This window comes from Myxococcales bacterium, assembly GCA_016706225.1.
GTDB lineage: Bacteria > Myxococcota_A > Polyangia > Polyangiales > Polyangiaceae > JADJKB01.
On record JADJKB010000003.1, the window covers coordinates 56,317 to 113,987 of the forward strand.

40 protein-coding genes and 1 pseudogene (2 of these 41 only partly in view) are annotated in these 57,671 nt (G+C 66.6%); 16 read left to right on the forward strand and 25 right to left on the reverse strand.

The annotated features are described in order from the left end of the window. Both IPI67_02215 and IPI67_02220 read left to right on the forward strand, forming a co-directional pair. Positions 1-1,192, forward strand: the 3' portion of a protein-coding gene (locus IPI67_02215) for a serine/threonine protein kinase (protein ID MBK7578996.1). It extends 242 nt beyond the left edge of the window; 1,192 of the gene's 1,434 nt are visible here — the last part of the coding sequence; its start codon lies beyond the left edge, outside the window; its stop codon occupies positions 1,190-1,192. A 51-nt stretch (positions 1,193-1,243) separates the two neighbouring features. Then, positions 1,244-2,284 carry a hypothetical protein gene (locus IPI67_02220; GenBank protein ID MBK7578997.1) on the forward strand — a complete coding sequence of 347 codons (1,041 nt, stop codon included), beginning with the start codon at positions 1,244-1,246 and terminating at the stop codon, positions 2,282-2,284. A 46-nt stretch (positions 2,285-2,330) separates the two neighbouring features. On the opposite strand, the gene IPI67_02225 is transcribed toward IPI67_02220, so the two are convergent. From IPI67_02225 to IPI67_02250, 6 genes are all read right to left on the reverse strand, one after another. After that, entirely contained in the window at positions 2,331-3,743 is a 1,413-nt protein-coding gene (locus tag IPI67_02225) for a sigma-54-dependent Fis family transcriptional regulator (GenBank protein ID MBK7578998.1), read from the reverse strand. Between the two features lie 166 nt (positions 3,744-3,909). Further along, positions 3,910-4,953 (reverse strand): hypothetical protein, encoded by a 1,044-nt coding sequence (locus tag IPI67_02230; GenBank protein ID MBK7578999.1) that lies wholly within the window; start codon positions 4,951-4,953, stop codon positions 3,910-3,912. Then, complete coding sequence (locus IPI67_02235) at positions 4,953-6,212, reverse strand: protein nirF (GenBank protein ID MBK7579000.1); 1,260 nt, start codon at positions 6,210-6,212, stop codon at positions 4,953-4,955. The genes IPI67_02230 and IPI67_02235 overlap by 1 nt, the downstream gene beginning before the upstream one ends. After that, positions 6,209-7,396, reverse strand: a complete 1,188-nt coding sequence (locus IPI67_02240) for a radical SAM protein (protein MBK7579001.1) — start codon at positions 7,394-7,396, stop codon at positions 6,209-6,211. The genes IPI67_02235 and IPI67_02240 overlap by 4 nt, the downstream gene beginning before the upstream one ends. Positions 7,397-7,591: 195 nt before the next feature. Further along, positions 7,592-9,547 (reverse strand): c-type cytochrome, encoded by a 1,956-nt coding sequence (locus IPI67_02245; GenBank protein MBK7579002.1) that lies wholly within the window; start codon positions 9,545-9,547, stop codon positions 7,592-7,594. 272 nt (positions 9,548-9,819) lie between these two features. Beyond that, positions 9,820-10,752: a hypothetical protein gene (locus IPI67_02250; protein MBK7579003.1), complete on the reverse strand. Its 933-nt coding sequence runs from the start codon at positions 10,750-10,752 to the stop codon at positions 9,820-9,822. 175 nt (positions 10,753-10,927) lie between these two features. On the opposite strand from IPI67_02250, the gene IPI67_02255 reads away from it, so the two are divergent. The 5 genes from IPI67_02255 to IPI67_02275 all read left to right on the forward strand — a co-directional run bounded on the left by IPI67_02255 (position 10,928) and on the right by IPI67_02275 (position 16,362). Next, positions 10,928-11,704, forward strand: coding sequence for an SDR family oxidoreductase (locus IPI67_02255; GenBank protein MBK7579004.1), 777 nt, complete (start codon positions 10,928-10,930; stop codon positions 11,702-11,704). After that, the gene (locus tag IPI67_02260; protein ID MBK7579005.1) at positions 11,701-12,105 is read left to right on the forward strand and encodes a RidA family protein; all 405 of its coding nucleotides are present in this window, start codon (positions 11,701-11,703) and stop codon (positions 12,103-12,105) included. The genes IPI67_02255 and IPI67_02260 overlap by 4 nt, the downstream gene beginning before the upstream one ends. Before the next feature lie 16 nt (positions 12,106-12,121). Continuing rightward, entirely contained in the window at positions 12,122-12,922 is an 801-nt protein-coding gene (locus IPI67_02265) for an enoyl-CoA hydratase family protein (GenBank protein ID MBK7579006.1), read from the forward strand. Between the two features lie 17 nt (positions 12,923-12,939). Then, entirely contained in the window at positions 12,940-14,100 is a 1,161-nt protein-coding gene (locus IPI67_02270; protein MBK7579007.1) for an acyl-CoA dehydrogenase family protein, read from the forward strand. A gap of 78 nt (positions 14,101-14,178) precedes the next feature. After that, positions 14,179-16,362, forward strand: a complete 2,184-nt coding sequence (locus tag IPI67_02275; GenBank protein MBK7579008.1) for a sulfatase — start codon at positions 14,179-14,181, stop codon at positions 16,360-16,362. Positions 16,363-16,398: 36 nt separating this feature from the next. Here the strand turns inward: IPI67_02275 and IPI67_02280 are convergent, their stop codons facing one another. Further along, positions 16,399-17,262 (reverse strand): phosphate/phosphite/phosphonate ABC transporter substrate-binding protein, encoded by an 864-nt coding sequence (locus IPI67_02280; GenBank protein MBK7579009.1) that lies wholly within the window; start codon positions 17,260-17,262, stop codon positions 16,399-16,401. A 69-nt stretch (positions 17,263-17,331) separates the two neighbouring features. Between IPI67_02280 and IPI67_02285 the strand changes: the two genes are divergently transcribed. Genes IPI67_02285 through IPI67_02295 form a run of 3 tightly spaced genes read left to right on the forward strand, consistent with a single transcriptional unit; the run spans position 17,332 to position 21,528 of the window. Continuing rightward, positions 17,332-18,825, forward strand: coding sequence for an NADH:flavin oxidoreductase (locus IPI67_02285; protein MBK7579010.1), 1,494 nt, complete (start codon positions 17,332-17,334; stop codon positions 18,823-18,825). A 13-nt stretch (positions 18,826-18,838) separates the two neighbouring features. Further along, a complete protein-coding gene (locus tag IPI67_02290) occupies positions 18,839-20,356 on the forward strand; it encodes a DUF362 domain-containing protein (GenBank protein MBK7579011.1) in 1,518 nt (505 codons plus the stop codon). After that, positions 20,353-21,528: a GNAT family N-acetyltransferase gene (locus tag IPI67_02295; GenBank protein ID MBK7579012.1), complete on the forward strand. Its 1,176-nt coding sequence runs from the start codon at positions 20,353-20,355 to the stop codon at positions 21,526-21,528. Before IPI67_02290 ends, IPI67_02295 begins: the two co-directional genes overlap by 4 nt. A gap of 26 nt (positions 21,529-21,554) precedes the next feature. Here the strand turns inward: IPI67_02295 and IPI67_02300 are convergent, their stop codons facing one another. The 9 genes and pseudogenes from IPI67_02300 to IPI67_02340 all read right to left on the reverse strand — a co-directional run bounded on the left by IPI67_02300 (position 21,555) and on the right by IPI67_02340 (position 36,552). Beyond that, positions 21,555-22,289 (reverse strand): hypothetical protein, encoded by a 735-nt coding sequence (locus tag IPI67_02300; GenBank protein MBK7579013.1) that lies wholly within the window; start codon positions 22,287-22,289, stop codon positions 21,555-21,557. Between the two features lie 121 nt (positions 22,290-22,410). Continuing rightward, positions 22,411-24,021, reverse strand: coding sequence for a DUF2254 domain-containing protein (locus tag IPI67_02305; protein MBK7579014.1), 1,611 nt, complete (start codon positions 24,019-24,021; stop codon positions 22,411-22,413). A gap of 128 nt (positions 24,022-24,149) precedes the next feature. Then, positions 24,150-25,694 (reverse strand): hypothetical protein, encoded by a 1,545-nt coding sequence (locus tag IPI67_02310; GenBank protein ID MBK7579015.1) that lies wholly within the window; start codon positions 25,692-25,694, stop codon positions 24,150-24,152. 138 nt (positions 25,695-25,832) lie between these two features. Next, positions 25,833-26,336 (reverse strand): hypothetical protein, encoded by a 504-nt coding sequence (locus tag IPI67_02315; GenBank protein MBK7579016.1) that lies wholly within the window; start codon positions 26,334-26,336, stop codon positions 25,833-25,835. 1,444 nt (positions 26,337-27,780) lie between these two features. Beyond that, positions 27,781-28,017: pseudogene (locus IPI67_02320) on the reverse strand (energy transducer TonB). Positions 28,018-29,726: 1,709 nt separating this feature from the next. Next, complete coding sequence (locus IPI67_02325; protein MBK7579017.1) at positions 29,727-32,468, reverse strand: protein kinase; 2,742 nt, start codon at positions 32,466-32,468, stop codon at positions 29,727-29,729. A gap of 103 nt (positions 32,469-32,571) precedes the next feature. Beyond that, entirely contained in the window at positions 32,572-34,380 is a 1,809-nt protein-coding gene (locus IPI67_02330) for a hypothetical protein (protein ID MBK7579018.1), read from the reverse strand. A gap of 122 nt (positions 34,381-34,502) precedes the next feature. Further along, complete coding sequence (locus tag IPI67_02335) at positions 34,503-35,807, reverse strand: PQQ-binding-like beta-propeller repeat protein (GenBank protein MBK7579019.1); 1,305 nt, start codon at positions 35,805-35,807, stop codon at positions 34,503-34,505. Positions 35,808-35,817: 10 nt separating this feature from the next. Next, positions 35,818-36,552, reverse strand: a complete 735-nt coding sequence (locus IPI67_02340; protein ID MBK7579020.1) for a hypothetical protein — start codon at positions 36,550-36,552, stop codon at positions 35,818-35,820. Between the two features lie 155 nt (positions 36,553-36,707). Here IPI67_02340 and IPI67_02345 point away from each other — a divergent pair, with 155 nt between their 5' ends. Next, a complete protein-coding gene (locus IPI67_02345; GenBank protein ID MBK7579021.1) occupies positions 36,708-37,583 on the forward strand; it encodes a radical SAM protein in 876 nt (291 codons plus the stop codon). A gap of 24 nt (positions 37,584-37,607) precedes the next feature. Here IPI67_02345 and IPI67_02350 read toward each other — a convergent pair whose 3' ends face one another. From IPI67_02350 to IPI67_02370, 5 genes are all read right to left on the reverse strand, one after another. Next, positions 37,608-38,195 (reverse strand): class I SAM-dependent methyltransferase, encoded by a 588-nt coding sequence (locus tag IPI67_02350; GenBank protein MBK7579022.1) that lies wholly within the window; start codon positions 38,193-38,195, stop codon positions 37,608-37,610. A 246-nt stretch (positions 38,196-38,441) separates the two neighbouring features. Then, on the reverse strand, positions 38,442-39,893 hold the full coding sequence (locus IPI67_02355; GenBank protein ID MBK7579023.1) for a cyclic nucleotide-binding domain-containing protein: 1,452 nt from the start codon (positions 39,891-39,893) through the stop codon (positions 38,442-38,444). Next, positions 39,890-40,936 (reverse strand): alpha/beta hydrolase, encoded by a 1,047-nt coding sequence (locus IPI67_02360; protein ID MBK7579024.1) that lies wholly within the window; start codon positions 40,934-40,936, stop codon positions 39,890-39,892. The genes IPI67_02355 and IPI67_02360 overlap by 4 nt, the downstream gene beginning before the upstream one ends. 102 nt (positions 40,937-41,038) lie before the next feature. Further along, on the reverse strand, positions 41,039-41,530 hold the full coding sequence (locus IPI67_02365; protein MBK7579025.1) for a hypothetical protein: 492 nt from the start codon (positions 41,528-41,530) through the stop codon (positions 41,039-41,041). Next, complete coding sequence (locus tag IPI67_02370) at positions 41,530-41,946, reverse strand: YjbQ family protein (GenBank protein ID MBK7579026.1); 417 nt, start codon at positions 41,944-41,946, stop codon at positions 41,530-41,532. Before IPI67_02370 ends, IPI67_02365 begins: the two co-directional genes overlap by 1 nt. 46 nt (positions 41,947-41,992) lie before the next feature. Between IPI67_02370 and IPI67_02375 the strand changes: the two genes are divergently transcribed. Continuing rightward, positions 41,993-42,931: a YihY/virulence factor BrkB family protein gene (locus tag IPI67_02375; protein MBK7579027.1), complete on the forward strand. Its 939-nt coding sequence runs from the start codon at positions 41,993-41,995 to the stop codon at positions 42,929-42,931. A 14-nt stretch (positions 42,932-42,945) separates the two neighbouring features. Here IPI67_02375 and IPI67_02380 read toward each other — a convergent pair whose 3' ends face one another. From IPI67_02380 to IPI67_02390, 3 genes are all read right to left on the reverse strand, one after another. Further along, positions 42,946-43,896 carry a hypothetical protein gene (locus tag IPI67_02380; protein ID MBK7579028.1) on the reverse strand — a complete coding sequence of 317 codons (951 nt, stop codon included), beginning with the start codon at positions 43,894-43,896 and terminating at the stop codon, positions 42,946-42,948. A 124-nt stretch (positions 43,897-44,020) separates the two neighbouring features. Next, complete coding sequence (locus IPI67_02385) at positions 44,021-46,090, reverse strand: fibronectin type III domain-containing protein (GenBank protein MBK7579029.1); 2,070 nt, start codon at positions 46,088-46,090, stop codon at positions 44,021-44,023. Positions 46,091-46,139: 49 nt separating this feature from the next. Continuing rightward, entirely contained in the window at positions 46,140-48,020 is a 1,881-nt protein-coding gene (locus tag IPI67_02390; GenBank protein MBK7579030.1) for a hypothetical protein, read from the reverse strand. A 107-nt stretch (positions 48,021-48,127) separates the two neighbouring features. Between IPI67_02390 and IPI67_02395 the strand changes: the two genes are divergently transcribed. Next, positions 48,128-48,364, forward strand: coding sequence for a hypothetical protein (locus IPI67_02395; protein MBK7579031.1), 237 nt, complete (start codon positions 48,128-48,130; stop codon positions 48,362-48,364). Continuing rightward, the gene (locus IPI67_02400) at positions 48,361-48,951 is read left to right on the forward strand and encodes a PilZ domain-containing protein (GenBank protein ID MBK7579032.1); all 591 of its coding nucleotides are present in this window, start codon (positions 48,361-48,363) and stop codon (positions 48,949-48,951) included. Before IPI67_02395 ends, IPI67_02400 begins: the two co-directional genes overlap by 4 nt. 66 nt (positions 48,952-49,017) lie before the next feature. On the opposite strand, the gene IPI67_02405 is transcribed toward IPI67_02400, so the two are convergent. Further along, complete coding sequence (locus IPI67_02405; GenBank protein ID MBK7579033.1) at positions 49,018-51,117, reverse strand: hypothetical protein; 2,100 nt, start codon at positions 51,115-51,117, stop codon at positions 49,018-49,020. Here IPI67_02405 and IPI67_02410 point away from each other — a divergent pair. Then, positions 51,116-51,487: a hypothetical protein gene (locus IPI67_02410; GenBank protein MBK7579034.1), complete on the forward strand. Its 372-nt coding sequence runs from the start codon at positions 51,116-51,118 to the stop codon at positions 51,485-51,487. The genes IPI67_02405 and IPI67_02410 overlap by 2 nt on opposite strands. 102 nt (positions 51,488-51,589) lie before the next feature. Then, a protein-coding gene (locus IPI67_02415) for an RHS domain-containing protein (protein MBK7579035.1) crosses the window boundary here: on the forward strand, positions 51,590-57,671 show its 5' portion. 1,952 nt of this gene lie beyond the right edge of the window; only the first 6,082 of its 8,034 coding nucleotides appear in the window; the start codon lies at positions 51,590-51,592; the stop codon falls past the right edge of the window.

The window sequence follows — 57,671 nt, forward strand, 5'->3', positions numbered from 1 at the left end:
CGTCACCGTCTTCGACGACGACGTAACCGACGACGGGCTTGCGTTCCTGGTGATGGAGCTGCTCGAGGGAAAGACGCTGGCCGATCTTCGCAGGGAGCGCAAAGGCCGGCTCGATCCCAAGACGGTGCTCGGGAACATGGTGGGAGTTCTGGACGTGCTGGCGACCGCGCACGAAAAGGGCGTGATCCATCGCGACATCAAGCCGGGCAACATCTTCGTTACCAATGACCGCGGCGTGAAGGTCGTGGACTTTGGCATCGCCCGAGTTCGCGAGGGGCGGCTCGATGCGGAGCTGACACGTTCGGGCGACCTGCTTGGCTCGGCTGCGTTCATGGCACCGGAGCAAGCCCGAGGTCGTTGGGACGAGGTCGACGCGAGGACGGATCTCTTCGCCGTCGGCGCGACCATGTACCAGCTGCTCGTGGGCCGTCCGGTCCACCCAGGCGACACGCCACAAGACCGCTTGATTTCCGCGGCCACGGAGCCGGCGCGCTCGATCGGAAGTGTGCTGCCGAGCCTACCGCGATCGGTCGTCGAGGTTGTCGACCGCGCGCTCGAGTTCGACAAGACTCGGCGCTGGCAGCACGCGCGGGAAATGCAAGCGGCCGTCGAGCAGGCACTCAAGCGCATCGATGTCCTGGGCAGCACGCTCGTGATGCAAGACGGGCCCGCCCCGCTGCTCTCGTCCCCCGAGGCCGCCGAACCGCCCGCTGCGCCAGCGGTCGCTTCCGCGCCGGTGCCACGGGCGGTAGCTGCGGCGTCGCCCGCGCCGCCGCCGACCGCCGCGCCAATGGCGCGGTCCGCCGCGTCGAATCTCGGCGCAACGAGAGTCTACGGTTCACCGGAGGACGCGGCGGCAGTCGCCCGAGCCCAGGCGGAACTCGGACGCAGACTGCAGGCCCAACCGCCACCCGAGGCCCAGGGACGACACGCCCCCGTTCCACCAAGCGCGGAAGCGCCTGAGCCTGTGCTGACAGCTTTCCCAGCCCGAGCCCCGCCTCCGGCGAGTCCGGGGCCGGCCCCTGGGGCGGCGCCTCCGGTCTCGGTGGGCAGCCAACCGAGACGACCTCGGCGCGGTCTCCTGGTTGCGGTCGTGGTCGTCGTGTTTGGGGGCGGAGTCCTGCTTTTGTTGGCGGCGGTCGGCCTTTGGTACGCGGAACAGCGGGGATTCAAGCTCCCTGGAGCGTCCTGACCGTTTGCCGCTCAAGTTCTGGACCGACGAGCCGTTTCCAGTCTTTGGACCATGCAACCAACTGGACCGTCCCGCGCCCCGCTGCCCCTCTCGCTTCCCCCGAAGCGCAGCATCTTCACTCTTCGGCCCCTGTCTCACACCGAGGGCCCGCCACCTGACACAGAGACGGCAGGCAGCCCAGCCCGAGCGGGACGGCGCGCGTGGCTGGCCGTCGGCGCGGCGCTGCTCCTGGTCGCGGCGGGGGCATGGGGCGTTCAGGCGAAGAACAAACCGCCACCGCGCGGTGAGCTCGCGCCGCTGGTCGTCATCAACGGTGCTCCCCAGACCAAACACACCAAAGCCGGACACGCCGAGCGCTGGGCCTCACAGAAGCTGACGCTGCACATCGACAGCTCGGTCGGCGCCGTGGGTCCGGGTGCAACCGAGGCGGTGCAGAACGCGTTCGGCACTTGGCTCGGGAGCCGCGCCAGTCTTCCCAGTGTGACCTTCGACACCACGAGCGGCACCAGCGCCAAGCTCGAGCCGGACGGCAAGAGCACGGTGTCGTTCGCTCCGATCGATATCCCGGGGCACAAGAACGATCTCGCCATCACCATCGGGTTCGTCGACGAGGCCACGGGGCGCATCGTCGAAGCCGACATCATCATCAACGCAAAGAAGCCCTTCGGCTTGCTCGATTCACCTCCACTCGGTGTGCCCGACACAGCCGAGGACGACGACGACAGCGGGCACGAGTCCCCGGGCTGCAACGCCCGCTACGACCTGCAGAACGTCGTGACCCACGAGGCAGGCCATTTCTTCGGCCTGGACGAGGATGCAGCGGACCCCTCGACGACCATGTTCTTCAAGACCGGAAAGTGCGAGCTGAAGAAGCGGAAGCTGGGCGAACCGGATCAGAGCGTGATGGCCCAGCTCTACACGGGCGAAGGGCCGGAGGCCTCGGCGGACACCGACACCGGTGGTGGATGCGGTGGGGCCAGCATCGTCGGCCGGCGGACCTCACCTCCCCGCTGGACCACTCTCGCGATGCTGTTCGCGTTGGTGGTCGCGCGCCGCCCGAGGCGGGGCGCGACCGCGCGGCGCTTGCTCTAAGAGGGACAACCGAGCTCGAGAGGTTTCCCGCTCGGGCGTTTCGGGCTCACGGAATGCCGAGCTTGCGCAGCCGGTCGTAGAGTTTGTGGCGCGAGATCCCGAGGGACATCGCGGCCCGGACCTTGTTGCCACCGAAGTGGTGCAAGGTCGTCTTGATCAGCTGGGTCTCCGCTTCTGCCAGGCTCGGCAGGTCACTCGCAGTTGGCTCCCGCGTAGGAACCTCGGTCGCTCCCTGGCTCAGGTGGCCTGGCAGATCCCGCACTTCGATCAGCCCGCCCTCGCCGTGGGTGACCGCGTGCTCGACGACGTTGCGCAGCTCCCGCACGTTTCCCGGCCAGTGCGCCGACACCAGCACGTCGAGCGCGCGCTGGGACACGCCCCAGATGCACCCGCAGCGCCGATGGCAAAACGTCGCCAGGAAATGGTCGACCAGCGCGGAAATGTCCCCCGTCTGCTCGCGCAGCGGGCGCATGACGACGGTTGCCACCCTGAGCTTCTCGAGCAGATCGCTGCGCAGCTCACCGCTGGCCACCGCGGCATCGAGATCACGACTGGTCGACGCCACGACTCGGACGTCCACGGGCACGTCGCGGGTCGCCGCCACGGGACGCACACTGCGCTCCGAGAGCACACGCACCAGCTGGCCCTGCACCTCGGGCGACAGCTTGGTGACTTCCCTCAAGAAGAGCGTGCCACGGGCCGCGGACCGGAAAGCACCGGTGTAGCGCTCGGGGGAGCCGTCGCTGGCTTGACCGAACAACTCGCTGCTGGCGAGGTGGGTGGGCAGCGCCGCACAGTTCACCGAGACGAACAGCGCGCGCTCTTCACCCGCCAGTTGATGAATGAAGCGTGCCAGCGTCTCTTTGCCTGTACCGTCTTCGCCGACGATCAACACGTCGCGCCGACTCTTGGCGGCCAGTGCTGCCGCTTCGCGCGCCCGTTCGAGTGTGGGGCTGCTCCCCACCAAGATGGGTTGGCCCGGCAGTGTGTCGTTGGTGCGGCGGCGCAACGGGATCAACGCGGGTGAGCAGCGACTGCGCTCGTTCGCGTTCCAATCCTGATACGCCCGTGCGTAGACCCTCGCCCGCAGGGCTTCGAGGTCGCCGAGCGCGCGCAGCTGGCTTGGCCCAAGCTCGCTACCAAATGTCTTCTGCGCCGCAGTGGCGCTGCACGCGGAGAGCGCCAGCAAGTACGACAGAGGCACACCCCGACGAGCGAGGCACGCCGCAGTCGCCTGCAGTGCGGCGTCCACCCGGTCCGGAGATTTGGCAACCTCGGGGTCACCCAGGTGTGAAAGCTCGGCGTCGAAGGCGCCATCGAAGTCCTTGGGCTCGATCTCGAGCGTGCCACCGAACTCACTGACACACACGGCACGCCAGGTGTCCAAGAACTCGCGCCTCCGCACGACGAGCGGGGAGAGCGCGGAGAGGTTTCCGGGATCCAGACTCAGAGTGGCCATACAGTGAGCAGCGTGACCCCCGGCCGGGGCCGGTCAGTGACGGATGTCATGATCGGGAACATGTCCGCTATCCGGGCATTTTCCCGGGTGGACCCGCGCCGACGAAGCCGTTCCAGGGGGTTTTGCGCCTCCCTTGGTCTCGGGGCGGGAGGTTTGGGGGCCCCGATCAGCTGGGTTTGACGGACGCCTGGTGCTCCGACCACCAGGCGTCGAGCTCCGGCAGGAAGTATCGCAGCCGGCACTTCTTGAACTCTCGCGAGCTGAACAAGATCAGGTAGTCGTCGACCCCGAGTTCTCGAGAGATGCGCTGTGCGGTTTCGCGACAGGCGTCTTCGTCCGGGCCGTGCAGCATGCTGTAGAGCGTGTAGGAAAAACCAGGGATCGCGTTGCGCGCGTAACAATGGCTGACCTCTGGGGCGGCGGCCAGCATCGGTCCCAGGCGAGGCAACTCCGACTCGGGGACCTGCCAGACCACCATGCCGTTGCCGCGCACGCCGAGCCTGCGGTGTCGGAACGTGGCGACGTAGCGGCGCATCGCATTCCCGAGGTGGGTCTGCGCGAAGCCGAGCAAGCTCTGTTCATCGACGCCAAACTGCCCGGCGAGTCGCGAGAACGGTTCGGCGGCCAGGGGTAGCGGAGTCTGGATGGCGCGAAACATCCGCTGCTCGTGCTCGCCGGCTGAGAATGGAATGGCGGCCTGGAGTGCGACCACGGGCGTCGTGCTCTCTTTGGACAGAAGGTCGAAATTGACGCCCACCTTGAAGGTGTGGGTCCTGCGCAAGGGATGAAACTTCTCGACCCGTGCCTCTTCAGCCAAGAGCGCCAGCGTTCGTTCGAGCCCCATCTCGGTGGGCACGGCGATGGTGAACCACACGTTGTAGCTGTGGTTGCGCAGGTAGTTGTGAGTGACGGTGGGGTGAGCGTTGATGACCGCCGCCACCTCTTCGAGGCGCTCGGCCGGAACCTCACCCGCCACCAGCGCACTGTCGTAGCCCAGGGCACTGCCCTCCAAAATGGCGGATATTTCCCTGAGTTTGGTCTCTGAGCTCCAGAGCGTGAGTTGCTCGAGCACATCGTCCTCCGACACACCCAGCGAGCGGCCGACCTGGGCGAACGGGCGAGAAACGAAAGGCACGTTGGTTTGAATGGCGTGCGCGAGCTCGTTCTGTTTTCCCGAGTTGAGCTTGCTCTCCGAGAGTGTCATTTCCATCACAGACCGATCCTGAAGGCGCGCCAGGCGCCGAAGACGCCGGACGGAGAGTTGACGGTTTCTTCGTCGATGACCGAGTAGGTCGTGGCATCCACGAGTGCGAGCTTGTTGTCCTTGTTGGCGCTGACGATCACCTGACCACCCCGGGGTGTGAAGTCCAGGTGGTAAATACGGGCGCCGACCTTGATGCTCTTTTTCACCTTCAGGGTCTGGGTGTCGATGACCTCGAGATAGGCGTCGTTCTCGACTCCGGAGAAGCTCACCCAGATTTCATTTCCGGTGGGAGAGGCCACGGAATACACCGGGTGTCCTCGTACGGGCACACTCGTCTTGAACGCCCACGTGTTGCGGTCCAGGACCACCATGCGCGGTTCCCCGACCAGCGGAACGAACACGTTGTCGCCGGCGACCGCCCACGAGGCCATGTGCGGGAGCTTCACGGGGGTCCCCTTGTCGAACTTCTGCTTGGGATCCCGCAGGCTCACCTCTTTGACACCGGCGTTCGGGTCTCGCAGGTCGAGCACGGAGACGTGCTCACTCCCCATGTGACCCACGACGTACCAGCGACCGTCGGGCGTGATCATCGCGTCGTAGGGCTCGTCGGTGCTGGTCTTGACCTTGCGCTCAATCTTCGGCTCCGCGCCGGAGGCGTCGATGACCCAGATTTCCGCGCCCTCGATCAACACACACACAAACCGGTTGCCGGGCGCGTCCACCACACCGGTGGCGCGAGACATCAGCTTTTGTCCGCCTTTTTCCATCTCCGCTGGCAGGCGTTTCACCACCTTCAGGGTCTGTGAATCGAGAATGGTGATGCCACCGGGCTGATACTCGGCGGTCGCGACGTAGCGGCCGTCCTGGCTGATGGCGATGTCGATGCTGTTCTTCGACACCTCCACCTCCCCCGCGAGCTCGACCTTCGTGAGATCGATACGGGAGAGTTTGCCGCTGCGGGTCGCGACGTACCCCCAGCGTAGATCCGGCGAGAACGTCATGGTCGCGTGACGCATGTTGCCGAGGCCCTTGATTCGCGACGCGGTGTAGCTGCGTTCGCTCAGATCGTAGACACCCAGGCTCTCGGTCTCGCGCTCGACGACGAACACGCGCGAGCCGATGCCTCCGGACGGCAGCGCCGCTGTCGGGAGTGAGGCCGCCGACGCTGCGGGATCAGCCGACGGTGCAGCCGACGGTGCGGGCGCAGCGCCGGGCGACTGACAAGCCGCCACGAGCAGACAGGTGCAGAGCAACAACCTTTTCATGCGGGATGTGACTCCTGGGAAACGAAGCCGATCTCGGCGTCGGTCATCACACAAGCCGGATCGGACGCCCACATGTCGCGGGAGTGGGCCAGCGCGCGTTCGCGGTGCGAGCCCCGGCAATGCTCGACGTAGTTGCAGCTGCCGCAGCGCCCGGTGAGGTGTCGCGTCCGCTCCCGGAGCTGAGCCCTGAGCGGGTGCGCCAGGATCTGCGCCAACGAGTCCTCACGCACGTTGCCGAACGTAGCGGCTTGCCAGAACTGGTCGGGATGGACCCGCCCGAGGTGATCGACGTTGATGATCTTTTCGCCAGCCGAGTTGCCGCGCCGAAGCAAGAGCAGCCGTTCGACGCGGGTGGCGGCGTCGCCCCCCAGCTCTTGTCGGATGAAGGCAAGCAGCGCAGGCCCATCCGAGTCGTTCCCACCGGTGACGATGTCGGGCCCGACGCCGGACTCGAGCTGAAGCTTCGCGCGGGAAAATAGTCGATCCAGCGCCGACCGAGACTCCGCCGGAGAGAGATCGTCGTCCCCCATCCGAAATGCCCGCCCCGAGTACAGCAGGTGTGACACGTAGAACCGCTCGACTCCGAGCGTGGCCGCGTGATCGATCAGCGGCTCGAGCTCACTCGCGTTGAGCTTCGAGAGTGTGATCCGAAGCCCCGTCTTGATGCCCGCCCGCCGGGACGCCACGAGCCCGTCGCTTGCCCGCCGGAAACCGCCGGTCAAGCCGCGATAGCGATCATTGAAGTCCCGCATCCCGTCGATGCTGATCCCGACGTACTTGACGCCGACGTCCTTCAGTCGCCGGGCGACCTCGTCGTCAATGAACACTCCGTTGCTCGAGAGCTGGGGGATGAGCCCGAGGGAGGTCGCTCGCTCGATCAGCTCGAACAGGTCCTTGCGTAGCATCGGCTCGCCGCCGCTGAAGATCACCACCTTGGTTCCCGCGTCCGCGAGCGCGTCGAGCAACGCGAGGCCCTGCTCGGTGGTCAGATCGTCGGGGGACGGTTGTTTGGAGGCGGAGGCATAACAGTGCGGGCACGACAGGTTGCAGTGGCCAACGACGTTCCAGACCACCACCGGAACGCCACGCTCGGGTTCGGCGTAGCGGTCGGGCGACCGTTGCTCGAGCTGTGCCGGCGCCGAAGGGTCGCTCGCGGCCCGTAAGAGATCGCTCACCATCAACATTGGCGCGTTACCTTCAAGAGCTGTGCCGTGAGGCTACTCCATCGCGAGCGTTGAAGAGTCCGGGGCGCAATCAGCGCTCCGCCGGGGCTCAGCGCTGCGAAAACAGTTCATCTTGATGACCTGCCCCCAACACGAAGCCGCGACCTTCGCCCGAGAGGGCGAGCGGCCGCGGCTCCGGCTCCGCGAGGACGAGCGTCAGTAGACGTCGTGCGCGGTGTTGTACAGGTTGAACTTACCGGTGGGGGTCACCAGCCAGTCCTCTTCGATGCGCTTGATCTCTTTGAGATCTTTGTCGTTGTAGATGATGAGCGCGCCCTTCTTGTCCCAACCCGACAGCCACACCTCGGTGCCGTCCTTGTTGTACTCGAAGTGCACGGACCGGCCCCGTTCCATCGGGGTCCAGCACTTCTCGATCTTGCCCTCTTTCTTGCTGTAGACGCAGATCTGGCGGGTCTCTTCTTCTTTGTTCGCCAGCGGCGAGTCCATCCAGACCCAGGGGCTCTTGGGATGAGTCTTGACGAAGAGGCTGCCGGGGCCGCCAACCTTGACCTCACGCACCACCTTCCAGGCATGCTCCGGGTGTTTCACTGGATCCGCGCCGTAGATGGTCAGCTTGGGCTCGCCAATGTGGGTGGTGGCGTTGACCCAGCCGAACTTTGGATCCTCCCAGTTCGCGCCGCGCCCCGGGTGCGGCTTGTTGCCGGTCTCGAACTTGGTGACGAACTTCTTCTCCTTGGTGTCCACCACCACCATCTCGTTCTTCATGTTGGCGGCCATCATGATGAAGCGCTTGGTGTGGTCGAACCCGCCGTCGTGGAGGAAGCGCTGCGTAGCCAGCTTCTCGACCATCGGAAAGTCGGGCTTGCTGTAGTCGATCAGCGCGATGAAGCCGGACTCCTTGAGGTTGGCGATCCAGAGCGGCTCGTGGTGGCTGGCGACGATCGCGGCCACCCGATTCTCCTTGAGCGGCGTCTTGTCGACGGCGTCCATGAGCACGCTCTGAACCGCCTTCGGCTCGAGCGTGAGCCCGTCGTACACGACGTACTGGGGCGGCCAGTAACAGCCCTCGATGACGAGTTTGTCTTCCCAGCCCTTGGCCTTGCTGCCATCGACGCTGCGGGCTTCCATGCAGCCTTGGACCTGGGCAACCAGCGTTGGAGTCTCGGTCCAGAGGTCGATCAAGCTGACCCTTCCGTCGCGGCCCACGGCGTAGAAGTAACGACCAGAGACCGATGCACGGAGAATGTGCACCGCGTATCCCGTCGGGATGATCACCAGCTTCTCCTTGGTGTCGCCATCGATGATGGCGACCTGGCCAGCGTCACGGAGCACGACCCCGAAGAAGTTCTCCCACTTGCGCTTGGTCTCGGGTTTCTTCGGGCGCTGGTCCACAGGCACGAGCACCTTGTGGGTGCCCTTGATCTTTTCGAGCGGCATCGCCGGGGGCTCGGGCGGCGGCATCTGGACGTAGTTGGCCATCAAGGTCATCTCTTCGTCGTTCAGGACGCCGATCTTGCCCCAGGGCGGCATGCCGCCAGGCAGGCCGTTCATGAGTGTGTTCTTGATGGTCGCGGTGCCGAGCTTCCGGGTGCGCTCGGGCTGGATGTTCGGCCCCGTGGCGCCCGCGCGCAGCGTGCCGTGGCAGCCCGCGCAGCGCTGGAAGAAGATGCCCTTGGCTCGCTCGAAGTCCGCGCCGGTGAGCTCGACCGGAGGCTCCTGTTTCACCTGCAGACCCCCCGCGGCGCTGATCGTGTCGATATAGGCGAGCACGTCGTTCATCTGCTTGTCGGTCAGGTTGAGCGGCGGCATCTGGGTCTTGTACTTTGCGAGCAGCTCCTTCCCGACCGCATCGTCCTTGGCCATGCCGACCGGGTCCTTGATCCACTTGACCAGCCAGTCCTTCTGGCGGCGCTTGCTCACGTCCTTCAGATCGGGGCCGGCGCGATCCCCGGCGCCGATGCTGTGGCAGGCTTGGCACTGTGTGTCGTAGATCGTCTTGCCGGCCTGAGCCTCGGCGCCAAGGGCGGGCCCTTCTGCGCCGGCGCTGGCGCTCGGCGCGGGCGTGCCGCCTTCGGTCTTCTTGTCACAGGCCACGAGGTTGGCGGCGAGAGCCGCTGCTGCCACGAAGCTGATGGTTGCTCGAACTCGCATCTGAAAGCCTCCTCGGCGTTCCCGCCGCTCAGCGCTGCCGAACGATGAGTAAAGCAATTCACAAGCCGAGGCCGATGATGGGCGTCAGCTCAAAAGACATTTCTGTCGATTGATGGCGCGCGGCGCGCTCTGCGGCCAACTGAGCCCCGACGCTCAGCCGTAATTCGCGAACTCTTTGCGCGACAAGATGGAGACGGCGCGCGCTTTGCGCGATTCCAGCCCAGAGTGAGGGTCCGCCCCCCCGGGCCTCGGGAGATCGCGGCGCCGCTGGGTCACGGCTTGGCGAGGCACGCTTGAAGCTCGGCGCTCTGAGTCCAGCCGCACTTGCCATCGGCCTGGGGCTCACAGCTGCCAAGCTTCTGGTAGCACGCGTACTCCGGCTTCCAGTCGCAGGTCGTCACCAGGTCCAGGTCGGAGCAGAGCTGGCCGGAGCAGCCGCTCGGCTTGCACGGGTTCGCTGCGCTGGGACTGATACGCGTGAAGAACTGCGCAGCGCGGAGTCCGTCCATCGAACCCGCGGGACCCGTCACTTTCTCGATGCTGGCGGCCACGATTAGCCCGTGCGCCGACATCTCCTCCCACGCTGCGTCGAGCTGCGCTTGCGTCGCTCCGCTCGGTGAGAGATCCACACCTGCGTACGTCGCCGTCGGCTTCAGCTTGCGGTTCAGGCGCGTCGCCTCGACCACTGGGCAAGGAAACGTGATGCAGACGATCCCAGAGCCTTCGGCTCGGTAGAAGATGCCGGAGGCTGCATTGTCCGTCGCTGCACGCCAGCCCTCGCTGACCTCGAACACGCTGTAGCTCATGGTCTTCTGGTTGACCGTGCCGAGCTTGCCGCGCAAGACGACCTGACCGGAGCGCGCAGCGCTGTCGGCTGCGTTCTCGTCAGCTTCGCTGAGCCCCACCTCGCTCCAGTCCAGCTCGCTGACGTAACATTCGCTCGCCCACTTCCCGTCCGCACACTTCGTCTTCGGTTGATTCACGCGCTTGACGAACACGCCGCCGCACATCGGCCACATGCACTTTCGGTAGTCGGGGCGGGCGGAGTAGTAGGTCCAGTTGTCCGCACTGAGCCCGTCGGCCTTGCCCGAATCTGCCGGCGCTTCCTCGTTGGGCACACCGGGCTCCGGCGCGCTGCTCGCAGCGCAACCGAACATCGAGAACAGGGTCGTGAGAGAAACGGCGCAGACGAGTCGGGTCTTCATGGCAATGCCTCTTGAAATCAGCCGCAAATCACGAGTAAGGGCTGGTAAGCAAAGGTACGCGCGCCTCCTACCAAAACGTACCCGTGTGCGCAAGAGGCCGCAGCCCACCACTGGTGCCGGACCGGGCGCGCGTTCGCGTTGCCGCCGGGGCTCGGCGCGACAATGGTGGGCGCCCATGCTGCTTCGAGGCAAAACCGCGGTCATCACCGGCGGCGGACGCGGGATCGGCTCGGCGGTGGCACATGCGCTCAGCCGAGCGGGCGCACGGCTGCTGGTCGCGGCCCGCTCCCGGGATCAGGTGGAGCGCGTCGCGGCGGAGCTCACCCGGGACGGCTTCGAGGCTCACGCAACGACCTGCGACGTGACCCAGGAGGACAGTGTCGAGGCGTTGCTCGCCCACGCCAGCCAGAAACTCGGCCCGGTCGACATCCTGATCAACAACGCCGGCATCGCGAGCTCGGCGCCGATCAAGGCAACGACCCTGGACGACTGGAATCGCGTGCTTGCCGTGAACGCCACGGGACCGTTCTTGTGCACGCGAGCGTTCATCGCTGGCATGGCGGAGCGGCGCTGGGGCCGCGTCGTCAACGTGGCCTCGATCACTTCACGCATGGGCGCGCCCTACGTCGGCGCCTACACGGCGTCCAAACATGCCGTGCTCGGCTTCACCCGGGTTGCCGCCGCCGAGTACGCGGACAAGGGTGTGACCATCAACGCAGTGTGCCCTGGCTACGTCGATACGGAGATGACGCAGGCTTCCGTTGATCGCGTGGTCGACAAGACTCAGCTCGACCGCGACGGCGCCCTGGCCGCAATCTTGAAGACCGCGAATCAAAAACGACTGATCCGCCCGGATGAAGTGGCGTTCGTCGTGGCGTCGCTGTGTGCCGAACAAGCCGGCGGAATCAACGGACAAGCCATCGTGATCGATGGCGGAGGGCTGCTTTCATGACACATGTATTGGTGAATCCAGCGGCGCTCGGCGCCCCCAAGGGTTATTCGAACGGTGTGCTCACGCCGGCCGGCGGGCGACTGTTGTTCGTGGCCGGGCAGGTCGGTTGGGACGAAAAACAAGCGATTGTGGGGCCGGAGTTCAGCGCGCAGTTCGCCCAGGCGCTGACGAACGTCGTCAGCGTCGTGCGCGCCGCAGGTGGGGAGCCCGCCCACGTGGCTCGCATGACCCTCTACGTGACGGACAAAGACGAGTACGTCGCGGCTCTGTCGGCAGTCGGCGCCGCGTATCGCTCGCTCATGGGACGCCACTATCCCGCGATGACCTTGGTCGAGGTGAAGGCACTCTTGGAAGAGGGCGCCAAGGTCGAGATCGAGGCCACTGCCGTGTTACCCGCGTAGTCAGGAGACCGTGTCCATGCCGATCACCCCGAAGAGCTTCCTCTACGAGCTCGACCCCGAGACCCATGTCGCGACCGTGACACTGAACCGTCCGGATCGACTCAACGCGCTGACCTTCGAGGTCTACACCGAGCTCGGCGCGACCTTCCGCGCCCTGGACACCGAAGCCAACGTCCGCGCGATCGTGATCACCGGCAGCGGCAAGGGTTTCTGCTCCGGCGGCGATGTCGAGGACATCATCGGGCAGCTCTTCGCGCGGGATCACCAAGGGCTGCTCGAGTTCACCCGCCTGACCGGCGAGCTGGTCGTGGCCATGCGCAAGTGCCGACGACCGATCGTCGCGGCGCTCAACGGCACGGTGGCCGGCGCGGGCGCCGTGATTGCCACGGCTGCGGACGTGCGTATCGGAGCTCAAAACGCCCGCATCGCGTACCTGTTCACCAAGGTGGGGCTGAGCGGCGCCGACATGGGCATGTGCTGGCTCTTGCCTCGGGTCGTGGGTTTCGGGCGCGCCAGCGAGCTGCTCATGACGGGGGACTTCATCAGCGCCGAGGAGGCCTTGCGCATCGGCCTCTACAACCGGGTGGTGCCCACCGATGGCGTCCTGATGGAGGCGCAAGCGTTCGCCGCGCGGCTCGCCCGCGGTCCCGGCTATGGGCTCGAAGTCACCAAGGCCTTGCTGAACCGCGAAGCATCGATGGAGTTCATGGCGGCCATCGACCTCGAGGCCGAGGCCCAGGCCGCGTGCATGCTTCACCCGGATTTTCGGGAAGCCTACGAGGCTTTCCGCAACAAACGCGCGCCCAACTTCCGCTGAAGAGAGCCCCGATAACGATGCCCGATTGCCGGACGGTTCGCGCGTTCTTGACGGAACGACACCTGAAGCTCGAAGAGCAGGCGAGTGCGTTCGCGCGGAGCGAGATCGCGCCGTTGCCGGTGCCGGCGGACGACGTCGCGGCGCGAGCGCAGGCGCGGGTGATGTTGGAGCGGCTCGGTCGCTCGGGACTGATGGCCGCAATTCAGCCCCTGGATCTGCGCGCTTGCTGCCTGATCCGCGAGGCGTTGGCGCGCGAGTCACCGCTCGCGGACGAAGTGTTTGCGTTGCAGGCCCTCGGGGCGACGCCCATCCTGCTCGGTGGGTCAGCTGAGCTCCGTGAGGCCTACCTCCCGAAGGTCGTGAGCGGTGAGCTGATGGCGGCGTTTGCGATGACCGAGCCCGAGGCCGGCAGCGACGTCGTGTCCCTCTCCACCTCCGCCCGCCGCGATGGAGATCACTATGTTCTCGACGGCACGAAGACCCTGATCTCGAACGCCGGCATCGCTGATTTCTACACCGTGTTTGCCAAGACGGATCCGGCCGCTGGGCACCGCGGGCTGTCGTGTTTCGTAGTGGACGCGGGCACCGCCGGCCTGCACTTCGACCGCGCCTTGGTGCTCTCGGCGCCCCATCCGCTCGGTGACATCAGCTTCGATGGGTGTCGTGTGCCGCTCTCCCACCGGGTCGGAGACGAAGGCAGCGGCTTCAAGCTGGGCATGGGAACCCTCGACAGCCTGCGAACGACGGTGGCGGCCGCGGCCTGCGGCATGGCCGAGCGTGCGCTCGACGAAGCGCTCGACCACGTCGTCACGCGCCGGCAGTTCGGCGCGCCGCTCGCCGAGCTCGCGCTGGTGCAGCACAAACTTGCCGCAATGGCGATGGACCTCACCGCAGCGCGCCTGATGGTCTATCGCGCGGCCGCAGAGAAGGACGCCGGAGCCGAGCGGGTGTCGTTGGAAGGAGCGATGGCAAAGGCCTTCGCAACCGAAGCCGCCCAACGGGTCATCGACTCCGCCGTGCAACTCTGCGGCGGCCGCGGGGTGCTCGCCGAGAGCCCGGTCGAGCGCCTGTACCGGGCGATTCGACCGCTGCGGATCTACGAGGGCGCGACCGACGTGCAGCATGTGGTGATCGCCCGGGCGATCTTGAAGGCACACCGCGAGAAGGCAGCCGGATGAGCGCACTCGCGCCCCAGTCCGTCCTGCTGAACGCACGTCACGCCGCCGCCAACTTCGCGAGATTAGTTGGGAACCTCCGTGCCCACTTGGTACCCTGATAGCTCAGTGCCCGACGGCTCCGACTCCAAGGCGTTACCGTCGCCGCTCTCCTGGTCGCTCCACGGCCTGAAGGTCGGGGCGCTGGTCGGAGCCGCATCAGGGCTCGCCAGCGCGTCAGCCAGCCTGCTTTCGTCTGCACCCAGGCCACCCGCGACGAAGATCCTGGCAGCGACCGCGGTCAGCGGAGCGCTCCTCAGCTTGTCGTTCTTCGTGTTGTCCCTGCTCGTTTCTCCCGCGCTGCGTCATCGTGCCGGGCGCGGCTTGGCGCTAGCGCTTCAGGCGATCGCCGCCGGACTCTTCGTCGGCGTCCACCTCACCAGCGGTGTGCTCAAGGCGTTCTCGGGGTCTTATTTGACGCTCGGCGCCGTGGAGTTCTTCATGGCCGGGGGACCCCACTTGCTGCTCACCATCGTCGTCGGGTACGGGCGTTGGGTCGCCCTACTCGGTCTCGTGGTGACGGCGGTCATCGTGATGGTGACACGGGCCGGCCGCGCAGCGCTCCGGCGCTCTCCGCGCACCGGAGCGGCGCGGCAGCCAAGACAGCTACTTGGGTTTGCCGCGCTCACCGGCTTCGCCAGCGCCGGTCTGGTACCGGCGGCGGTGAGCAAGGACCTCGCCGCCGCCAGCCCCGAAGCCGCGTTCGCCGAGTCGTTGACGCCGGGCGAGTGGGAGCCGGTGACTGCGGAGCCCGAGGCCAACGGCAGGGCAATCGGCGGGACGCCCAGGCGCGTGCCAGACGAGGGCCCCGTGCAAACCGAGGGCAAACGCTGGCGCGAGCTGGCGAGGGCAGCACCGACACGCAAGACGAACGTGCTCTTGCTCACCCTCGAGTCGATCTCGATCAAACATCTCGGTTACTTCGGCTACGACCGGGGAACGACGCCGAACTTGGATCGCATCGCGGAGCGCAGCTTGCGCATTCGGCGAGCGTGGACCACCGCCACCCACTCCAACTACGCGCAGATGGCCATCCTGTCGTCGCTGTTCCCGAGACGCACGACCGGCCTCGACGTGTACAGGCGCCTCGACTACCCGCGCGTGCTCTTGCACGACGCCTTCAACCTGCTCGGGTATTCCACCGCGACCGTTTCGAGCCAGGACGAGACCTGGCAGGGAATGCTCAAGTTCCAAGAGACGGGTACGCCTACTTTTTATCGGCACTCCAGAAACTACGATGGGCTGCGTCAAGACATCGGCAGCGAGCTGGTGGTGCTCGACCACGTGACGGTCGAGGTGGCCAGCGACTGGATCCGCCGCCAGGGCCCCAAACCCTGGTCGCTGTACGTGAATTTTCAGGCGACTCACTTCCCGTACAAACTCCAGCCGGGGATCCCAGCTCCCTATCAACCCACCAATCTGACGCCGGGGACCTTCGATTACCTGGGGTATCCGGAGAGCGATCGCCAACAGGTCATCAATCGCTACGACAACGCCCTGCACTATGTCGACGAGCAGATCGGGAGGCTGGAGAAGGCCCTGGAACGCGCGGGGCAACTCGACGACACGATCTGGATCATCACCGCGGACCACGGAGAGAACTTCCACGACCACCGCCAGGTGACCCATGGCAAGACGCTGTACGACACCGAGGCGCGGATCCCGCTCTTGATCCATTGGCCGAAGGGGCTCGAGCCAGCCGACGTCAACGACCCGGTATCGCACCTCGACATCCTGCCGACTCTGCTGGACCTGTTGCGGCTGCCACCGCACCCCGCGTTTCAGGGGCGCAGCTTCCTGTCCGGGGCCGAGCCTTCGCAGCAGCCGCCCGGCATCTACATGAACATTCAGGGGCTGAAGAGCGGTGAGGCCGTGGTCTGCTGGCCGTGGAAGCTGGTGGTCAACCGCAGCATGAAGACGACGGAGCTGTTTCAGCTCGAGCGAGACCCGGACGAGCTGGACGACCGAATCGAACGAGAGGCGGAGGTCGCCGACGCGCTCAAGCGCACCCTATCGGCCCAGATCTCCGCGCAGCTCGCGTATCACAAACAAGGCAACCCGGCGCTCACCGAGCGTTACGCGCCGCGTTTGCTCAGCTGCCCGAGCCTGCCCGGTGTGCAGCGCGCAGCAGTACCCGAGCAAGAGAAGCCGGAACGCGCGCGCGGTACGGCGCCCACGGAGCTCGTGCGCGAGGTCGAGGCGAAGGCCCCGGAGCGGAAGAACTGAGTCGAACGCGGCAGAAGCTTTGAGCCAATGCCGGGGTCAGCGGGCGCTCGGCGGGACCTCGAGGTGCGTCACGAGCTCCTCGAGATGTGCGAGGTGCTCTCGATTGACGGAGACGAAGCCGGTCGCGTCGAGCAGCTCGGAAGCCGCTCGCCGCACGACGGAGTGGCCCTCCCCGGTCAGAGTCTCGGAGATCTGCTGGGCAATTTCGGGATCCAGATGGACCGAGGCCGCCAGGATGTCCGAGGGAATCGGGCCCGCGCATTTGATCACGTTGACCTTCGCTCTGCCCCAGCCCGCAGTTCGGATCCGACCTGCGTCATCGAAGTGAGCGAAGGTCGCGCCGACATCGGCGCGGCCATCTTGCACGGCCGCGACGACGGCGTCGTGGGTCCCGAGAAAGTTCTCTTCGCGAAACGCTCGTGCGGGGTCGACGCCGGCCGCCCCAAGTGACGCGCGGATGACCAGGTAGCCTGCCGAGCTCATGTGATCCACCCAAGCAGCGCGCACACCTCTCAATGCCTCGATGTCTCGAATGTTCGAGTCCTCCCTGCTGAACAGCGCCGTCCAATACCAGGCGGACCCCGAGCGGACCGGCGCTGCAAGCGGCACGGCGCTCCCTCGCGCGATGGCGCGGACGGCAATCATCGGCGGCAACCAGGCAAAGTGGATCTCACCCCAGTGCAGCCCCGCCAGCAGATCCGTGTAGGTGCCTACCGCGTGGGACACCACGGGAAATTCGATGGCAACGCTGAGTGCGTCGCACAGCACATCGAGACGACCGTGTGTTGGCCCGGCCGCCCGCACCGTCGGTCGCATCGTGACTCGGCCGGCATCGGACAGAGTGGTGCCAAGCCGGATCTCGTCGAGCTCGGGAGCGCGGGGCTTCGGCGCGTCGGTCATGGGCTTGAGGCTGAGGTTAGCTCGAAATCGGTCGCGTATCGCCTGCGTCGTCCTAAGCTGTGGAGCGCGATGTGGCACCCTCCGGGCGCAACCCGGCACCCACTGCCCGATGTGACCTGGCCAACTCGGGCCGAGGCTGCCCGATCGCGCTGGTTCAGCCCGCTGTCCGCGGGAAACCTCGACCTTCTCCGGCGCACCTGGGTCCCGGCCATGGTGCCGTGGCGGGCCAGCGACGACGGCTTCGTGACGGAAGACGTGCTCGACTGGTACGAGCGCTTTGCGCGCGGTCGACCTGGCGCTCTGGTCGTGGAGGCCACCGGCATCCGCGACGTGCCCAGCGGGCCGCTCTTGCGCATCGGGCACGACCGCTTCGTGCCGGGCCTGCGCGAGCTGGTGCAAAGGGTCACCCGCGCCTCGGAGGGTCAGACGCGCCTCTTCATCCAGCTGATCGACTTCCTCTCGCTTCGTCGCCGACCCGACCCCGAGCGTTATTTTCGGAGCTACTTCGCGCTCACGGCCAGGCACCGCCAGCTCCTCGCGGACCGGGCACAGGGGGACGACAACCAGCGGTCGCTGCTGGCGTCCCTGCCCCGCACGGAGCTGGAACAGGTGCTGAGCGAGCGCGAGCTCGAGGCGCTCGACTACGGAGCTCGTGAACGCATCACTGACGTCGAGCTGCCTCACATCCGGGAGCTCCCGCAGACGCTCCCGGCTTCATTTGCCGCGGCGGCCGTGCGCGCAAGGCTCGCTGGTTTCGACGGCGTCGAGCTGCACTACGCCCACGCCTACACGATGGCGTCGTTCCTCTCGGCGCGGAACACCCGGACCGATGGCTACGGTTCCACGCTGACCGGGCGCCTGCGCCTACCGCTCGAGGTGTACACCGAGGTCCGCGCGGCGGTCGGCGCGGACTATTGTGTGGGGTGCCGCTTTCTCGCCGACGAGTGCATCGCCGGTGGCACGCGGCCAGACGAGGCCAGTCAGGTGGGTGTGGCGTTCGCTCGCGCCGGGTTCGACTTCTTGTCGCTGTCTCGAGGCGGAAAATTCGAGGACGCAAAACGACCCCAGGTCGGTTCCGCGGCCTACCCCTACACCGGGCCGAGCGGGTGGGAGTGCATGCCAACCACGCTGGCCGATGCCCAGGGACCCTTCGGTCGCAACGTCGTCGCGGGGGCGCAGATCCGCTCTGCCGTACACTCCGCCGGTCTCGAGACGCCGCTCGTCGTGTGCGGGGGGATCGCGAGCTTCACACAAGCCGAAGCGCTGCTCGAGCACGGGCACGCCGACGTGGTGGGCTCCGCGCGGCAGACCCTCGCCGATCCCGATTGGTTCGAGAAGGTCCGGCTCGGGCTTGGTGGTCAGGTGCGGCGGTGTGCGTTCACCAACTATTGCGAGGGCCTCGACCAAAAACACAAACAGGTGACGTGCAAACTCTGGGATCGGTTGGCGCTCGACGCACCCAACGTCAAGCTCGCTCGGATTGGACGGCGGCGGCTCGTCGCGCCAGATTTCGAGTCGTATGCCAGCCCGTCGCTGACGGAGGGCGAGGACCGCGGAGCGTGATACGCTCCCGCGCATGCGTCCCGCCCCGCGACCGAAGGTCATCCTCCGCCACTGCGACAGCTACGACCCTGAGCGGATCCGCCGCATCGTCCGTGAAGGCATGGAAGAGCTCGGCCTGCGCCCTCACGGCCGAACGCTGCTGAAACCGAACCTGGTCGCCTCCGGGCCGCTCTTCGAGCACGCGCACACCCGGCACGAGTTCGTCGAGGGGGTGCTCCTGGCGCTGCGCGATCGCGACGCCGGGCAGATGAAAGAGCTGGCCGTCGGCGAGCGCTGCGGCATCACCGTTCCGTCACGGCAGGCCTTTGAAGGCGCCGGCTTCCTCTCGATGCTCAAGCGCGTCGGCGTGAAGCCGTATTTCTTCGAGGAAGAGCAGCAGGTCGAGATCCCCTACAAACACCCGCGGCGGCTGCGGGACTACGTGTTCACGCCGGAGCCGATCGCGCTTGCCGACTTCTTCGTCAATTGTCCCAAATTCAAGGCACATCCTTGGACGACCGTGACGTTCTCGATCAAAGCGTACATCGGCATTCAAGACGATCGGCACCGGCTGATCGATCACGACCACCGGCTCAACGAAAAGATCGCCGATCTTCAGCACATCATTCAGCCCGAGCTGATTTGCATCGACGCCATCATCGCCGGCGAAGGGCGCATGCTCACGCCCATTCCCCGCGATCTCAACCTGATCATCATGGGCAACAACCAGGTAGCGTTCGACTCCGTGTGTTGCCAGATCATCGGAGTCGATCCGACGACGGTCGATCACATTCGACTGACGAGCGAGGCGGGGTTTGGCCCGATGGCCCTGGAAGCCATCGAGCTGTCGGGGGACGTCACGCTGGAGGCAGCCCGTGAGCGCGCCTCGGGCTTCAAGGTTGGCCTGATCCGCGTGGAAAAGTACTTCGAAGGCACGAACATCACGGCCTACGCAGGCGCGCCGCCGGACTCGGAACGCACCGACTACTGCTGGGGCGGCTGCCCGGGGGCCATCGAAGAGGCGATTGAGATCCTGCGCCTCTACGATCGAGAGTGCGATGCCAAGATGCCGCGCATGCACGTGGTCTTTGGCGCCTACGACGGCCCCATCGACGCAAAACCCGGCGAGAAGGTCGTGTTCATCGGCGACTGTGCGACCTTCGACGGGAAGATCGGCGAGCAGGTCGTGCAGATCCGCAGCAAGTATCGCGACCGTTCCACGAAGGACCCGCACACCGCACGCCACGACGACATCTACGTGAAGATGGCGAAGGTGACCCGCAAGCTGAACGCCGCCAGAGACGAGCAGGTGATCCGCTTCGAAGGCTGTCCGGTCAGTGTCGCGGAGCAGGCCCTCGCCCTGGTGCGGCTCGGCGGTCTGGAGAACCCGTACTTGAGCCCCGAGCACGCGCTCCAGTTCACGAAGAACTACCTGATGTGGCGCTCCGCCTCGATGGCCAAGCGGCTGACGGGCACTCCGTACCAGCGCCCGGGAGTGAGCCCGCGCGGTGAGGCCAAACCCGAGCTGGGAGTGGGCGAGCCCGCGGAATGAGTCGCACCGAGGTCGACGTCCGGCTCATCGACGGCGACGCGGAGCTGGCGGCGCTGGCCGAGATCGAGGCTTGGTCATTCGGTGTCTCGAGCACCGAGTGCCAGGCCTGGCTGACCCGGGCGGGTCTCGACAATGTCCGGGTCGGCATCGCCGCGGGCAAGCTCGCCGGCGGGTATCTGTCGGTCCCGATGGGGCAGTGGTTTGGCGGCCGAAGTGTGCCGATGACTGGAATCGCGGGGGTCGGCGTCGCAGCGGCCGCCCGCGGGAGCGGCGTTGCGCGCTCGATGATGGCGTTCGCAATCAGGGAGCTGCGCGCGCAGCAAGTTCCGCTCTCCGCGCTCTACCCGGCGACCATGCCCCTCTACCGCAGCGCCGGCTACGAGCTCGCGGGCTGCCGATTTCAGGTGAAGCTCGCGCCCGGGCGCATCGGCATTCAGGAACGCGAGCTTCCGGTCCGCGAGATCACCGACGCCGATGCCACCGCTATCGAAGCCGCCTACCGAGCGCACGCGGCGCGGCAGAACGGGTACCTCGATCGCGGGGATTACGTCTGGCAGCGCATTCGAGCGCCGCGTAACGAGCCGGCGCGCGGCTGGCTGGTGGAGGTCGACGGCAAGGTCGAAGGCTACGTCTACGTACGCCAGAAGAGCGCGGGCCTGTCCTACGAGCTCACGCTGACCGATCTCTCGGCCGTCACCCGCCGGGCGGCTCGACGCCTGCTCTCCTTCTTGTCCGACCACCGTTCGCTCGCCGAAAACGTCAGCTTCTTCGCAAGCCCCGCCGATCCGTTCGTCACCGATCTGCCCGAGCGCGGCGCGGAAGTCCGGCTCAATCACCACTGGATGCTTCGGATCATCGATCCGGCAGCTGCGCTCCGAGCGCGAGGTTATTCGCCGGGGCAGAGCGCCGAGCTCGATCTTGCGCTTCGAGACGAGCTCCTGGGTGAAGAGCAGCGGCTCCGCCTCAGCGTGGCCGGAGGCCGGGCCGAAGTCCGCGAGGGTGGCAGTGGAGCACTTTCTCTGGACATCCGGGGCCTCGCACAGCTCTATTCCGGCTTCGCCACGCCACACGACGTCGTGCGCGCGGGCCTGGCCGAGGCGGACGACGAGACCCTGGCGGTGGCTCAGGGCATCTTCAGCCTGCCGGCGCCAACCATGCCAGACATGTTCTGATGATGTAGCGGCTGCTCACTCGAGCATCACGCGTTGCGCGGTGGCGGCTCGCTGGGCGTGAGGTGCGGCCGGCCCCAGCAGACACGGAGCACACCGACTGCGGAGAGTCGCAGAGCGCGTGACAGTGCCATGCAGAAGTACGCGCGGTGCTCGCCCTCCGTTGCCAAGGGGACGATGCGTCGTGCATCGCCTGACCCGCGCAGCTCTTCGTTGAACGCGTCGACCACGTCGTCGACGGAGCGGACATTCACCTCGGTCGCGTCGAAGGTCACCGCATTGCCACCAAGCAGCACAGCGAGCGACCGCTCGAAGTCGAGGGTGTCGACGTCACCACGGTGATCGAGATAGAGGTCCGCAGTCCGCCGGCGCTCCCCGACGAAGTCGTCGCGGTAGTACTCCGAGAGTACACTGACGAGCTCGGACGGGAGCTCACCCGGCTGACCGAGCCGCTCGGCAATGGTGCGGCGTTCGTACTCGTCCAGCTCGAGCGCGATGCCCTCCGCCTGGAGGCGCCGAAGCGCCTCCGGCAGGGTCGTCGCCGGACGCGTGGACTCCGGCTGGGAAGCAACCTCCACCAGCACGGCCCGGGGTACCCCGGTTCGCGCAGCCCCGAGCACCACCCGGACGGGCTGCCCCTCCAGGGGCTCTTCGACGCAGGCCGTCACGTCGAACAGGATCTCCCGGCCGTCCTCGAGCTCGAGGGTGCCGAAGCCATTTTCCTGTTTGAACGAGCAAATCAAGCCGCTGAGCTGAGTTTCCATGGTCGCCCCTAGAACCTACCCCGATGTACGAGCATGTACGCCTGCGGGGCACCGGAGCTTCCCCAGCCGAGTCCTTCCGCCTCCCGGGCCCCACCGCCCGCGCGCTCGGCCGGGGTCCCGCTCACGCCTCCGGCGCGCCGGAGGGCGGCGCCGCGCTCACGTTCAGCCAGCCGAAGAACTCTTCCATCTTCGCGCGCTGTCGTGGAGGCATGTACTCGAAGTTGCGACCGCGATCGATGATCTCCCAGAAATCTTTGGTGGTCACCCGCTCGAGCTCCGTGCGAATTGCCAAGAGCCGCTCCGCCGGTTCGTCCGCCATGTCGTCGGCGATCATGCGCGCGCGCCGTTCGTCGCCGTGCAGCAAGTAGTACGCAGCGAGCTTGACCTGCGCCTTGCGCACGCCCATCAGCCCCCGCTCCTGGCTGCGCACCGAGGTGGGCCGATCGAGCTCCAGGAACAGGTCGACCATCTCCTGTTCAATCGAAGCCTCGAGCTCACGCGCGTATTGGCAGAGTGACGAGACGTCGTAGGCAATCGTCTCGGTCACGAAGGTGAGCTTCATGTCGAAGCTGACGTGCCCGTAGTACTGCATGTGCTTGACGCCCTCGAGCGCGGCCTTGGTGTGACCAAGGCGCAGCATCGACTCGACGAGCAGGCGGTACTGGTTGAGCACGTTGTAGGCCGTGCGCACGTCGCGGGCGTTCAACGTCGAGCGCAGATACGAGTTCATGAAACGAAAGACCAGGGTGATCAGCTCGTCGTCCTTGGCCCTGGCCGCCGCCTCGCCAATGTAGCGAGTGTCGATCGCGACCAAGTAACAGATGTCGCGCATTGCCCCGAGAGCCTCGTTGTAGATCCCGAGGTACTGACGCATCACCTTCCACTCGACCCAGGTGCGGCGTTGTTCGAGGTCGTGGAGGCTCTCGGGATCCATCGCGACGAAGTCCGGGTTGGAGCGGATCGAGCCGCCGACGTTGAACCAGATGTCGGACGACCCGGGCTTCACCTGCACGTAGTCGATGGTGAAGTCCTTGAGCGCGTCGACTGCGCCACTGGCGATGATCTTGTCCTTGCCGGAGATGGAGTTGCTGGTGATGTCGGTCAGCTCTTCCATCGACGACAAGGTCTGAGCCTGGGCCTGGGCACTGGAAGCGCCGTCGACGAACTTGGCGCCGCTCTGCACGACCGCGACGGCTTCGCGACGAATGCGCGAGATGATGTTGTTCGGCTCCAAGAACCAGAACACGTAAGAGAAGTACGGAGCCATCAGTACCAGGCCGCCGGTCGTCGCGAGCATCATCGCGACCAGCGTGTAGCGGGGCACGAAACCCTGTTGCAGCGAGACGGAGAGCCACACGCCGCACACACAACAGACGACGTAGTACGCGGCCACTGTCAGGTTCACGCGGTCACGCATGAACATGCGCGCGACACCGGTGTAGCGCTCGGCAGACAGTTGCACGACGATGCTGACGACCGTGATCACGATACCGAACACGGCCGCGGACATGCCCGCCAGCGAACTGACGGCGTCCGAGATGTGATCGGGGTCGAAGCGTACGTAGTGGCTGAACGGAAGGCCCAGCCCGCTCGCACCGTCGGGAGGCGCGCGGAAGACGTCGAAGCTGTAGAAGAGCCAGAAGATCGCCAGCGACGCCGACGAGAGCAGCACGATCGGGATCAGCCACTGTCGGCGAAAGTTGGGCGTGTTCGACGGGTCGGCGTTCGCCATGGCTGCGGGCGCCAGTGTACTCGGCTCGCGGCCAGCTGAAGAGCCGTGTTCGCGCGCATTTCACCGACAAAATGCGCAGCGCCGCCCCGGAAATCCCGGAACGGCGCGGCGCTCGCTGGATTTTCGGCTCAGTCGAGGCCCGGCAGGTGTCTCGGGAATTGACGAACTAGCTGCTGCACCCGTGTGTGCCCCGCGACCTCGAGCAGAGACATCAACTGGCTGTTCGTCACGGGTTTGCCGTCCGACAGCAGCTTGCTGATGCCGAGGTCCGGCGGGTTGATGGTGTTGGGGTTCGTCGCGAGCTTGCCGGTGACCGATAGGTGCATGTGGTGATGGTGGAACTGGAACCAGCCCATGCCCGTGTCCGTCACCTCGTAGGCCAGCTTCGATTGCACGGCCGTACACGATTTGGCGGGTAGCCAGCCGGTCGCGCACAACGCCGGCATCGCGCTCTCGACCAGCGCTCCCGCTTGCCCGTCGACGCCGATCACTCGGACGATCGAGCTGGTCATGAGCGCGCCGAGGTACAGCGTGGTGCGCCATAGGTCCAGGCTATCCGGGGCGGAGACGCAGTGGTACTGGTCCTTGCCGCCGGACACGTGGTTACAGATCGGCCGCAGCTTGTTGTCCGGCGTCCCGGCCTGGAAATACCCCATGTCGATATCGTGACCGTTGACGTGTGTGCCCGCCGGGTGCCCCGGTTGTCCCACCGACGTTCCGGGGATCGCGCCGTTCGACTCACTCATGTCACCCAGGCCGATGAGGCCACCGTTGCCGGTGTTCCAGGTGTTGGCCTTGCACTCGACGTAGGCCGCCGCGTACTTGACCAGCATCTGCGTGTCGCGCCGCAGGTAGCTGCGATACTGGTTGGCCTGCGTCTCGCCGTTGATCGGATAGTCTTCATACCCGGGGCCGAGATCAGGCTCGAAGGGCAGGAGCTCACCGCAATAAGCGAGGGTTCCGGTGCAGTCGCGCTGCGGGAGCTTGCCGGTGCAGTCGGGGCCGGGTCCAGGACCCGGGCCGTTGCCGGCATCGGGAATGCACTTGCCCGACGCGCTGTCGCACTGCAGACCCGATGGACAACTGCCCGTCGTGCAAGGTTTGGCTTCGCAGTTCAGAGTCTTGGGGTTACAGACCTCCGTCGACTCGCACTCGCTGTCGTTGGAGCAGCCCGGCACACAAGCACCCGCGCTCGGGTCACAGGCATAGGCGCTCGCGCACTCCGAGCTGTCGCCACAAGTCTTGAGGCAGAACGTGTTGCCGCTGGTCATCTTGAAACACTCGCTGCCGGACGGGCAGCCAGCGGTCTCGCAGTCCGCTACCGCGCAGTAACCGTTGGGCCAGCCCTGAGCGTCGGTGATGCATTTTGCGCCAGCATCGGTGCAGTCGCCGTCCCCGCTGCAGGGGGCCCCAATTGCGCCAGCGACTGGACCGCCGCCCCCGCCGCCGCTGCCCGTGGCGCCGCCGCCCGCCGCACCGCCGAGGTTGTTGCCGCCGGTCCCGACACCGCCGACGCCCACGTTGCCCGTGCCGCCGGTCCCAACACCGCCCGCGCCCGCGTTGCCCGTGCCGCCGGTTGCAAGACCGCCTCCGCCACCACCGGACGAACAGCCGGCCGCGACGGCCGCGACGATCACCGCGGAAAACCCGAAGAAGATGCTGGTTTGCTTCATAGTGCCACCATGTCGTTGTTGGGGCGTTCATGTCGCACAATGTAGGCAGACGTGCAAGCGCTCTCGTCCCGGCGCTCACAACCGGCCGAAGCCACACTCGAATGCGCTGCGGTGGCGGCGCATGCCGCCAGCCCGCTGTCAGTCAGCCGGCGGGAAGTCTCGATCGAGCACGGTACGGCGTCCGTCGCGTGCGGCGTTGCGGATCGCCTCGTTGCACAGCTTGCGTAGGTGATCCGACAGCACGCCGGTGACCGAGTCCGAAGTGTTCATGCCGGAGCGCGCCTTCACGTAGGCCTTCAACTTCGAGACGACGACGAGCACGTCCTTGGGAAGCTCGTTCTCGATGCTCGCTCCGACGATACGACGGCGTGGCGCGTCGACCTCTCCATCGCTGGCTCGAGCCTCGCGCTCTTCGGCCTCTCTCTGACGTTGGTGCTCGGCGCGCGTGGGCGCCTGCTGTTCCTCAGCCCAAGCGTCCCGATGCCGTGCCTCGGGCAGGTGCGCGTCCCAGCACGACACCGAGCAGAAGAACAACCCGATGCGCTTTCGGTTACACGTCGAGACGCTGCAGACCCAATACTTTTGCTCGAAGGCGATTTCACGCTTGCACGTCGAGCACACCTTCCAAGCGGATTCTCCCATGGCTACCGCCGACGATAGCGCCCGACGCAGCCTGTGCAAAAACAAATCGCGGGCGTCAGCGTCGCCGCGTCGGGCGCCCCGCACCCCGGCTGCTCGGTGCGCTGGATTTCGCAGCAGACGATGGAACCCGGGATGACGGCGGCACGCTGGAGGCAGCAACGGGCGTGATGCAGCGGGTGATCATCAGCAGATAGACAACCCGCCGGATCACGTCCGGATCGTGGCCGGCTTCGACGAGATCGGGAAGGGATGCCTGTGTCCGTGCGATCGAGTCGGCGACGGTTTGCTCGCCCGAGTCGAAGTCGAATGCGTCCACGTCGGACTCCGGGTGCAGATGCAACCCCGAGCCCGCCAGGCGGGTCAGCACGCGATCCATCGAGTTTTCCTCGGGGTGTTCCCGGATGCCCCGGGTCAAGATCGTTAGCGGCGAAGCGACGCCCGGCACGTTGCCCCAGATCCCCTGGAGCAAATCGAGGCCGTTGTAGAACGAATACTTGGTCCCAGCGGGTAGGCTGAACAGGTAGGTCAAACGCTCGCCCAGCTGTTCGTTGCGAACACCTGCGATTTGCTCGGGGCTGACGAGGCCGAAGTCGATCAGCTCCGACTCGAGTGTGGCCTCGTGGGTCGGCGGCTGCGAGATGGGTTCGCTCTCGAGCTGCGACTGGTCGATGATGCCAGCAGCGACGAGCAGCGGTCCGAGTGGGGCGATGCGCGTCCCGATGTTGATCTTCGTTGGAATGCCATCTTGAAAGTAACCGGCGTGCTCGACCGGAGTGTCCTCTTTGCGGTCGACGGGCTCGGTGAAGATCAGAGTGCCCGTCAGCGTCCGGTCCAGAAGGTAGAGCAAGATGTGCGAGAACGGCGTGCGCTCGAACGACCCGCTGGCGCTCGGTGCGTGCATTTGATCGAAGGCGCCTCCCCCCTCCTCGTTCGGGGGGATCGTCCTGGGCGCGCGACGCCACTGCGATGACGGAGCGGAAGGCTCGACCTCGGAGATCTCGTGCGGATCGAGCACGTCGTCCTCGATGCCATCGGGGCCGACAGGCGGCGCCACCGCAGCGTTCGTCCTGCGACGTGGCGCGGGCTGAGGGGCGGGACTGGGCGCAGCGACCGAGCGACTGCCGCTCGGGTTGTCATCGAGACCCGGATAACTGGCGCCGCTGATCGAGCGACGCGGTGGCCCGATCGAAGGCGGCGCCATGCTCCCGCGCTGTGACGGCGCCGAAGGTGCGGATGGGTACGAGGGACTGGTCACCTCGATGCTGCGCATTTCTGCGCTCTTGAGCTCCGCGCTCCGCAGGTCCGACGCGTCTGCGATCACCGTCGCATCTTCGGACTTGGGTAGGTGCACCCGGCGCGGCGGTGCGACGGGCGTCACCCCCGGGCTCGGAGGCCGAGCGTGCTTTGCCGTTGGCGGCGGTTGCAGAGGGCGCGAGGGCTTGACGGGCTCTGGCTCTGGCTCGGGCTCCGGTTCGGGCTCGGGCTCCGGTTCGGGCTCCGGCTCCGGTTCGGGCTCCGGCTCGGGCTCGGGCTCCGGTTCGGGCTCCAAGAGGTCGGGGAGCTCGGGTTCGTAGGGCAGTGCGCTCGCCGCCTGCTCGGGTTCTCGAGTCTCCAACATGTCCGGCAGCACGCCGAACGCTGGAGCGGGTTCCTCCTCCGGCTCGTCCGGCATCAGCTCGGGCATCACCCCGAAGGCGGGAGCAGGCTCCTCTTCCGGCTGCTCCGGCGCCAACTCGTACATCTCGCTGAACTCGGCGGGGGCCGCTTCCTCGTCCGAGAGTTCGATCAGCTCAAGCGGTGCCTCGGGCTCGGACGGCTCGAGTGCCGCGGGCGGCACCGTCGGTACGGCATTGTCGGGATCGAAACTGTCGGGCGGTTCACTCGCGGGCCGCGGCGCAGGCTTCCTCTGAATCGCGGTCTGCTCGAGCACCTTGGCTTGCGCCTCGGCCAAGAGTTCGTCTGCTTCGACTACCCCGACGACCTGGCGCGCGGGATCGTTGGCCAGATCGAGCGCAACGCGCGCCCTGATCGCCCCGCCGTGCGCGTCGTACACGAGCCGCACCGTTGGATTGACGTAGTCGGCCGGCTCCGGCGGGGTCTTGAGCACGACACCGAGCTCACCGGTATTGAGCTGCACCGCCGTTGCTCTCGGGAAAATTCCGAGCGCACCGATCAGCAGCGCGAGCAGCGCCCGTTCGGTGGCATCGCGCGCTTCTTGGGTCATCTGCTCGATGGCCTCGTCCGGCGTCGGCGTCGAGCTCGCCGCCAGATCCGGCTCCAGGAGCTCGTTGAAACGATTAGCCGTCTGGACGATTCGCGGCGCGACCATCGCCCGCCGGATCCCTCCGTACATCTGTCCCAGGTGCTCGGCCTGCCGCAGCCAGTGGGACTCGTAACCGATGACGGTGCGGACCATCGACGCCGGTCTCAGCTGGCCCAAGGCCGTGAGCACCAGCGCGGTTGCCGCCGGGAGACGCCGCTCTGCGTCCTCCGTCATGCGCATCACCACGACCTCGTTGCCTCGACCCACGATGCCCGTCACGAGCGGGTGCGCGACGTCGAAGAACAACGCACTCATCGCGATGCGGGCGAGCGCCCCGAGGTCGGTCGTCAGCTGCCGGGCCATCGATACGGCCAAGATGCTGCGGTTCACCGCTCGACCCGCAGGGTCGTGGTTCAGGTTGCGCATGGCGGTGATGCCCAAGAACGCGGGCGTGTCACCCTCGGACAACATCACCAGGCGCTGCGCCAGGCGTTTGGCGTGATGCGGCAACTGGTAGCGACCCTTGGTCAGGTTCTCGAAGATTTTGCGCATGACGACGACGCTCGTCGCGTAGGTGCGCACGACCTGCTCCTCGACCGTGAGGTCGTCCTCCTCGTCCATTTGCGCCGGGTTCACGTAGCGCAGACGGATCTTCGGTGAGGGTTCGATGATGCCGTTCTCTGCACGGGCGCTGTCGCCCTGCTGGAACAGGCGGGCCAGCGCGGTGAGATCGGCGCGCGTCGCGTCCGTCTCGATCATGATTTCGGAGACGCCGAGCCGGTGCACCATGGCGCCGAGCTCCAGGGCGTTTTCGTATTCACCGCGCGACGCCTTGAGCAGGTGGCCGGCCACGAACACCGTGCTCTTGGCAAACAAGAGGGTCAGCGACTCCCCGGTCTGGATGCCGAAGGTCTTGAGCGACTCGACCGTCTGCTCGATTTGCTGAAGCACCGCCATGTTGTCGATGGCGTGCAGCTGCACGATCTTGAGCAGGCGGAAGATCTGCAGCGCGAGCGAAGCGCCGAGCTCCCGCTGTTGCTGTGCCTGAGCCAGCTCGGCGACGTTTCGCAGGTAGACATTTTGCTGCGCGTCGTCTTGCGTCTCGTCCGCCAGTTGAATTCCGCTGCTCATCGCGCCCCCAAGCGGGACTTGAGCTGCGCAGCCGCTTGCTGCGCGGCGTTCTTGACGGCCTGCGAGTTGCCCCACTTTCCGGCTGCTTGCTCCAGAACCTCGAGCACGTCGCGGGAGCGGCCCATGCGCGCCAGGAAGTTCATGGCCAGGATGCGGGTGTCGTCCACGTCTTCGCGGGTGAACATGCCGGTCTTGGAGACGAGGTCCTTCAGCAGCGCTTCCCCGCGCGCCGGCGAGAGCTCGCACAACGTCTCGAAGAACAGCTGCCGCTCCTCGACCGTCAGGCGGTGGAAGGCCGCGCTCTGAATGTGCAAGGCGAGCGGCGGCCCGGCCTCTTTCACCTTGTAGCGAACGAGCGTGCGCAGCGCGGCCATGCGCACCGCCTGGTCCGGATCGGTCATCAGCTTGCCGAGCTCGTCGCGGAGGCCTTCCATGTTCGCCGCGGCGCGCATGGCCACGGCTTCGACCCGGAGCTCTGCATACGGACTCAGTTCCGCCTTGCGCAGCGCAGCCGCAGCCGCTTCGGTCTTGAGCCGGCCGAGCAAGCCCAAGATCACTTTGCCGCGGGCCAGGTCTGCGTCGTCGAGCAGCTCGCCGATGGCCTCTTCCTTGCCGATCGCGTGTTTCTCCAGGTATCGAAGCAGTGCGCTGCGAATCTCGTCGACGTCGGCTCGGGTCAGCGCGGCGAGCACGATGTCAAACGAGCGCGAGTCGATATCCTCGAGCAACACGGCCAAAAATGGCGCACAGCGCACCAGCGCCGGGTGTTCGGAGTCCGGCACCTTGCGCGTCAGCTCCTTCAGCATCATCGCGAGCGTCTCGCCGTCGAGCACGCTCCGCACCAGCTCCTCGCGCACCTGTGCGCCCGCGCGGACGGACACACTCTCGGCCACACTCACCACCATGCGCATCGCGAACTCGAGCGTATGGTTCGCGGCGTTCTCGTGCAGTGCCCCGCTCAGTGGTACCGCCGCGAGCATCAGGTTGCCGAACGTGACTGCGTCGTTGGCAGCGTCCGCCAACGTGTCGACGAAGCGTGCCTCCCACTCGTGCTCTGGCATGTCCATCGCGGCGGCGATGGCGGTCTTGGAGCGTTCGTCCAGCGACAGCGCTCCGGACGCGCGCACCGCGCGCAGCGCCACCTGCCGCGCCGCGATGGAGGCGGCCTTCTCTTCGAGGTCCATGGGCTCGTCGGGCTCGACGTTGTCGCCGCGACGTCGGTTCATTTCCGCGAGGATGCGGTGGCCATCCTCGAGCAGCGCCTCGTACTGCCGAGCGGCTTCGTCCGAGGCGTTGAGGGCCAAGAATGACATCACGACCTTGTACTGGACGTGAGTGAGCCCCTTTTCCCAGAAGGCCGTGGCCATGTCGTCTTCCGGCGAGAAGTCCCGGTAGGGATCCATACGCACGAGCTCGAGCCAGTTCCGGAGCTCTTCACCGTCGAGGCCGGGCAACAGCGTGAACTGGCGGAAACCACTGGCGAACAGGTTGTACGGGATCTCGTCGAAGGGATGCAGCGGCTCCCACAGCACGACACCACGTTTGGTGAACGAGTGCGGCTTGACGTCGAAGCGAAAGTCCTCCGGGTGACGCGCCAAACACTGGGAAATCACCTCGGTCGTGTTGGCGATGTGCTGTGCGGTGACCGGGTGCTCCCACGTGTACTGGCGCACTGCCGTGAGTGCGCGCTCGATGTGTTTGAAGGCCTCGGTCAAGTCGAGGATGAGCTGGCGCTCTTCGGGTGTGAGTGGCTCTTCCTTCTGTTCTGGGGCGTCTTGTGCTGCGAGCGCCGCCAGCTGGTTCGCGGCCGGGGATTTCTGGGGCTGTTCGGCCGCTTTCGGTGCGGCGTCGACACCTTGAACGACCTCGAGGACGCGCGCGATCTCGTCGCGCATCTCCTGGGCGTTCTGAAAACGATTGCGCGGGTCCCACTGCAGCGAGCGATCGACGAGGGCAACCACGTCGGGCGGCAGCTCCGGGTTCGAGCGAGCAACGCTGGGCGCCGGGCGCGTCGCCGCGAGCACGAACGCTTCCTGGTGAGAGCGGCCTTCGTGCAGGCGTTTTCCGCTGACCAGCGCGTGCAGTACGGCGCCGATGGAAAACAGGTCGGTCCTCGCGTCAATGCGGTCGTTGGAGCCGAGCGCTTGCTCCGGCGCCATATAGGCAGGTGTTCCGAGCGCGGTACCGGCCAACGTGGGGTCGACGCCCGCCTCGCGGAGCCGCGCCACACCGAAGTCGAGCACCTTCACGTACCCCGAATCCGTAACGAAGATGTTCGCTGGCTTCAGATCGCGATGGACGATGTTTCGTTCGTGGCAGACCGACAGGAAGTCGAGGATCCGGTCCGTGATCTCGAGGGCGTATTCGATGGGGAGAACGCGGTTGTGGCGCTTCCAGAGTTTGTCGAGGGTAACCCCCTCGAGCATCTCCATGACGAAGTAGGGCTCGTTGTCCTCGCTGACGCCTTCGTCGTAGATCTCGACGCGCCCGGAGTGGTCGACCGCCTGGGTGAGCTTGGCCTCGCGGATGAAACGCATCCGGACGCCGTCGTTGGTCGCAAACTCGCCGTGCAGGATCTTGATGGCAACGGGGCCGCCGGCTTCATCGTGGCTGAGGTACACCGCGGCCATGCCGCCGAGCCCGATCAGCTTTTCGATCGACCACTTACCGGCGACGACCGTCCCGATTCGTTGCTTGGCGAGGGTCAGCTCGTCTTGAACTGGCTGCTCTGCCGCCATCCGTGGGCCCCAGGACGTTTCATCATAGAGGGGCCACCGGATGAGGCAAGCTCTCCCGAGCCATGATTTTCGTTTGGATTTCCTGGCCTACCCGCACAGCCGTTCAGCTCGGGTGGCGTTTCGGACGCCGCAGCCGGCGAGTGGGCAGCGCGATCGCCGCAAACAGCAGCAATATCGCGCTCACGCGAAGCCGGCGGGGGCGACGCGGCAGGGAGCAGTCGCCGCCCCCGGAGCTGGAGCTGCAGCTGTCACCACCACCGCTGGAGCTGCCCGAGCAGGTGTCCCCCTCGGCCCCCGAGGACGAGCTCCCGCTGCAGGTGTCCCCGTCGCTGGAGGAGTCGCCGCCGCAGGTGTCGCCGGACGTGTCCCCGTTGCCCGTCGAGTCGCCGCTGCACGTGTCGCCTTCGCTGTTGCTCGAGTCGCTGTTGCAGCCGTCACTGCCATCGCCGCTCGAGCCATTCCCGCTGCACGAGTTGCCGAGGTCCGCCCAACACTGAACATCGACGTTCGGCTGCGGCTCGGGCGTCGGCGACGGCGGGTAGCCGGGGCTGTCACCGTAGCCTCCGTAACCCCCGTAACCTCCGTAGCCCGCGCCACCGGTGGTGCCGCCGGTACCAGACGCCCCAGCGTTGCCGTTGACACAACCCGTGGCATCCGCGGACTTCGCCGTCACCAGTAGCGACACCGCCGCGCCGTCCACGACAGAAGCGCCGAGGAATGCCGGTGACGCGCTGCCCGCGACCGTGCCGTGTCGCGTGACCCGCACGCGGTCTGCGCGCATTCCGGACAACGCGAACGCCACGTCCTCGGCTGACCCACAGCGCAGCGACCCCGCGGCGACCTCGCCCACCGCCACGATCTCGTCGCAAGGTTTTGCGGTGGGCAGATCCGGAACGGAGATCAGGGCTCCCGACCCGCACACGCGCGACAGGCTGGCACCGGACTTTCCGGCAGAGATGGCGGACCAGACGGCCTCGGCGCACAGCTCCGACGACGTGATGGAAGCGCCCTCCTTCTTCGCCCGCTCGAAGTAGCTCTTCACACCCGGCGGCAGCGCGCCCGCGCCGCCCGGCAGGACATTCCAACCAAAAAGCGGCGTGCTCCCGCTGCTCTCGATCAGAAAGACCGCACCCTCGGCCGCCCCAAGGTAACCGCGTCGCTCGAGCGCGTAGTTGCTCTTACCCGCGAGCACTTGCCACTCGATTCCGAGATCGGCGGTCGAGATCTCGTCGACCGAGGGACCCGGCAGAACCCGCCCTTCGGAGATGCTGAACAAGGTGACGTCTGGAACGTCATCCGTGGCCAGGAGTGCGAGTCCAGGGTCTGCGGCTGACGTCAGCGACGATAGACGCAGGGTCTCGGTCGAGAGTGACTCCGCGTTTGCGTCGTAGATCAGAGCCACGAAGCGCGCAGCCCCGGTCGCGCCGAGCTTGGCGGCGTCGGCCGCGTCGAACTTCAGCCCTTGTTTCGTCGCGAACGCGTCGACCTGAACCAGGTCGTCGAGCAGCGCCACAGAGCTCGCAGTCAGCCCCGACGTGAGCGGCTGACTGGTGTCCTCCAGGGAGCCATCGTGGGTCGCCCCGCAGGCGAGCACGGGTTTGGGCGGCCGCACTCGCGCAGCCGTCGACCCGTCGAGGGCACTGAAAAACGCATCCAGGGTCGGGTCGACGGTCGTGCCCGGAGAGACGGGGATTACGAGCGCAAAACGCCCGGGCCCACCGCCCACTTCGAGCGAGAGCCACTCGGTCGTCCATTTCGGCGCGCGGGCCTGCGCGACGCGAGCAGAGCGGACGAAGAGCGACGAGTCGGGCGCGGTCAGCACCCGCCCGGCCGCACCGGCCTGAGCCGCCACGAGCAGCGCGGCAGAGAGGCCGAGCGCCCGAAAGCCAAGCCAAGAAACGGGACGGAACATCGCTGCACCGTCATGAGCAACGAGCGTGCCGCGAGCGATTTCGGCTGGATCTTGCCGCCCGCAACGAGAGGCGTGAACCCCGGTTCGAACCCGGGCCTGTGCCGCTGGTGCGTCACCTCGATTCATGGCCGTGCGCACGCGAGCGCCACCAGGCCCGCACCGTCGATGGCAAAGAGCCGCCCGGCCGCGACCACCGGACTGTGGAGACTACCCCGGGCGATCGACTCGGGTCGCCCGCGCCATTGAACCTGACCGCCCTCGGCACTCAATACCACCAGCTCTTTTCCGTCCACTGCAACGACGGTCGAGCTGCCTCGTGCGCCGGCCATGGACGTCGACCAAGCCACGTCGCCCGGCTCCGCCGGTGCGAGGCCCGCATGCCAGATTTCGGTGCCCTCGTTGCGGCGCACCGCCACCAACGCGCCGCCTTTGTCGCGGAACATCACCTTGCCTTGCATCACGATCGGCCCCGTCAGTTCACCTGGGTCTGCCCGGAAGCTCCAGCGCTTGGCGCCGGTGGCGACATCCCGCGCCACGAGTGTGGGCAGTGCTTCACCTTCCGGCCGCTCGAACAAGTACACCGTCTGCCCGTCGACTGCGATGTGGCTCTTCGGAATCGTCTCGACTCTCCAGAGCTCTGCACCGTCGGCGCTGGCGTGGGCGTAGACCCCCGCACCCTTCGAGGGAGCGTAGTCCGGCGCGAACAACAGCCGCTCGCCAGCCAGTGCGAGTCCGCCCAGACGATCCATGACGTCTTCGCGCACGACGCCATACTCGTGATGTTTCCACAGCGGGGCGCCGCCGGCCTCGAGTGCCCCGACGTAGGTCTTCGGGCCCGCGATGTACCAGGTGTTGGTGGCGAGCAGGTTCTTGCCGTTGGTGAGCACTTGCCCCCACGAATCGAGCCCACGGTTCACCTCCTGCTCACCCTTCCGCGAGTCGAGAATGTACAGCCCGTCGTCGTTGAGCACCACGCGATCGAGCACGAAAGACGGCCATTCGTGGCGAGTGATGTCGACGTGGCTGTCGAACGTCCAGAGTAATTTCCCGGCCAGCGACAGCGCGAAGACGCTGGGCGAATCCCCGATGACGCCGCTCACGTAGAGCGCGTTCGCAGAGACGACGGCGTGATGCAGTCGGGAGGTGCGCGGGGGTTTGGGCGGAGGATCAAAACGCCACAGCGGAGTCAGCGGCCCCTTGCAGCAACCTGCGCTCACGCCGGTTCGTTGGGCGTCGTGTGCATACACGGGCCAGGGGTCGGCGGGACACCTCAGCGAGGAAGCGACGCTGCCCGCCCGCGCGCCAACGCCCACCAGCGCCTCCCCGCGTAGGCGCTTCGGCGGAGCGTCGGGCGTACAGGCCGCCATCAACGCCATGCAGCATACGCCGAGGATGCGCTCGAGCGCAGAACGGCCGCAGTCACTCATCCAAGACGCATCACGGCGCACACGTGTGGTAGCCGGGGGGAAGGAGCGGGTCTGGTTTGCAGGCGGTTCCGCTCGCGCAGAGCGGGCCATTCGGGTGGCAGACCTCGCGGCGCGTCGAACCAACCGGCTGATCGCTCTTGCACGATTCGCGACACGAGACGACGTCCCAATCCGAGCTGATGAGCCCTTTTTCTGCGCAGCAGATGCTGGGCGCTGAACAGTCTTCGGGGCCGTCACAGGTGAGCTCGAGGGTACCGCAGGCTATGCCGTTACACTTGCACGGGTTCTGGACCTTCTCGTTCGAGCAGTAGAGGGGAACGTTGTCGGCCTTGCAGCAGGCATCACCCGCTGAAAACGCGCAGGTGAGCGCGCCGCAGGGCCCCACGCCCACTCCGGACGCCGCACCCCCGGCACCACCCGCGCCGCCCCCGCCGGATGGGCTTCCCCCACTGCCGCCACCGCCGCTCGCGGAAGTGCCACCACTGGCCGAACTGCCACCGCTACCGGAAGCGCCGCCGCCATCGCTCGTCGTGCCGCCGCCGCCTGACATTCCGCTCGAGCCACCGGTGCTCGCGACGCCGGCAACTCCACCACTCGCGCCACCGCTGCCGCCACTCGTGCTGCCCCCCGTTGCCGAGGAACTGCCGCCGGACCCGCCGTAGAGATCCTTCTGTTCCGCCCCGCCGCAGGCGATGAAGCCGACGCTGAACGCCACGAACCAGCAGCGCTCGACCAGCCTCTTCACCCGAAAATCCTGGCCCATGCAGCGTTGGGACGCAAGCCGGCGGATTTCGAGCTCTCGCGCTCGCCGATCCAACGGCAAGAGCCAGTCGGAACTCGGCAGAGCCCCCCGAGCTCCGGCCCGCGCGCCCCCGTGCGTCCGGGGAGTACAATGCAGACGTGGACTACGTCGGCCGAATCTTCCGCCCCCCTAGCGAGGCGTCCAGCCTGCTCTTGCAGGTGACGATCGGCTGCAGCCACAACCGCTGCGCCTACTGCGACATGTACCGCGACAAGCAGTTCCGCACCAAACCTTGGCAGCAGATCTCGGCCGATCTGGCGGAGGCCCAGGCCCTCGGCCCGCGCTACGACAAGCTGTTTCTGTGCGACGGGGACGCGCTGATCCTCTCGACGGCGAAGCTGCTGCAAATTCTGGCGGGCATCCGCGAACGCCTGCCTTGGGTCGAGCGGGTTGGCACCTATGGCGACACACGCAGTGTCGGCAAGAAGAGTGTCGCAGAGCTGACGGAGCTGCGTGAAGCTGGCCTTGGCATCGTCTATCACGGTGTCGAGAGTGGGAACGACACCGTGCTCGCGTGGATCGACAAAGGAGGCACGCGAGCGGAGTGCATCCAGACAGCCGAGAAGCTGCGCGAGGCGAAGCTCGACCACTCGGTCATCGTGCTCCTGGGGATCGGTGGCACGAGGCACTCCGAGGCCCACGCCCGGGACACCGCCAGCCTTCTCACGCACATGGATCCGCGGTATGTCGGCGCGCTGACGACCACGGTTGTGCCCGGCACCCCGCTCGCCGCCCTGGAGTCGAGCGGCGAGTTCGTGTTGCCAGGGAAATTCCCCCTGCTCCGCGAGCTACGCACCCTGGTGGCGGAGAGCGATTTCCGGGCCTGCCGCTTCTCTTCCAATCACGCCAGCAACTATCTGCCCGTGCGCGCCGAGCTGCCGCGGGACAAACGCGAGCTCATCGAGATCCTGGATCGGGTGATCGCCGAGGGCGACGAGTCCCGCTTGAAGCCCGAGTGGATGCGCGGGCTCTGACGCGGCGGAGGAGCAAGGCGCCGCTCAGCACTTTTCACTGAACACGAGCACGTACTGGTACGGCAATCCGTCGAACCTTCCACACTGGGCGAAACCTGCAGCCGTCATCTCTTTGACCACGACTTCGGGGGCGAGTTTGTGCGAGTCCGGCGGCCCGACCGGAAGTTTGCCTTGTTTGAAATCGACGATCACGACCCGCCCCCCCGAGGCGAGCTTCGGCCGGAGGCGCCCGAAGTATTCCGATCGCTCTGTGAGGTGGTGATACGTATCGACTACCAAGATCAACTGGACCGCGGCGGGGAGCTTGGGGTTGTCCGCCGTACCGAGCACTGGCACCACGTTGCTCGTGTGCTCGCGCTCGGCCCGCTTCTGCATGTGGGTGATCAAGCTCGGTTCGATGTCCACGGCGAAGACCTTGCCCTTCGGCAGGGCTCTGGCCAGCCGGCTCGCAAAGTATCCGGTACCCGCTCCGAGATCTGCCACCACCGCGTCCTCGCCCAACGCGAGGAACTTCAGCAGCTCGTCGGGTTTTTGCCAGGCGTCACGGGCGGGGTCGTCGAAGACCTTCGCCCAACGCTCGGGGTCGTCGAAGCGGTGGTTGGCCGACTGCATCGCGTGGTTCGAGTGCGACGCATGCCCGTGATCTCCGTGATGGGCGTGGCCTGCCCGAGGCTCCGCGCCCGAAGCGGCGGGCGCGGACGACGGCGCGGCATTGGTGGCTGCGGCCGGAGGGGCTGCCGGCGCGCAGCTCCCGGAAGCGAAAAAGAACAACAGACTGGGCAGAACGACCCGAGCGCGACTTTGCATTTTCAACCTTGCGATTAGCACGCGCGGACCCGAGCCGTCGCCCACCTTCGTTCACCCGACGCGGCTCTTTTTGAGCTCCGTAAGTTCCCGGTTTGCATCCAGAAAGCGCTCCGCCAGCGCGGTCACGAAGGTCCGCATCCACGAACGCGGCCCGCACTCCTGCTCGAGGGCGTCCAGGGTGATCTCCATCACCTCGACGTCATCGAGCGCGACGACACTGGCAGTGCGGGGCTGGTCGGCGAAGATCGCGGCCTCACCAAAGGCCTCGCCGGGATGCATGATGCGCAGCGACTCGCGCTTTCCGTCGCGCACCCGGTACGCCTCACAACGCCCGCTGTTGATGATGTAGGCCGCGTCGGGTTGGTCACCCTCCCGTACGATCACGGTGCCGGCCGGCAGCGCATGGGTCCGGAACCAACCTCCTCCCCGCATGAAGTCCGAAATGGCGACGTGGAGCTCTTCGACACTCGGGTAACGCGCTGCGGGATCGCGGCTGAGCGCCTTCATCGCAATGCGGACCAGGCCTGGGGGCAGCCGCAGATGGGTGACGACCTTCTCGGGATGCTCGATCTGCCCGCGGATGCTCTTCTCGATGGCCTCCTCCGACGTTGACGCCGCATGAGGCGCGCGCCCGGTCAGGATACGATAGAGGATTGCACCGAGGCCGAAGACGTCTGTGCGCTCGTCGATGTCCGCAACGCGGCCATCGGCTTGTTCCGGCGCCATGTATGCCGGCGTGCCGAGCACGGCTCGAGAGCGTTCCGCCGGTGGCCGTTCGTGGGCACCGAAGGCCCCGGCATCCACACTCAGATCGGACGGACGCGCGCCGGCCGACAGGCGCGCGATGCCCCAATCCATCACGTAGACCTGACCGTGGCTGCCCACCATCACGTTGTCGGGTTTCAGATCTCGATGAACCACACCGCGGCTGTGAGCGAACGCCACTGCGTCGCACAATTTGAGAAAAACCTCGAGCAATTCCTCGATGTCGGAGCCGGTGAGGCCCTGCGTGTGCGCCCGGGCGATCAGCTCTTTCAGCGTCTGCCCCTTCACCCATTTCATGCTGATGCTGTTGACGGCACCGTCTTCGTCGACGCCGATGTCGTGCACCGGAACGATGTTCGGGTGGTCGAGCTGTCCGGTGATCTGCGCCTCCTCTAGGAACCGAGCGGCGGCGCCCGGCAGCAGGCGCACCGAGTCGTGCAGGCGTTTCTCCGCGACCGTACGCAAGAGGGCGTGATCGAAGACTCGGTGGACCACGCCCATGCCGCCGCGGGCGATTTCGCCTTGGTCTTCGAAGCGCTCGGCGCGATGAACCGGTACGGTCGCGGAGCGCTGGGTGCTCGGCTGACCGTCCGCCGCGTGAACCCGCACACTCTCGTTGAGCTCCGACTCGTGAGCAAGCGTGTCGGACTCCGCGCCGTTGACCGCAAGCTGAAGCGGCTCGGACTGGCTCTCTGGTTTGGCCGTTGGTCCAAGTCGGCGCGTTCTGTCGTCGCTCACCGGGACCCTCGCTCGAGTGGGGACTTGTCGTCTTCCAGCGCTCGAGCAGGCCCCAGCTGGCGTTCCAGGAATGCGTACGTGTGCCCCCAGCAGCGCCGTGCGTTGGGCGTCACGATGAGCGCATGAAAGGCGTGGAGCTCGCCTTTGTAGTATCGCGCCTCACACTCGACACCCAGCTTGCCGAGGGCCTCGGCCAGCCGCTGGGTGTCGTCAATCAAAGGGTCGGAGGTGCCACAGGGGGCGAAGAACGCCGGTAGCGGTCGGGACGGCACGTCGCCGCGCTCGAGCACGATGAGGGGGTCGGCCAGCTCGAGGTCCTGAGGTTCGTGAGCGGCCAAGTCGCCGAGATAAGCCTCGCTCACCTCGCTCAAGCGATCGTGGATGAAGCCACTCATGTGGGGCCAGCGCCGGCGAAACCGGGCGATGTCGCTGACGTGGTAGATGCCGCAGGCCGCCACCACGGCCTTGGGCCGGATCCCGCTTTCGAACACCCGTGCAGCCCACGGCTCGGGGCGCTCGTAGCTGGTCATCAGCGCGAGTGACGTCACCAGGTTCGCGCCGGCGCTCTCGCCGGCGAACACGAGGCGATCGAGATCACCGCCGTAGCTCTCGGCGTTCTTCCTCACCCATTCGAGCGCAGCTGCCGCGTCGCGAACGGCGGCGGGAAATGGGTGCTTGGGCGCGAGTCGGTAGCTGATGTTGAACACGAGGTATCCGCGCCGGGCGAAGGCGAGCCCCATGATCCAGTGGGTCTCCTTGCTCAGGATGCGAAAACCGCCGCCGTGCACGTAGAGCACGACGGGCACTCGCTCGACTTCGCCCCGCGCCAGGGATTTCGGTCGATAGATGTCGAGACGATGCGCCGGCAGGCCGGTGTCGTCGTACGGCACATCCCGAATCACCTCGACGTCGTGCCGCGCCGGCTTCGATTTCGGGTGCAAGCGCCCCATGCGCGCGAGGCCGAGGAAGAAGTTCTCGACCATGACGGAGCCCGCGTGTTTCCGGAGCCGGGTGCGCAGACGGGGAGACTTGTCACGTGACATGGCTGGGGGAGTTTATGCCGGCGCGCGGCGGCTGTCTTCCTGGCTGTCGTGAGCCGGATCAGCGAGGGGGCGCTGCCAAGCGCGACCGCGGGCACGCGCGCGTCAGCTGCTGACGCGCGACCAGACCGCGCTCTGGTCACCTGTGTAACAAACGTCGCCTTCGTGCACGAACTCGAACTGGTAGCGCACGATGTGCCGGGTTCTGCCCAGGCGGACCTTGGTCGCCGTGCAGGTGCACTCGATCGGCGCGCCGGGAGGCACGAGCTTGCGGAACGTCGCGCCGTGGATGTGGGTGCCGTAGCCGATCCAGCCCTCACGATGCCGCAACCCGAGCAGGTAGTAGGCGTGCACGAACCCCAGCATGCCTGTGGCGTGGATCATCGCAGCGCCGGCCACGTGCCGCGGGTGGCGGTCGGGATGGGCGCGTTGATCCACCATGAACGGGATCGGGCGATCGGTCGGCATGCTACAGGCCACTCGCCCGGCGGCCGCGTCGATCAGCGTCAAGCGATCGAACAGCAGCACGGTTGGGTCGTAGGGCAAGTCCGCCAGGAACGCGGGCTCGAACTCACTTGGGGTATTGGGTAGGTCCATCACTCTCCCATGACCATTACAACGACTCGGCGTGTGTGGGGGCGCGCGCGGTGCTCCCACAGGTACACGGCCTGCCAGGTTCCGAGGGCGAGGCGCCCGGCGATGATCGGGACCGTCTCCGAGGTCTTGGTGACTGCTGCGCGCGCGTGGGCGGGCATGTCGTCGGCCCCTTCGGCGTCGTGGGCCCAGTGGCGGGACTCGGGCGCGAGCTCACTCATCCAGTCTCCGAGGTCCCTGAGCACGTCGGGATCAGCGTTCTCGGAGATGACCAGGCTGGCGGAGGTGTGTTGAACGAACACCGTGCAGACGCCGTCTCGAACCCCACTCGCCTCCACCACCTCTCGCACGGAGCCGGTGAGATCCGAGAACCCTCGGCCGCGCGTGCGAACCTCCAACACTTGCTGATGTACCGCCACGCGCCGTTCGTATGCGATGATGCTCGGCTGAGCAAGAAAAGACCCGATGTCCCGCCTGAGCTCGAAAATCGAATCACTCCTCTCACGCCTGGGACAAGTGGTCGTCGACTACATGGATCGCGGACCCGCGCGGCGGGGGCTGTACTCGCTGGGCATGGGCATGGCGCGCCACAACGCGGCGCGCATCGCCAGTGCGATGGCGTTCAACCTGTTCTTGGCCGCCATCCCGATGCTGGCGCTCGCAGGCTGGCTCGCAGCTCACCTCCTGGGTCAGAGCCACGAAGCCATGGACGTGATGTCCCTCTACATGAACCTCACGCCGCTCGAGTTGCACGACATCGTCCAGAAGAATTTTCAGCGTTTCAAGGGCGGCGCGGTGGCTCCCATCGCAGTCGTCGGCTCGCTGTGGCTCGCGTCGAGTGCCTTCCACATGTTGATGAGTGTGTTCGAGCAGGCGGTCCGAGCGAAGCGGCGCCCGTGGTGGAAAAAACGCCTGATCGCGCTGACCTGTGTGCTGGCGTGTAACTTGATCTTCGCGGGCAGCACGGTGCTCGCAGTGGCCATCGCCGGCGGGCCGTCGCGGATCCTGGGATTCTTTCAGACTGGCCAGGAAATGGCCGCGGAGCGTGTGGCAGCCATTGTCATTGCGCTGCTCGCGGCAACCGTCGCGCTCGCAGTCTTTTTCCGGATCGCGGTCGACAGGCCCGGCCTCAACCGCCGCATCTGGCCGGGCGCATCGGCAACGGTTGCAATCGGCGGCATCGCCTCGAGCGCATTCGGTTACTACGCTCGAAGCATCCAGAGTTTTGCCGTATTCTACGGCAGCCTGGCCGCCGTCGCGATAGCGCTGGCCTGGCTCTGGATCTGGTGTGCGGCACTGCTCTTGGGAGCCGAGCTCAACGCTCAGCTCGAGGGCGGTGAGCGCGTCGCACCGCCGAGCACGATTCGTCTCGGGCTCAGACCGAGACGCCTGACCGACGTTTGACGGCGGCGCTCACGCTAACCCGCGTCGCCAAGACTCCCGAGGCCGCAGACACCAAAACCGTCCGGTAACCCGGTGACACTCAGACACTTGCCGCTTCCACACTCGGGCTTCGAAGCGGTCGTGGAACACAACTTGAGACAGGTCTCGGTGGACTTGGAGCACAGGTAGCCGGCCGCGCAGGGGCAGGCCTCGCCAACTCGCCCGACGCCCGGCGTCACGCAGCTCGTCGTACCGTCGTCTTTGACGAGCGCGCAGGCCGTCCCCGGCTTGCATTTGCATTGTTTGGTGCTTGGGCACGGGTACGGTTCGTCGAGACTGCACCCATCCGCTGGCACACAGACCGGGACGGGCAGGGCGGCCTCACCGCTCTGGACCTTGAGCGTGCGCTCCGCGCAGAAGGCGCCGGCGCCGCAGGTCGCCGACTCCGCGCAGCAGTACGGGCGACACGCGGCCGTCGTCCCTTCGCTGACACACGCCAGCCCCGGAGAGCAGTCGCTCGCGGAAACACACGGGGAGCCGCTCTCACCACTGCCAGCCAGAGCACACTCCGTCGTCGGCTGGCCCGCCATCGAGGTCACGCCACAACCGTATTTCGTCAGCGGCGCTGCGTCCGAGTCGCCGGCGCTCGCGTCGTCCGCGGCCGCGGCGTCCGGAACGCCGAGGCCGGCGTCGACATCCGGCGGCGCCGCACACTCGCTGGGGTTCGGGTCATCGGGTAGACACCCGCTCGTGCCACACAGCGCATTCAGGCTGGACGGCTTCGCGTCGGGCTGACTGTCCGGCACCGGTACGTCCGCGACGATCTGATCTCGACCGGCATCTTCGGGGTTGCAGGACGGTCCGACACAGGTTCCGCCGGCGCCCGCTGCTGACTGGTCATCCACGGCGGTGCAGCTCGTCGCGGACAGGACGGCGGCACTGCCAACGGCGGCGACGAGGAGCAGAGAGTTGAAGAGGTGACCCATCGCGGGGCGCCAAGAGAATGTAGCAGGAGATCACAGAGCACGCCGCGTGCCGCCGCGCAAATACCGCGGGGGCAGCTGCGCCCTTTTCCCTACCCCATGACAATCCTGTCATGGGGCGGAGCGCTCACTTCAAAGAGACGTTGCGCACGACGAAGTTGTTGGCCTTGTCGTAGACGCGGATGCTGACGAGCTGTGCACCCGCCGGCGCGAAGCTCGATAGGTCGGCCTCGAACGCTTCGCTCTGCTCGTCGAAGATGCCGTCTTTCGGCTCGAAGGGGTACCACTCGTCGGAACCCACGACGCTGACCTCGATGCGCTGAATGGGCCCGACGCCGTCGATGGCGCGACCCGAAATGCGCCGACCGGTGACCTGCAGTCCCTCGATGCGCGGCGCCGTGTTGTCCACCAACACGACCCCGCTCTCGAGCGTGTGCTTGCGCACCCGCCCCGGCGGATTGGACAGCTCGTCACTGGCCGTAACGCGCACCCGGTACTCACCCTCGGGCAAATCCGACGTCTCCCAGGAGTAGGTCTCGCTGGTGAGCTTCTCGGTCGGCTTCGTCAACTCGTACCAGGTCGTCGTGCCCACCAGGCGGTACTGGAGTTTGTAGCGGAGTTTGTCCTTGTCGGGGTTGTCCACCTTCCAGGTGAGCGCAACCTTGGTGCTGGCCGTGCCGTCGACGGGGCCACCCGACTGAGGCACCGCATCCGACGAGCTCGAGCTCTTTCCGCCCGTCGCCTCGACACTCGTGATGACGGCGCGAAGGTTGTCGGTGACGAAGGGGACCGTGAGCTCCGACAGCACCGCGGTTGCGTCCTTGTTCCAGCGGGCGCGCACCTGCAGGAAACGAGCGGTCGGTGCGTCCGCCAACCCCGGCGCCGCGAGCCCCTTGCCCCATGCGCTCCAGGTGTCATCAGGGTCCTTGCTGTTGCCGCTGCGAGTCGAGAGCTCGAGGGGGCCGGTCGATACCCAGCTCATGCGTCCCCACTTGGCGCGGATCCCGGCGTCGAGCACCTTGCTCGTCCAGACGCTGTCGTTGCCGCCGACTCCTCGGACCGAGTGGAACACCGCCGGGTCACTCGAGACCACGAACTTGTTCTTGCCCGACATCGACAGCGCTCCGACCATCCGCTCCTCGGTGTCCGCGACCAGCACCGAATTGTGGGCGTCGTCCACGCTGTAGACGCGGCCTTCCGCCCCGGTTCCGACGTAGGGTTTTCCGTCGTCGCCCAGGGTCAGGCTGGTGAAGTGCTCTTCCTTCTCGTCCAGGAGCACGTCCGGCGTGCCGTCGGTGTCGAACTGCACCAAGGTGCCCTTGCCCTTGGTCTTTGGCGGCTTCTGGGTGGGCCCCGCTGCACCGGGGGCCATGCGGTCACGACGGGTCGGCGCGTACGCCCCCGACTGGATCTCGTTGGCAATCGCGAAGACCTCTCCCTTCGCGTTGACACTGATGGCCCGAACCTCGGTGCGACCGAAGTCGTGCATGACGGCGCCACGCCCGGGCCCGGTCACCTTGTACAGCTTCGCCTTGTCACCGGAGCCGGCGTAGACCGTGCCGTCCGGCGCAACCGCCACGCTCATCAGGTGCTGTTCGGGCGCATCGAAATAGACCTGCGCGGTACCGTTCTGATCGATGCGGAACAGCTTTCCTTCGGGGCCCGTCGCGGCGAACACACTCTTCGATTTCTTGTCGAAGGCCACGGACCAGATGTGCTCGGCCCCTTTCAGGGTGGCCAGATCGGTCACCTTGCCCCGGTCCAGCTTCATCAGCTTGCCGTCCGGCAGGGTCCCCATCACGACGGTGCCGCCCCAGGCCTCGGCCAGCGACGTGATGACCAGGGCCTTGGTCTCGGCCACGGTCGAGACCTTGCCTGCCTTGAGGCGCAGGAGTTTCCCTTCGTTACCGGTGCCGAGCAGAAAGCCCCCGTCCTTCTCCGGGAGCACGGCCCAGATGGTCGAAGCGTCGCTGACACTCGTGGCTCCCAGGGACAGCCCCGCGCGGACCTTGCCGCTCGAGTCGACGGCCACCCCTTTCAGGTCACCGCCCTTGAAGTCGTCGCCTTTGTCCAGCGAGAAGGTGCGTGTTCCCACCGCAAGCGCAGTCGACGCCACGAAGAGCGTGCTCGCTCCGGCGGACAGGATCGCGAGCCGAAGCGCGCCGTTCTTCACCCAAGAATTGATTCGATGAGCCACGTTGAGGTCCTTACTTTCCGTCCAGAGTCGCGGGTCTTCCCAAGAGTTTTCAGCGCAAGACCGGCCTGACGGTGACGTCGACGCGATCTTGCCCGACCATGAACTCGCCCAGCGGGATCACCGTGCGAGACTCGGAGCGAAACGAATCCGGAGCTACCGACGCCGTGGTCGGGCGGATCGCGTCCAGCGCTCCCGGCGGCAGGTGCTTGGCGATGCGCCCCTTGTAAGCCACCGCCCCGTCCTGGTCTTGATAGGAGACGACGATGGTCTTGAGGGGGAAGAGCGGGTTCTGCAGGTTGTTCACCAGCTCCCCGACGTTCTCGGGATCGGCAAGATCGCGGCGCTCGAGGTAGCCAGGACCGATCTCGAGGCTGACAGTGCGCCCGGCCAGGTGCTTTGGCATCGGCACACTGATGACCTTCGTGACTTCCTTGCCACCGTAGGGGACGAGCGTGAGGCGGATGCGCGCGTTCTCACCGGCGTCGACCTCAGCGTCGAGCAGCTCGGCGCCGCGCAGGCGCATGATCTCGCGCGCGTACTTGAGATCGATCTCCATCTCGACGCCCTCGAGGATGACCGGCTCCCAGGTGTTGTTGAGCAGGCTGCCCACGGCGCGCGACAGGTTCGAGCGGATGAACTCGTTGGGATCGGGTGTTCCCCCGATGCTCACCCCGAAGTCCTCGAGCACGATGCTGCCGTACTTCTTGACACGCAGCTTGCTCTTCGCGGTCCAGCTCACGTCCTGTTTCTCGTTGGCGGTCGCTTGCAGGGCGCTGCCGAGCGCGATGGCGAGGAAGGCCGGGGTCATGAATTTTTCGTGAGCGACCTCGAAGTTCCATTCCTGATCCGGCGCGCCAGGCACACCGTGGATCTTCATCTTGATCGGGATGACCGGGGCCTTCGCCGACTGCGAGACGACGATGCTCGCCTGGCGATCGGCCACGAGCGCGCCCAGCGGGCGGACGGGCATTCCGATCTTGAAAGAGCGCATGTCGCTGGCCAAGAACCAGAGCACACGTCCGATGGCCGTCGGCAGCGCGGTAACGCCGGATTCCATCATCGGGTGACCAAACGCCACCAGCTTGTCACCCTCGACGCGGGTCACTGTGCCGAGCCCCTGAGCGCTCATGTCGCCACGGATCAGCTCGACGCCGATCGCGCCGCCGTCGACGTATTTCGTCGGAGCGTCCTTCTCCACGCCGCCGCCACCGCCGGCCTGGAGCGGCTCGAGCCCGAGCGGGGAGAGCAGCTCCTTGGCCAGCTCGACCGCACCGCTCGTCATGCCGCCGATCAGAAGCGGTGTGGAGACCGGAACCGCCGTGCCCGAGCCACCCACGGACTTCTGCTGGCGCTTGGCCATTTGTTTGGCGTGCTCACCGAGATCGTAGGCGGCGAGTTTGCCCGAGAAGCGGTTCTGGGACGCACCCCGCGAAGCGTGTTTCGGCTGAGCCTTGGCGCCTGCGGCTCGCGGCAACACCGAGATGGGCCAGCCATCGATGGTCTTCGGCAGCGGGCGCTCGAGCTCGTCGATCATGTTGCGGATCGGCGTGACCCCGGCGACCGGCTCCTTGCCGAAGGTCCAGCCGTAGGCGTAGGCGCCGATCATCTTGCCGTTGAGGTAGATGGGGCTGCCGCTCATGCCGGCGACGACCTTGGCCACCTCCAAGCGGGGGTGTTTGGTCTTGACGAGGATCAACTCCTGGCGCGGGCGGAAGTTCCTGAGCACGTCGATGACCTCGACGTCGAACTTCTCCGGCTTGGTGCCCTCGAACACGGTCAGGCCGTAGCCCTTCATGCCAGGCTTGATGTCCTTGACCGGCATGATGTCAGCGCGGGTCGCCGTCCCCTCCGCCCGGGCGCTCTGCAGCGCGGGCAAGGTTGCAAGGAAACCGAGGACGGTCGCGGAAGCCAGCAGGATCGGAAAACGCACGGTGCGGCAGTCTAGCAGGGGTTTGGAGGAGGGTTTCGAAAAGACTGGCCCCAGGAAATCGCGAGATTTCGTCGAACATCCCCGCGATCAGCTAGGATCCAGCAGCCTTGGACGCCGCAGTCCTCATCGCCTTGGTGGTCTCCTTTGCCGCCCTCCTGACGGCGCACGTGGCGCTCGCCTTCGGGCTGACTCTCGAGCGCCCGCGCTGGCGCGGCCCCCTGGCGCTGGTGGTGCCGCCGCTCGCACCGTACTGGGGCATGGAGGTCGGTATGAAACGCCGCTCGGGGCTCTGGGTCACCGCACTCATGGTCTACGTGCTGGCGAGAATCGTGGCGGAGCTGTGAGGGACGCGCTCGTCGCCGAGTTCATCAGCTTCGTGCGCCAGAGCGCGATGCCGGAGGCGTTCGTGGCGGCGTATCAGCAGATCGCGCAGCAGTTCCTGCGGAGCTTTCCCAAGCTGCGCCCAGAGCACTTCGGGAACGAAGAGATCGAGGCCTTCCTGCGACGTGCTGCCGAGTCCGGCGCCAGCGAGCATCAGCTGAAGAACGCGCGGACCGCCGCGGAGGCCCTGGTTTGGTATTTGAAACACCGGGCACGTCCCTCGATGCAGCCCCCAGCCATGACCGCCGGGCCGCCCAGCCGCATCGAGGAGCGGATCTCGTTCATCCGCGACGTCCAGGTCACCGATCTCGGCAGCTGCCGCAGCTCGGATCTCAGCTCCAGGGGGATCTTCATCGAAACGCTCTCGACACTCTCGGTCGGCAACGAGCTCGAGCTGAGCTTCCGCCTCGAGCACGACGACCCTCCGATCGCCGTTCAGTGCCGGGTCGTGTACGCACACCCGATGGGCGCCGGCCTGTCGTTCCGCAACTTGACCCCCGACGTGCAGCAACGCATCGAGCGTTATCTGACCATGGCGCGGGGCGGGTGAGCGCTGGGCGTTGACTCGGGCCCGCGGACGGAGCCGGGGGTGGCGGGCAGTCCTGTGCGGTCGCGGCTACTCTTGCCAGCTGATGGCCAGGCGCACGGTCGCGGGTTTGCCGTCACCGGTACACGCGAACGCAGCCGCAGTCAGCGCCTTGTCGATGCAAGCGCTGTCTCTTTTGTTCTTGGCACCGGTGATCACGCGGGACTTTTGCACGGCTCCGGCCTCACTGACGGCTAGCTCGGCGACCACGAGACTGCCCGCCGCGAGCCCACAGCGTGCGAGCGACGGCGCCAAGGCATCGAGGTTGTCCACCTGGAGCCGGCGCACCGACGAGTAGTTGCTCTTGCCGTCTACCTTTCGCTCGACGGTGTGCCAGTCGTCGGAAGCGTGGAGGTTGGACGAGGCGTCCACCACTCGCAGCTCCGGGCGCGCTTTGCCCACCAGCTCTTTGGCCTCGTAGTGGAGCACCAGCTGGGAGCGCCCCTGGGTCGCGGTCACGCCTGCCGACTTCGAGAGCGCCGCGCACAAGCAAGCCTCGCGACGCCCCGCGGCCCCCTTCACATCGTCGAGGTTCTCGAGCTCGCAGCGGGCGCTGCCCTCGAACAAAAGCTTCACTCGTTCGTCGTCGGCACCCGCGAAGCACGCGCTGAGCTCGCTGGCCCGATCCGTGAAGGCCTTCGTCGCCGGTTGGCAGTCATGAAAGCCGTGGCGCTGACACAAGGTCAGGGCACCAACGGTCACCTCACCCCGCGGGACGAAGCGGCCGCCGAGACCACCGAGGAGCCCACCGCCCTCCGGCAGGGGCACCAGCGCGGCGATCGCCTGCTCGTAGCGCTGGACGCGCTCGAGCTTGGGATCCCAGCCGCCGGTCAGCGTGTGTTTCACCGTCTGCCAATCCGAGAGCTGAACCCAAAGCCGCTCGGGTTCAGTCTTGAACCCGGACACGTGGATCACATCCGTGGTGAGCCAGCCTTGGCCGCTCACCCGGCGCGCCGCAGGCACTGCCTCGTAAGCGCAGCGCGCGCCCGCCTTCGAGATGGGCTCGAGCTTGGCGTCCACCGCGGTGAGCGAGATCACGTCGTGGGTCGGCAGGACGGAGGCGATGCGCGCCGCGAGCTTTGCCCGGAGCGCCCGCCGCTCCTCACGAAATAGGTCGTCGTCTTCGATGGGTAGAACGGCGACCTTCTGGCGTTCCTTCTTGGCGGATCCATCGGGCGAAAGCGGCGGAGACGCTGGTGGGGTAGGCAGGGAAACCGCGGCGGCGGTCGGCGGTGCGTTGGCGGGGCAGGCAGCCCGCGGTGCACACGCTTGCAAGAGCAAGGTCGCACCGGCGACCAGCCCGCTTCCGGTGAGGGTTGGCTTCATCGTCGGGATCGAGTGATAGCGGCGCGCGAGCGCGGGCGACACCCCACGTGCGGGCAGCGTTCTCTCAGCCGCTGCTGGAAGAATCGGTGGGCGCATCGTCCGCCGCGTCGGTTGCGGCCTCGGAGCTCGCGTCGGTCGCCGCGTCGGTCGTTGCATCGGTCGTTGCATCGGTCGTTGCATCGCTACCGCCGTCCCCCGGCTGACCCGGGACACAATCCTGGGCGGTCCGGCTTCACTCGGCACGTTGGCCGGATCGACACACCCCATGTTGGGACCGCCGATCGCCGAGATGTCGACCTTGTAGCTGCATTTGCTGGCGGCGGTGTTGCAGCACCCCGGGAGCGTGCCGATGACGGGCACCCCGGTGAGCGGCGGGCAGGACGTGTCCGCGTTGCCGGACTGGTCGAGCTCGAAACAACCGCCCTTGATGCCGATCTGGTCGGCGAGCGACTGATCGATGTCCACACCGCACTTGTCCTTGGCGGTGCCTGCGCAGCACGGGGGCAGATCGGTGATCACGATGTTGTACGACGTGCACGTATTGGATGAGCACGTGATTTTCGTGACGGTGGTACCCCCCGTACCGCCGGTACCCCCCGTACCGCCGGTCGCACCCGTGCCGCCGGTACCCCCCGTACCGCCGGTGCCACCCGTCGCGCCGGTGCCGGTGTCAGAGCCCGCGTCCTTGCCGCCGGTGCCTTTCTTGTCGTCGCTGTCGCTGTCACCGCCGCACGCCGGCACGCCGTAGACGACGAACGCCCCGAGGCCCAAGCCGATCATCAGTTGGAAGGATTTGAACTTCATGACGCACTCCGGTCTGGTAGCGGCGCGAGCCGACGTGGTGTTCCCCAGGCGCGGGCAGCGTACCAGATGCCATGGCAGCACCACAGCAGTATCTAACGGCACCGGGCCACCGCCCCCGACCCCGAACTTCGCGTTTCTGGCGCAAGTTCTCCTCGGGGCGTTCGTCTTGCGAATCGAGCCCCGCTTCCCTGGCCGCGCGCGTTTTCTGAAACTCCTCGGCCTCCGGCGTCAGGAGAAACGTCACGAGACCGTGCAGCTTCTCGACGGCAGCGCGGAGCTCGTCGAGCGTCACGCGAAGGTATTCGCACTGCACAAGAGCACGCCGCGCAAGACGCTCGACGATCTTCGCGAGCGCCGCGACGCACGCTGACGCTGCGTCACATTCGGTCGCGATCACCGCGTCGTTTTCTCCCTGAAGCACATCTGCGACGTCAGCCCCGGCCCAGTGCTTGCTGACGATGCCGAGGCCGTCGTGGGCCAGAACGTGACGGTCAACGGCACGGTCAGTGCGAACCGCGTGCGGATCAAGCAGGGCGGCTCGGTGAACGGGGACGTGCGCACCAACACCTTGGTCAACAACGGGAACATCAGCGGGGCCACGGTCACGCCGCTCGCACTGCCTCTGTCGATCACGGTTCCGCCTTTCCCGACGTTCAGCGCGGGAACGACCGCGGTAACACTGGAGCAGCGCGAGGATTTGACACTCGCCGCCGGGAGCTACGGCGACGTCTTGCTGAAGGCAGGCACGACTGCCGACCCGACAGTGCTCACGCTGAGCGGTGGCATCTACAACCTCGGCGGGCTCAACCTGGGCGACAAGAGCCGAGTGGAGTGCGCGGCAGCTTGTGAGATCCGAATAAAGAACCGTCTCGAGCCCGGGCAGGGCGCGTTCATCGGACCGGCGGCGGGATCAGAGATCGGTGCACCCGATATTCAGATCTTCGTCGAGGGCGTCAACGGCTCGAGCGGGAACCTCGGCGGTACGCCCAAGGCCGCCGCGATCGGATTCGACAACGTGCTGCAAGCCAGGTTGCTAGTGCCCAACGGAACACTCTGGCTCAAGGCCGGAACCGTCGCGACCGGAGTCTTCGTCGCACGCGATGTCTCTGTGGGCGAAGGCGTCTCGCTGACCAAGGACGTGACGACGCCGTGTGCCGGCGATCCCAACGATGGCAACCCATGCACCGCCGACTCCTGCGATCCCGGCACCGGACAGGTGCACCATGACCCGCTTCCGGCCGGATCGAGCTGCGCCAACGCGACCGTTTGTGACGGTGCCGAGACCTGTAACGGTGCCGGGACCTGCCAACCCGGTACTCCGGTGGTCTGCACCGCGTCCGATCAGTGTCACGACGCTGGTACTTGCAACCCGGCGACCGGCGCTTGCTCCAATCCCCAGAAAGCGAATGGAGCGAGCTGTAACGATGGGAACGGCTGCACGCAGAGCGACAGTTGTCAGTCCGGCACCTGCACCGGCGCGAACCCCGTCGTCTGCACCGCGAGCGACCAGTGCCACACCGCCGGCACGTGCAACCCGAGCACCGGGGCCTGCACCAACCCCGCGAAGGCCGACGGCTCCTCCTGCGACGACTCCAACGCCTGTACCCAGACCGACACGTGCCAGGCCGGCACGTGCGCCGGTGGCAATCCGAAGGTCTGCACCGCGAGCGATCAGTGCCACGACCCGGGAACCTGCGCGCCTGCAACGGGGGTTTGTTCCAACCCCTCGAAGGCCGATGGCGCGAGCTGCGATGACGGGAACGGTTGCACGCAGACGGACACTTGCCAGACCGGCGCCTGCGCGGGCGGCAGCCCGGTGGTCTGCACCGCGTCCGACCAGTGTCATGTCGCCGGCACTTGTGCATCCGCCACTGGGGTTTGCTCGAACCCCAACAAGGCCAACGGCTCGAGCTGCGACGACGCGAACGCTTGCACGACCGGCGAGAGTTGCTCCGGTGGAGCGTGCACCGGCGGCACGACTGTCGCCACGGATGACGGAAACCCCTGCACCGCCGACGCTTGCGATCCAAGCGGTGGCGTCACGCACACGCCGGTTGCGGCCGGGACGTCGTGCGGCGATTCGAATGTCTGCAACGGCGCTGAGACGTGTGACGCGGCAGGGGCCTGCCAAGCGGGGACGCCTCCTTCGGTCGACGACGGCAATCCGTGCACCACCGACGCTTGCGATCCGCAGGCGGGAGTCACCCACACGCCCGTGACCGCGGGCGCGTCATGCGCGGATGGGGATCTGTGCAACGGCGACGAGATCTGCGACGCGGCGGGGACTTGTCAGCCCGGCACGCCGCTAGGCATCGACGACGGCGACGCATGCACGGCGGACCTCTGCGACCCGGGCACAGGAGGAGTAACCCATCCGCCGGCACCGGCCGGGACGCCGTGCAACGCTGACGCATGCACGATCGGAGCCTTGTGCGACGCGGCCGGGGCGTGTTTGGGAGGGACTCCGATCTCCGTCGATGACGGAGACGCCTGCACGATCGATCTTTGTGACCCGGTGACAGGCCCACGTCATGTTGGATGCTCGCCGCTGGACCGCACGGTGTCCACGAATGTCCTCGACTCGATGAGCTGGATCTTCTCCGGGACGAACCCGGTGCAATCGGGCGTCGCGCCTGGCACGATCGACGCGCGGCGGGCCGCTGTGGTCCATGGCGAGGTCCGAGACCGGGCAGGCGCGCCGCTGCAGGGCGTCGCGGTGAGCATCCAAGGCCACCCGGAGTTTGGGCAGACACTCACCGACTCGAACGGTGGCTTCGATCTGGTCGTGAACGGTGGTGGCGAGCTGCTGGTCTCGTTCTCGAAAGCTGGCTTCCTGCCTGCGCATCGGCCCATCCGCGTGCAGTGGGGCGAGATCGGCCGAGTCTCGGACTTGGTACTCGTTTCGCACGACCCGGTGGTCACGGAAGTCGACCTCACTTCTCCGGTGGCGTTTCAGGTGGCGCGAGGCAGCGTCGTAGCTGACGGCAACGGCGCTCGCCAAGCGACGATGCTGTTTCCCACCGGCACCTCGGCGGTGCTGGTGATGCCCGATGGGACCACCACGCCCCTGACCTCGTTGCACATGCGAGCGACGGAGTACACGGTCGGGGCGAACGGCCCAAAGGCGATGCCAGCACCGCTTCCGTCGACGAGCGTGTACACCTACGCGGTCGAGCTCTCGGCGGACGAGGCGATCACCGCTGGAGCGGCGAGCGTCAGCTTTGACCAGCCGATTGTCGTCTACGTCGACAACTTCCTTGGCATCGCGGCAGGCAAAGTCCTTCCTGTCGGCACGTACAATCGCGGGCTGGGTCATTGGGTGGCCGAGCCCAGCGGTTTCGTGCTTCGCATTCTGTCAGTTTCCGGCGGAGCGGCCGTGATCGACGCGACCGGAGACGGTCTCCCCGACACCGGCCCGGAGCTCGCCGCGCGGGGCATCACGTCGGCGGAGCTTGCGGAGCTCGGCTCGCTCTACTCAGCTGGAAGCAGCGTGTGGCGGTTGACGTTGCCACACCTCACAGCGGTGGATTGCAACTACCCCGGGAAGAAGCCCAGCAGCCCGCCTCCGCCTCCTCCGAAGTGGCCAGGCGGGGGTGGCAACGGCGGGACCTCCGGTAATGGCGGCACTGCTGGTACCGGAGGCTCGGGCGGCTCCGGTGGGTCCGGCGGCTCGGGCGGCACCGGCGGCTCGGGCGGCACCGGCGGCTCGGGCGGCACCGGCGGCTCGGGCGGCACCGGCGGCTCGGGCGGCACCGGCGGCTCGGGTGGCACCGGTGGCTCGGGTGGCACGGGCGGCTCAGGCGATACCGGAGGCACGGGCGGTTCAGGCGATACCGGCGGTTCGGGCGGTTCAGGCGATACCGGCGGTTCGGGCAACACCAGTGGAAATGCGGGGTCCGGCAACACCGGCGGATCCGGTAACACCGGCGGCTGGGGTCCGCAGCCGGGTCCGACTCCAGATCCCAACGACCCCTGCGGACAGGGAGGGGCCTCGACACTCGAGTGCCAGAGCCAAGTTCTGCAGGAGAGCGTTCCGCTGGCGGGCACTCCGTTCGAACTCGTCTACTCGAGCGACCGCACGTTCGGACGCCGGAACTCCCGCGCTCTAAACGTGCTGTTGAGTGGCCCATCGGTGCCGCCCGATCTGAAGCGCATCGACCTGGAGATCAGCGTTGCCGGTCAGGTCACTCGTCAGAGTTTCTCGCCGTTGCCGAATCAGGACTTCCAGTTCGTGTGGGACGGGCGGGATGCGTTCGGGCGTCTGACGCAGGGCAGGCAGCCTGCACAAGTCACCCTCGATTGGGTATTCGACGCGATCTACGAAGAGGGCAGTTCCTTCGCCGACTACGGCACGGGGGTCACTTTGGATTTCAACGCGAGCCGCGCCGAAATCAGCTCGCGACGGGTCTTCGGCGGTCCGCTCGGTCCGTGGGACTCGAAGCCCATGGGTCTAGCTGGCTGGTCCATCAGCGCGCACCACGGCTACGACCCAGTGGGGCAAGTCCTGTTCAAGGGTGATGGCACGCGCCGAAGCGCCCCGGACCTGCCGGCAGTGATCGCAAACGTGCTCAGCTTGGCCGGGGTGGGCATTGCCACAAACGTTGCCATCGCGGGTGATGGCACTGTGTACGCTTCCGACATTTCGGCGCAGGTCATCTGGCGCATTCCGACGAGCGGTCCGATTACCATCAAGGCCGGCACGCAGAATCTCGCGGGCTACACGGGGGACGGAGGGCTCGCCACGAGCGCGCGGCTCAACGGTCCCCGTGGCCTGGCCCTGGCTCCAGATGGAACCCTCTACATAGCGGACCGGACCAACCACGTCGTGCGCAAGGTCGCCCCGAACGGGATCATCACCACGGTGGCGGGCACTGGGATCTCCGGCTTCACTGGGGATCAGGGCCTAGCGACATCGGCCCGGTTGAGCGGGCCGACGGGGGTCGCGCTGGGGCCGGACGGAGCCTTGTTCATCGCGGACTACAACAACGGACGTGTGCGCCGGGTCGGCGCAGACGGCAAGATCGCGACCAAGGTAGGAAACGGCGGAGGCGGCAGCTCGACGGTCAACGACGTGCGCGCGACGACTGCAGTCGTGTGGCCGCAGGGCATCGCGTTCAGCCGAACTGGTGACCTGTACATCGCGGACAACATCGTCGGACAGGTGCGCTACGTCGATAGCGCGGGCTTCATTCATCGCCTGGGCGGCTGCCTCGTGTCCGGGTGTCCTTCGACGGACGGCATGGTCGCCGTGGACGCGGCCATGCTTCCGACCTCCGTCCTGCCGCTGGACGACGGGACAATCGTCTACACCGACGGAGGCGGTCGCCCAACGGTTCGAGCCATCACCCCCGAGGGCAACATCCGAACCTTCGCGGGGACCTTCACCGGAACCGGGATCCCAGCCGTTGAAGGCACTCCGGGCCGCCTGGCCACCATCGGCGCGCAGGACGTCGCGCTGGCACCCGATGGTACTCTTGTCGTTGCCAGCGGTGGTGCTCCCACGAACAACGTCTGGCGTCTCGCACCGCCGCTCCCCAAGCTCGGCGGCGTCGGAGGCACGGGCTACGCAGTCGCCGGCGCTGATGCCGGGGAGGTCTACACCTTTGACTCGCGCGGCCGACACCTCGAAACCCGCGACGCCCGCACGGGAGCCACGCGTCTGACGTTTGGGTACGACAGTGCGGGGCGGCTGGCATCGATCTCCGACGCCGACGGCAACATCACGACCATCGCGCATGATTCGGCAGGAAATCCCGTGCAAGTCACTGGGCCCTACGGGCATGTGACCTCGCTCGACGTGGACGCGAATGGCTATCTCTCCAGCATCGTCAGCCCTGCGAACGAGGTTGTCAGCGCGAGCTACACGGCCGATGGCCTGATGACGTCGTTCACCGACGCGCGCAGCAACACCAGCGCGATGACCTATGATGTCCTCGGGCGTGTTGTCTCCGACGCCAACGCCGCGTCTGGGGTTTTCGCTTTCGACCGCGCTGGTGACTACTCCGGCTACAGCTCATTCAAATCCACGGCGCTCGGCCGCACGACGACCTACGACGTGGACCTGCTCGCGACCGGGGGCGAGCTTCGGACCAACACGTTCCCTGACGGCACCGTGTCGACGCAGCTCCACCCTCTCAACGGCACGGAGACGATCACGACGCCCGACGGCACCGTGTACACGATGACGGAGAAACCCGATCCCAGGTTCGGGCTCAACGCGCCGGTCGTCACGCGAACAACGCGCACGCCGAGTGGCCTTCTGCGCACCGAGACGTTGACCCGGACGGTCACCGGCACCAGCCCCAGCGACCCCTTCGCATTCACGCTGCAAACGGATCTCGTGAACGTCAACGGACGTATCACGCGCACCGAATTCGACAAGCCCACGCGAACAACGACGATCACGAGCCCGGCCAGCCGAGTCACGAAGACGTTTCACGACCCGCAGATGCGAGTCACGCGCCGAGAGGTCACGGGCATCACCCCCGTCGACTTCGTCTACGATTCGCGGGGCAGGCTCGCGACGGTGACGCAGGGTCCGCGCACGCGGAGCA

What these genes read in the sequence shown, in the direction of transcription:
- IPI67_02305 (MBK7579014.1), bottom strand. Translation starts at nt 24,021, where the DNA reads ATGGCGAACGCCGACCCGTCGAACACGCCCAACTTTCGCCGACAGTGG.
- IPI67_02265 (MBK7579006.1), top strand. Translation starts at nt 12,122, where the DNA reads ATGCCGATCACCCCGAAGAGCTTCCTCTACGAGCTCGACCCCGAGACC.
- IPI67_02350 (MBK7579022.1), bottom strand. Translation starts at nt 38,195, where the DNA reads ATGCAGTCGGCCAACCACCGCTTCGACGACCCCGAGCGTTGGGCGAAG.
- IPI67_02310 (MBK7579015.1), bottom strand. Translation starts at nt 25,694, where the DNA reads ATGAAGCAAACCAGCATCTTCTTCGGGTTTTCCGCGGTGATCGTCGCG.
- IPI67_02300 (MBK7579013.1), bottom strand. Translation starts at nt 22,289, where the DNA reads ATGGAAACTCAGCTCAGCGGCTTGATTTGCTCGTTCAAACAGGAAAAT.
- IPI67_02240 (MBK7579001.1), bottom strand. Translation starts at nt 7,396, where the DNA reads ATGTTGATGGTGAGCGATCTCTTACGGGCCGCGAGCGACCCTTCGGCG.
- IPI67_02270 (MBK7579007.1), top strand. Translation starts at nt 12,940, where the DNA reads ATGCCCGATTGCCGGACGGTTCGCGCGTTCTTGACGGAACGACACCTG.
- IPI67_02290 (MBK7579011.1), top strand. Translation starts at nt 18,839, where the DNA reads ATGCGTCCCGCCCCGCGACCGAAGGTCATCCTCCGCCACTGCGACAGC.
- IPI67_02225 (MBK7578998.1), bottom strand. Translation starts at nt 3,743, where the DNA reads ATGGCCACTCTGAGTCTGGATCCCGGAAACCTCTCCGCGCTCTCCCCG.
- IPI67_02405 (MBK7579033.1), bottom strand. Translation starts at nt 51,117, where the DNA reads ATGAAGTTCAAATCCTTCCAACTGATGATCGGCTTGGGCCTCGGGGCG.
- IPI67_02325 (MBK7579017.1), bottom strand. Translation starts at nt 32,468, where the DNA reads ATGGCGGCAGAGCAGCCAGTTCAAGACGAGCTGACCCTCGCCAAGCAA.
- IPI67_02330 (MBK7579018.1), bottom strand. Translation starts at nt 34,380, where the DNA reads ATGTTCCGTCCCGTTTCTTGGCTTGGCTTTCGGGCGCTCGGCCTCTCT.
- IPI67_02235 (MBK7579000.1), bottom strand. Translation starts at nt 6,212, where the DNA reads ATGAAAAGGTTGTTGCTCTGCACCTGTCTGCTCGTGGCGGCTTGTCAG.
- IPI67_02380 (MBK7579028.1), bottom strand. Translation starts at nt 43,896, where the DNA reads ATGGGTCACCTCTTCAACTCTCTGCTCCTCGTCGCCGCCGTTGGCAGT.
- IPI67_02245 (MBK7579002.1), bottom strand. Translation starts at nt 9,547, where the DNA reads ATGCGAGTTCGAGCAACCATCAGCTTCGTGGCAGCAGCGGCTCTCGCC.
- IPI67_02230 (MBK7578999.1), bottom strand. Translation starts at nt 4,953, where the DNA reads ATGGAAATGACACTCTCGGAGAGCAAGCTCAACTCGGGAAAACAGAAC.
- IPI67_02295 (MBK7579012.1), top strand. Translation starts at nt 20,353, where the DNA reads ATGAGTCGCACCGAGGTCGACGTCCGGCTCATCGACGGCGACGCGGAG.
- IPI67_02365 (MBK7579025.1), bottom strand. Translation starts at nt 41,530, where the DNA reads ATGGACCTACCCAATACCCCAAGTGAGTTCGAGCCCGCGTTCCTGGCG.
- IPI67_02220 (MBK7578997.1), top strand. Translation starts at nt 1,244, where the DNA reads ATGCAACCAACTGGACCGTCCCGCGCCCCGCTGCCCCTCTCGCTTCCC.
- IPI67_02315 (MBK7579016.1), bottom strand. Translation starts at nt 26,336, where the DNA reads ATGGGAGAATCCGCTTGGAAGGTGTGCTCGACGTGCAAGCGTGAAATC.
- IPI67_02280 (MBK7579009.1), bottom strand. Translation starts at nt 17,262, where the DNA reads ATGACCGACGCGCCGAAGCCCCGCGCTCCCGAGCTCGACGAGATCCGG.
- IPI67_02255 (MBK7579004.1), top strand. Translation starts at nt 10,928, where the DNA reads ATGCTGCTTCGAGGCAAAACCGCGGTCATCACCGGCGGCGGACGCGGG.
- IPI67_02335 (MBK7579019.1), bottom strand. Translation starts at nt 35,807, where the DNA reads ATGAGTGACTGCGGCCGTTCTGCGCTCGAGCGCATCCTCGGCGTATGC.
- IPI67_02285 (MBK7579010.1), top strand. Translation starts at nt 17,332, where the DNA reads ATGTGGCACCCTCCGGGCGCAACCCGGCACCCACTGCCCGATGTGACC.
- IPI67_02410 (MBK7579034.1), top strand. Translation starts at nt 51,116, where the DNA reads ATGACGCACTCCGGTCTGGTAGCGGCGCGAGCCGACGTGGTGTTCCCC.
- IPI67_02375 (MBK7579027.1), top strand. Translation starts at nt 41,993, where the DNA reads ATGTCCCGCCTGAGCTCGAAAATCGAATCACTCCTCTCACGCCTGGGA.
- IPI67_02250 (MBK7579003.1), bottom strand. Translation starts at nt 10,752, where the DNA reads ATGAAGACCCGACTCGTCTGCGCCGTTTCTCTCACGACCCTGTTCTCG.
- IPI67_02260 (MBK7579005.1), top strand. Translation starts at nt 11,701, where the DNA reads ATGACACATGTATTGGTGAATCCAGCGGCGCTCGGCGCCCCCAAGGGT.
- IPI67_02360 (MBK7579024.1), bottom strand. Translation starts at nt 40,936, where the DNA reads ATGTCACGTGACAAGTCTCCCCGTCTGCGCACCCGGCTCCGGAAACAC.